Consider the following 57,671-nt stretch of genomic DNA (forward strand, 5'->3'; position numbering starts at 1 on the left):
TTTCCACCCTCCCAGAAGTTTCGAAAAAGCGGATCGTTAGCCAAATAAACTACCTGGCCACGCCCAAAATCCTGTACTCCAATTAAAAGCCCTGCTTTAAGCTCTTCCTTTGCTTTTTTGCCCACTACACCGGCCATTAAACTTTTTTCGTTGATTAAACCCACATTCCAGCCTTTAATAAAAGGCTCATAGATTTTACGATCGGTTTTTAAGCTATAATAGGTTTTACCGAGCCCATAAGAAAACGGGTGACTGGAATCAAGATCGATCTTATAGATAGCACCAGGAATAGTCGTTTCAAAATCATCCTTATCTTTGTTCTTAAAAAGAAGTTTACTTGCATCTGTTTTTTCATCTTTTTTTACTGCAGCTTCCTTCTTTTTAATATCGAAGCCTTTTTTATCTAGCACACCTTCAATGGCATCTTCCATCAAAATCAGTTTGCCTCCTTTATTTAACCAGGCTGTTAAACCATCGCCAATAAAAGCGCTGTAACTTCCATCTGGCAAAATCAATGTATTTACCTTATTAACGTCAAGGTTATTCAAATCTTTGGCATTAATAATAATAGGCGAAAGATTGAGGTCATGCTCAAGAAAAAACCAGGCTTCGCCAAAAGCCAGAGAAGAAACTTCCATACCTGATACAATGGCGATTTTCGGCTGTTTTAACAATGGATAAACATTAGATCCAAAATCCTTACCTTTCTCTACAAAACCACTGCTTACCGCCTGAATAGGTTTATCCAACATTTTAGCAATAAAGGCTATTTTATCTTTCATACCCCTTATTATTTTTTCATTTTCTGCTCTCAGTACAATTAGGGTTCCGGCAGGGTAATCTTTGCCATTTACCGAAAATGGCTGATCGGCCTGCCTCACCTTCACATTTTCTTTTTGCAATGCTGTTAAAACCTGAACATCTTCACTTGTTCCCCAGCTAAATAGCCAGGCAAGAGGCTTCTCCACTTCCGTATTAATGATCTTAGCTTCCTCAATAGCTGCGAATTTTCCTTTTATACTTTCTTTACTGGCATACCCCTTTAATCCGTACACATAGGGCAGGGCCCAGGCCGTAATATCGTAAGTGTTAGAGTCGGTTACAAAGGTTTGTGGTTCCAATAAAACATTAGCCAAAACCGCTCTTGGCTGCTGCATATTTACAATTAAATCATTCCGGGCAATGCTAAAATTTTCTTCCTTTTGGGTATCATAATCATAACCTCTTCCAGTTTTATCGCCTCCAAAGGCAAATTCGATCTTATTTTTAGTTAACAGTTCGGCCAGTTTTTTTAAGCGTGATAAATTGGTCGCTTTTATAATATAACTTTTATAAATACCCGGGCTATTGGCCAATTCCTGTTGGAAATATTTTTTATACTCTTCTAATAACTTCTGGTGGTTTAAGGAAGTTACTTCGAGGGTAGACATGCCTGTGGTAAAATGGTGTGCAATACGGTCTTTTAAAGTTAAGGTATCACCATCATTGGTTACCACTGATAATCCGGCCCTGATACCGCCCTGCTCATAAGTCATACCAATTGATCCATTGTATAAAGGATAAGTATCTCCGTAAGAGGGATAAAGCAGATCGAAACGTTCTTTGGTAAAATATTGCCAGCCTTCAGCGTCGAAGTACTTGGCATTGTTTTTACCTACAACCACCTGAAAACCCTTTTGCCAAGATGTAATGTTCTGGTGAACCGGTTCTGCTGCCGGCGCAAAATAGTATGGTTCATTATAGCTTTGTTCATGAAAATCGACATGTACCTGTGGCATCCATTGGTTATACAAGGCCAAACGCTGCCGACTTTCAATCTGGGTTTGCCAGGCCCAGTCGCGGTTTAAATCGAAATAATAATGGTTTGGTCTGCCGCCCGGCCAAGGCTCAATATGCTCCCTGGATGAGGGATCTGAATTTGGCGTTTTCCCTACTACACTGTTAAAATAATTTACGTAACGATCTCTTCCATCGGGGTTTAAGCAGGGATCAATGACCACAACGGTATTTTTTAACCACTCGGCAGCAGGCTTATTATCTCCCGAAACTAAAGTGTAAAGCATCTTCATGGCGGTTTCAGTAGAGTTAGCCTCATTACCATGTACATTATAGCTTAACCAAAGTATAGCAGGCTGATTGCTTAGATCGATAGTGTTATTGGTACCGGTTGCCAGAATTAAATTGTTGGTCCTGACCTGTTCCAGTTTGCTTATATTTTCTGGTGAAGAAACAACTGCCACCATTAACGGCCTGCCTTCATTGGTTTTACCATATTCGATCAGCTTCATGTTTTTAGCTGAAGCCGCAGCAGTTTGCCTAAAATAATCAGCTACTTTATGGTGAGGTGTAAAGTGCGAACCTAATTCATAACCTAAAAATTCATCAGGAGATTTTATTTGTGCATGTGAAGCAAGTGCTCCAATAAAAAACAGATAGAACGCTAGGATTTTTTTCATTTGACTTTGGTTTGCTTAGGTTACAAATCTATTCTACGATAGCCAAACTGAGTGGTTTAAGTGCAAATTTGGCTTCTTCGAAAAAATAATTTTATCTAATGTACTAATTTTGCTTTTTGTTACTGCAAAAGCTTAAAAGTGAGTAAATAAAAATGCTTCCAAACTTAAAAAAGTGAAGAAGCATTAAATGTAGAGAAGAAATAATATTAAATCAAGTAGTTATTGTGAGCAAAGCGTGTAACCTAGAACTGCGCCACTTAATACTTGAAATATTCTAACTCCCGATTCATTTATTGATGAATTTATAACATATAAAAATTTGTAATCACCATCTCCAGCTCTAGTGTCGCCAGTTGAAGATAAATAAGCTGGGATGTAGCCATTATTATTATTAAGATCAAAATCCTCTCGCAACCAAATAAATGAAGATACTTCCCCAGAGGTATCACATGCGCCATTTGGGCGAAGTGTTACACGATATCTTTTTCTAACTTCAGTACATGTACCATTATTATTTGCAAAATTTTGACCATTTGCATTTGCATCATTTAATGCAAGCTGATCAGCTGCAGACTGAGAACTTGCACTATAAGTACCTGCTGCTACAGTATATGTTACGATAGAACCTGCATACCCTGTCCCACAATTTCTGGTATAACTTGTTGATAATTGAGCATTATAATATGCTGTATTACATTGACCATTAGCATTAGCATAAGCCTGACCATTTGCATTAACAGCATTTATTGCCAATTGATCTGCAGCTGATTGAGAACTTGCACTATAAGTACCTGCTGCTACAGTATATGTTACGATAGAACCTATTTTTCCTGGACCACAATTGTTTTTTGTAAAAGATCCTGATTTTGCTACATTATAAACGGTGGTTTGTGCCGGTGTAGTCGGCTTAACGGTTATTGTAACTGACTTTTGAAAAGAATTTGAAGTGCCTTGTAAGTCATTAATTATTGTGCACTTAAAATACAAAGTAACAGTAATGGGTTGATCAATGCTGTTTGAAATTTTAAAAGTAAATTTACTTGGCGAACTACTGGTTTGACTATAAGCTTGGGTATAAGTTAAATCTGTCAAATCTAGATAAAGCCCATAGCCTGCAGCAGGAGAACTTGTAGAAGTAAAATTAGGCTGGTATGAAATAGTCCCAAAATGCATACTTGCAAATTCACCTGAACCAGTTAATGTTACAATACCGTTATTCTCAACGGTTTGAGGCGAAGGGGTAAGTGTTTGAGAGTAGCTCAAAAAGAAACATAACATAGCCGTTCCTATTAGAAAGAGTTTTTTCATTTTTATTTGTTAATTTAGTGTTGCCTAAGATAATATTTTTTATGTATTATTTCATGTCATTAAATTTTATACTAGCACCTAGCAAAAAATACCTGCTAATGTTGGAATACTTTACCGTTTGAATATATGATCCGGAAATATTATTATTAACATAATGATAAGAATTAAACACATCATATGCCTTTAACCAAATTGCAGCAGATTTTTTCAAAAAAGTTCTTCGTATTTCTGCATTCGTAGCAAAACTAAAATTCTTACTGATGCTATAGTTAAAATTCAGAAATGGATTTATGCTAAATTCAAATTTTAAATAATTTAATGAAATTTTATCCGTATAAATTATATTAATCTGATTGCCATTACTGTTTTGGTAGGTATATTTTGAATAGACGCTTGAAATAAAAGGAGAAATCGACAATATACTTTTTATAATATTTAAATTACTTGATAATGAATGACTTATACCATGATTTTTACTAACCTGCCTAACTTGATTTAGGCTTATTGGTTGTTCCTGATAATTTCCTAATAGTCGGTAAACTAAATTATTTCCATTAGTAAAGTTTTTTGAGAAAGAAATTGAAATATCAGCATTCGTAGCTTTCCCCAAATTTTCAACAATGGTTGTTTGTGTTTCTCCTGGTGATGCATTTATTGAGAATCCGATCTTAGATCGATATTGTTCAATATTTGCATTAAAAATTAAACTCATAGAATCTGTTTTTTTTAAGTCGTATGTAAACTCTAGACGATCTTGTAACTCTGCTTTTAATTTTGTGTTACCCTTTGAAAAGGAAATTATATCAAAAGAATTATTAGTCCCTGTTAATTGTAGAACGTTTGGATAATTTGTTTTTTTTAAATAATGAAATAACAGGTTTCTATCTTTAGTAATTTTATAGTCAAATACAAAGCTCGCGTCTAAATTCCAAAGCGCTTCTTTTCTACCTTCATCAAAGTCTCTAAAATTTAACAATCCATTAACAGAACTTTCTAAGCTAAACTCATTAAAACGATTAAAAACCTTTATACCAGGAGAGAAATATTGGTAGTTCAATGCGTTTCTTTTTTGGCTATTACTTAAAGAATCACTAAGCAGAATCTCTTGAAAATGTAGACTTTCATATTTATAATTCATTAGAAAACTAATGTATCCGCTTTCTGAAAAAGGTTCGATAAAATAGCTATTATTTGCAAATTGCTTTTTAACTGCTTCCCTTTGTCCATCTACAAAGTACTTTATAGTTAAATTATTTGAATAATTATCAACTATATTTTCCTCATTGAATCTGTATTTATTAGTACCGAAAATTAATTCGTTATTAAATGACCTCCCTCTTTTTTTCGAAAATAATTTTTGGTATGATAAATTGCTTAAAATAGTTTCATTAACAGAACCAGAAGCTTTGTATAGATTTGAAATATTTAGGCTATTGTTTGAATTTACAAAATAATTCAGCGAGTCTAATTTTTTGCTGTTTTCATAATCCAATGTTTGTGTAAATTTTAAAACATTTTGCGAGTCTATTTTGTAAATCATATTAACACTTGTCCCTTCAAATGAGAATGTCTTTATTTTGGAAGAATTAAATGTATTTGAAAATTGATTAAATTCTTCATCTTTCCGATAAGATTCTGATTTGAACTTTAATCGACTTATTTTGGGTTTTATGTAAACTGATAACTCAATTTTCCTATTGTAAAAGAGATTTCTGTAGCTTATTCTTGAACTGTAGTTTGATGTGTTATTACTGCTCGCAGAAAAACTAATTTTTGGTTCTGAAAAACTGTCACCTACATTTAAATTATTGGAATTTAGATTTAATGATATCTGTTCATCCTTTTTATAGGTATAAAGATCAACTGTCCCGATATACCTCTTCAAAGTACCTATCCCTAAACTCGCATTACCAAATTTTCCCTTGTTAAACTTTTCTTTAAATTTCAAGTTTACTTTAACAGCTGGGTTTAGTAAAGTCGTATTAGTCAGAGAGTCGATATCTGTCTCTATTACTTCTATATTATTAAGGATAAGTGCTGGCAGATTTTTATAAATTTCTGTATTATTTTTTCCAAAAAAATCACCTCCATTAACTAACAAATCAGTAACTGGCTTACCCTTATAGAATAACTTACCATTATTGTCTTTATAAAAGCCTATATTTTTCGAGAACAAATCATCAATCATTATATATCTCTCAAATTTTTTATCCGAGAAGTCAATATTTGTAGTATCTCGATACCTCTTTCTTTTTCTTATTAATACCTCATTTAGATTAATCCCCTCTGGTTTTAATCTAAATTCCCCTAACTCGTTTTTTATACTTAGGCTAGTTAATTCCAACTTCGAACTAAAAGCGTGATAATCCTTCATACTTACCTCAAGTAAATTCGAAACTAATAATAAATTGATAGGTATCTTAAATTTACCTAAACTGTCACTCACAAAATACCCTGTCTTTTTCTTATCAGAATATATTAAGATATTAGCGGTCTTAATCGGGTTACTCGTCACATCATCAATGACTATACCTGTGAGATACTTACCTTGGGAATAAGATCGAAAAAAAATGAGAGTTAAAAATATGACAACAATTAGTGCGCGCATCTTTTGATTTGAAACAAATATATTATTTAATACAAAACGAGACTCAATCTAATTTCTTAATTAATAAGCATAAATTTGTTGACCAACTCTTTCGATAAACATGATCACAACCGAAAAACTATACGATTACTACCTTAAAAACCCTGTTATTTCTACCGATACAAGAAACATTACACCCGGTTGTATCTTTTTTGCCTTAAAGGGTGATCTATTTAATGCCAACGCATTTGCTACCCAGGCCATAGAAAAAGGGGCAGCATTTGCCGTAATTGATGAAGAAAAATATGCACAAGACGATAAATTTTTATTGGTTGAAGATGTACTCAGTAGCTTACAGGATCTGGCCCGTAATCACCGGAAGCAACTCAACATCCCGGTAATCGGTTTAACGGGCAGTAACGGAAAAACCACGAGCAAAGAACTGGTAAATGCTGTTTTAACCGAACGGTATAAAACCTTTGCCACCTTTGGTAATTTAAACAATCATATCGGTGTTCCTCTATCTGTATTATCCATTACCGATGATGTTCAGGTTGCGGTAATTGAAATGGGTGCCAACCACCAAAAGGAAATAGAACTGCTTTGTACCATCGCACAGCCTACCCATGGCATCATTACCAATGTAGGCATGGCGCATTTAGATGGATTTGGTGGTTTTGAAGGTGTAAAAAAGGGTAAGGCCGAGCTTTACGCCTATTTAAAAGAAACTCATGGATACACTTTTATCAATAGGGACAATCCTAATTTACTTGAAATGAGTATGGCAGCAGGCTTAAATAAGCTCATTTATTATGGCACCGAAAATGGGAATACCATTAAAGGAGAACTAAAAAGCAGCGATCCTTTCATCGAAGTAAACTGGACCAATCATGAAGTTACATCATCAGTAAAAACCAATCTAACCGGAAGTTATAATTTTGAAAACATCCTGGCAGCAATCTGCATAGGAGACTTTTTCGACATGAGCCCTGAAGAGATCAACGCCGGTTTATCAAAATACAAGCCGAAAAACAATCGTTCGCAACTCACCAAAACTGAAAAAAATACGGTAATCTGCGATTTCTATAATGCCAATCCAAGCAGCATGGCTGCGGCTTTGAAAAACCTCTCCGTAATATCGGCTGATAAAAAGACAGCTATTTTGGGCGACATGTTTGAATTAGGCCCTGAATCACATGATCAACACGAATTGATAGTAAAACAGGCCAATGAAAGTGGTTTAGATCAAATCATTTTTATCGGGAAGGATTTCCATACATTTAAAGACAGTTTTAAAGGCATATTTTTCGAAACGCCTGCCGAAGCTGCTCAATACTTACAAGAAAACTTAGTTCAGGATCATTTAGTATTACTCAAAGGCTCGCGAGGAATGAAACTGGAAAGCCTGTTGCAATATTTGTAGGGTATGCATAGCCTAATGCGCTTTACTATTCTACCAACAACCCAACATCGCTTACTTCCAAAAGTGGATTATCGCGCATATTCTGCTCAATTTCAATCTCAAATTTGCCATTTCGCGGAAAATGATAGCTGGTTAACATTGGCAGGGTATAGCTAAATACATTTCCCGAACCGCTACCCAGCCATTCGCCATCATTTTTGGCCAATTTATATTGATAGCGTTTGGTTACCACTTTTTTACCATCTTTAAAATGAGCCAGGATAAAAATATTGGCATATTTATAATTGGCGGTATGTCTTAACTTAAAATAAATATTATAGCCTTTGGTGTTATCTTTAATGTCAAATGTTGTAGAAATGTGGTTACGGTAAGTCCACCTGCGGTCGGCAATTTCTATATTACTATCAACTACACTGTCAGTACAGCCTGCAAATAGCGTAACCATCCATAAAAAGGCAAGCAAAATGATTCGCCTTTTATTCAGCAGCAGGTTTATTTTCTGAGCCATTATTATTGTTTCGGCGATTATTGTTTTTCCTACGGTTATTTCTGTTCTTATTTTTGCTCTGCTCTGGCCTGGTACCTTCTACAGTAACATTTCCTTCGGCCTTAACTTCAGGTTTTGGTCCTTGCGGTTGCTTCGGTTTGTTATTTTGAGGCCTTGGTCCATTAACATGCTGTGGTTTTGCTACCGCCTGTTGAGGCTTTTGACCCGCATTTTGTTGTGGCTTTGCTCCGTTAGGCTGTTGTTTTCCGCTTTGTTGCGCTTTCTGTACACCTTGTTGAGGCTGCTGAGGCTTGTTATTAGGGCCGGCATTTTTCTCTCCTGCAGGAATTCTTTCTCTTTTATTCTGGTTATTATTTCGGTTATTTTTCTGGTTGCTGTTTCTGCTCTGGTTATTTTTACCGCGAGAACGTTCGTCAAGGCGGGTTAAACTATCCTGACCCACTACATTTTCGTAATCAAAAGATTTTTCGACTATAACCGGCGCGGCAATCTGAACGGCTTCTTCTTTTAAGTTAGGCGCTTTTTTACCTGCCTTATTCATCGCCATGATCTCTTTTACGCGTGCGGCTTTAACCGGGATCCAGTTTTCGTCACCCTGATAGCTAAACCACATGATTTTTTTGAAAATATCGGTTTTCTGGTGACGGGCATAACCAGCTTCAGTATCCAGGTTTTCAATTCTATCAGGAATATCTTTTAAAGCATCCAGATAAGTATCCAGCTCATAGTTTAGGCAGCATTTTAATTTACCGCACTGCCCCGCAAGCTTTAAAGTATTTAATGATAAATTTTGATATCGGGCCGCAGCCGTAGATACCGTTTTGAAATTGGTTAACCAGGTAGAGCAGCATAATTCGCGACCACAAGAACCGATTCCACCTAAACGGCCAGCTTCCTGACGCATTCCAATCTGGCGCATTTCAATCCGGATCCGGAAACTTTCTGCCATCTTTTTAATCAGCTCGCGAAAATCTACACGTCCATCAGCAGTATAAAAAAAAGTAGCTTTAGTTTTATCGGCCTGATAATCCACATCGCTGATTTTCATCTGCAGACGGAGATCAAGTGCCAGTTTACGCGCTTTATGCATGGTTTCCCATTCCATCCCTTTGGCGGCATTCCATTTCTCCACATCAGCTTCGGTAGCCTTACGGTATATTTTTTTGGTTACCTGATCAAGCGTGGTTTTGCGGCGTTTCATTTGGATCCGCACCAGCTCGCCCGTAAGCGAAACATGTCCTACATCAAAACCACCAGTTGGCCCTTCAACGGCAACAAGTTCTCCAATTTCGAGGTAAATGTTATCGTTATTGAGGAAAAACTCTTTACGAGAGCCTTTAAATTTGATTTCGGTAACCTGAAAAGGTTTATAATTAGAAGGCATATCTAAATTAGACAGCCAATCGTGAACTTCCATTGTTTGGCAACCACCGGTGCCGCATGAGCCATTACTTTTGCATCCATTAGGGGTGCAACCACCACCTGTTGAACAACTTCCACATCCCATATTAATTATATATATATTGAGTCCCCGAAGGGAGCGTTTTAAACTTGATAATTTTTACCAATTGTAAAGATACATCTAAAAACAGAATTTTCGGGTTTGCGTTTCTTTCAATGTGGTAATGTGCCTTTTCCAGTTCGCCGATTATAGCCTCTGCCATAGGTAAGGTAAGTACGTGTGTACTGAGTTTTTTCGCGGTTTCGAAGGTTAGGGGAGGTAATTTCACCAATTCTTCGGCACCACTTAAAATTAAACAGCATTCGCGTAAATAATTTACGCCATATTTTAAAAAATTCTTCTGGTTTTCTCTTCCCCACTTCGCGGCCTCGTCGGTAAACTCGATCAGATCGGGAACTTTGTTACCAAAACCCATCCTCAGCCAGGCCGTAAATGTACCCGAACTATCACTTTGCGTATCGGCGGCTAGTGCCTTTGCTTCAATTAAATTTCCATCGGCCAAAAAGGAATAATCAACAGCCTGATGCTCCGTTAATCCGCTGGCATTTAATAAATATCCGGTTACCTCTTCTGATGAAAGCTTCGGAATCTTCACAATTTGCGTTCTGGATAAAATGGTGGTTAAAATCTGATCCTGACTTTGTGCTATTAAAATAAATAATGTATTTGCAGGCGGTTCTTCAATTAATTTTAATAAGGCATTTCCAGCTTTATCCAGGTATTCGGGAAGCCACATAATCAAAACCTTGGTTTCCGCTTCGAAGGCCTTATAACTTAGTTTTTTAATAATGTCGTGGCACTCGGCAATGTTGATATTGGCCTGTTTATTGGCCGCATCGAGTTTGGAGCGCCAGATATCCATATCAAAATAAGGATCCTGCAGTAACATACCCCGCCATTCTTCCAATACATCTACAGCGGTTTTTACACTTGCCGAGGCAAAAAAAGGATAGGAAAAATGCAGATCAGGATGAATTAAACGTTCGTATTTTCTACAGCTCGAACATTCGCCACAACTATCATTTTCGCCTTTATTAAGGCAATTGATGTATTGTGCATAGGCAATAGCCAAGGCTACAGCCCCTGAACCAGCAGGCGATAAAAATAGCTGCGCATGGCTAATGCGGTTTTCCTTAACCGTCTGCACCAATTGTTGCTTCACTCTTTCTTGTCCGATGATTTCTTTAAACTGCATTTGGTGCAAAATAAGAAATAGATATGAGATTCACACATTCGTCATCACGTTCTTACTTTTGAAACACACTTTTGATGTTGTAGAAACCTCCGGATTTTATGTTGACGGAATCGTTTCAATAGATTTTTTCAGTTAATTGATGTGCTCACATTATTTTGAAAAGCAAGGCCTTGTGCGTTTCGGTTCCGAAAGTCCTGCTATCCCTCCAAGTCCTCACTGCGCTCCGGGCTTTTCGTTCTATCAGGTTTATTTAACTAAAATCAGTAATTCTTGGGAAACATTAAATAGCGCACTACGCAACATTACCCAACCGCACCGGTCTGCATCAACTAAACCTGATGGGAGCGGGCATCCCGATTTTTCATCGGGATAAAGCATACAGCAGGGCCGTATATACCAAAGTACCACAGGTTTTGCTTTCCAAAAAACAGAAAATAGATTTTTTAGTCAATACAAACATGTTACCAAGGCATTACCACTTAGGTTTACCTATTATTTCAAAAACCTTACCTTTGGCTTTTATTTTTTTAAATGGTGCTAAACGCTTTACACCAAACGCTTAACATTTATGGCACGAATCCTCGCATTTGATTATGGAACAAAACGCATCGGCATTGCGGTAACCGATCCTTTGCAGATTATTGCAACAGGCCTGGATACGGTACATCCTAAAGATGTGATCGAATATGTTAAAAAATACATGCTTAAAGAGCAGGTTGAGGCCTTTGTATTGGGCGATCCTAAACAAATGAATGGTTCTCCATCTGATTCGGCACAACATGTAAAAGGTTTTGCCACGCTGTTGAAAAAATCATTTCCCGATATCCCAAGGCATTGGGTTGATGAACGTTTTACTTCTAAACTGGCCCATCAGGCCATTATGCAAAGTGGCTTAAAAAAAATGGACAGAAGAGATAAAGACCGGGTTGACACCATTGCTGCAACCATCATTCTACAATATTTTATGGAAAGTAACCGTTTATAACCAACAAATGAGCCTAATAAACGACGATTTACAGGATTTACTAATTGCCTATTGCGAGCCTGAAAGCGAGTTGCTACAACAGATAGACCGCGAAACAAACCTTAAAGTTTTAATGCCACGCATGCTTTCTGGCCACTATCAAGGCCGGGTATTGAGTATGCTCAGCAAAATGGTTTCCCCCAAAAGGATTTTAGAAATTGGCACTTTTACTGGTTATGCTACTTTATGCCTTGCCGAAGGATTAACCAAAGATGGCCTGTTATATACGCTGGATATTAATGAGGAACTGGAAGACATGGTTCGCCGCAACTTCGCCAAATCAGCCTATAATGATCAGATCAGGTACATCCTTGGTGATGCTACTACTACGATTTCAGGTTTAGATGAAGTTTTCGACATTATTTTCATCGATGCAGATAAGAAAAACAACGGTACCTATTATGATCTGATTTTTGACCGTGTTCGCCCTGGCGGGATTATCATTGTTGATAATGTTTTATGGAGTGGAAAAGTACTTCAAGAGAAACAGGATAAAGACACCAGAAATATCACTAGTTTTAATGATAAAATAGCTGCAGATGAACGCGTTGAGAAATTGATTTTACCTGTGCGGGATGGTTTGTTTGTGATCAGGAAAAAATAAATCGTCATTGCGAGGAACGAAGCAATCCTACAACGATCGCTGGTCAAACCAATGCATTAAGATTGCTTCGTGCCTCGCAATGACGGAAATATAAAAACCATGACTAAAAAAATCTTTACTTTTTGTGTACTGCTCTTATCCGGAATGATCGCGAAAGCACAAGATACCGACGATTACATTGCAGCGCATGTACAATATGCACAAGGTTTAATGCATGATCATAAAATTCCGGCCAGCGTTATTTTAGCTGTCGCCATACATGAATCTGCCGCCGGAAATAGTAAAATCGCACAGCATCTTAATAACCATTTCGGCGTAAAAGGGCCAAATAACAATGCAGAAATCCATTCCTCATACCGCGATTATTTAAATGCTGACGAATCTTACAGCCACTTTGTAGAAATTATGGAAACCCGGGAGCCTTTTAACAATCTTTTTGGGAAATATGATCAATACGATTATAAGGGGTGGACTTACGGTATCCGCCGTTGTGGTTACGCCCGTAGCAGAAGCTGGGCCAGCCAGGTGATTGGCTTAATTAAAAAATACGAGCTCTATCAATACGATGAGCGTCCAGAGGGCTACGAAGAACCTGTGTATGCAGCTCCCGTTCATCGCAGGACAAAAAACAGAAGAAAAACAAGGATATATACCGTTAAATCTGGCGATAACCTAAACATAATTGCCAAAAAGAAAGGCACAAGCGTTAAATCCCTTATGCAAAAAAACGGCATTAAAAAGACAAACTTAAAACCAGGACAGAGGATTAAGTTTTGAGTTGGGAGTCATAAGTCTAATTTACAGTTTGCAGTACACAGTTTACCAATTTAAACAATTAACCAATTAAATATCACTATACAATGCGTTCAACCAACTATCTTATCATATTAGCGGCAATCATCGTTTTTTTTAGCTCCTGCGGCACCAGAAAATTTTCTAAAAACAATAAAAAGATCGAAAAAGAGGCCAACAAAGCGAATAACAATAATTACAAAAGCTACAATACTTTAAGTTATATCGATGAGTTTAAAGGTGTGGCCATAGAAGAGATGAACTCGGCCGGTATTCCTGCAAGTATTACTTTGGCACAGGGAATCTTAGAATCTGGTAGTGGAAACAGCGATTTAGCCAAGTATGCCAACAACCATTTCGGCATTAAATGCACCTCAGATTGGAAGGGAAAGAACTATTTCCGTGATGATGACCAGAAAAACGACTGTTTTAGGGTCTATAAAGATGCCCGGGAATCATTCAGAGACCATTCTGAGTTTTTAAAACGTAAACGCTACAGTTTTCTTTTCCAGTTAGACAAAAACGATTATAAGAGCTGGGCACAGGGATTGAAAACAGCTGGCTATGCAACCAACCCGAGATATCCTGATCTGCTCATCAACACCATCGAAAAATACCAGCTTTACCAATACGATCAACCAGAAAGCGAAAAGCAAAAAATTGCCCGCGAGGATCGTGTCTTTTCAGAAATCAATCAAAATATCCCCAAAGAGAAGGCTAAATTTACCCCAGTTGAAACGCCACCAGCAGGTGCAAAACCAATTCTGGCCGATGGCACTTATACCGTTGTAAAAGGAGATACCCTATATAATATTGCAAAACGCTTTAATTTAACGGTTGATCAGTTAAAAATGCTGAACGAAATGACTTCCGATGCCATTAAACTTGGCCAGATACTTAAGGTTAAATAATGTTAAGTGCAAACATAGCCAGCAAGATATTTGTAGTTTTGTAACTGAATGAAATTTTTTATTCCCTTTATACTTGTTTTTGGCTTCTCTACGTGGCTTCACGCACAAAATAAACCTGTGCAGGGTATTGTTATTGATAAAGAAACCAAGCAGCGTTTGGCTAAAGTTTATATTTATAACATCCGTACGGGTGATGGCTTATACAATAATACAAAAGGCGAATTCAGCACTTTTGCACTGCCTGGCGATACCTTGGTTGCGGCTTTATCGGGCTATGGCGTAGATACTATTGTTTTTAAGGGACAAACTGCGGCATACTTTCAACTCAGATCGCTTGGCATCAGACTCCGTGATGTGGTTATTCAACAAAAAAGATTGAGCCCGCAGCAGCAATACGAAAAGAATGTTCAAGAATACCGCTACCAAACCATGAAAGGAAGTAGTAAGGATTTATTGAATTTAGGCAATGGTGGCGTTGGTTTAGGCATTGATGCAATTTACAACCTGTTAAGCAGGCAAGGGAGAAATGCCCGTCATCTGCAAAAAGTCCTGGAAAAAGATTATCGTGAAGACCTGATCGATTACCGTTTTAATGCCAACCTGGTGAGTCAGGTATTAGGCATAAAGGATGCTGAACTAACTGATTTTATGCAACAATATCGTCCAACCTACCAATTTGTATTGGATGCCTCAGATTATGCTTTTAATCTTTTTATCAGGAACGCCTATAAAAGCTACAGGTTAAACCCTACGGCCTTAAAATTACCTACATTGCCCAAAATAACGATCGATAAGTTGTGAGCACGCCAATTCTGATTGTTAAGAAACTTCCTGCAGCAGGCATGGCCATCTTTCCATTTATCCTGTTAAAATCTGCAAGGCTTAAAAACGATCAGGAGATTATCAATCACGAGAAAATCCATTTGCGCCAACAGCTGGAATTACTTGTGCTTCCTTTTTATATCTTGTATCTGCTTAATTACCTATTCAACCTGATCAGATACAAAAAACATGATCTCGCCTATCGGAATATTGTTTTTGAAAAGGAAGCGTACCGTTATGAAACTGATTTAAATTACCTGAAAAACGGTAATTGGTATGGCTGGATCAGGAAGAAGTAAAACTGCCACCTCTGCTTTTGCTTTAATAGGTGTTCTGGCAATCATTTTGTTAAATGCTTTTTATCTCTAAAATTTTTCTTTTTCTTTGTAGGTAATGAAGAACTGTTTAGCTGCCATCGTCCTGATTCTAAGTTTCTGCTCTACAAAATTATATGCACAGGAAATTGATACTATTCCGATCAACACAAAAGACCTGAATATCAAGTTAAAACGCAGTCCGTTGCCAAGCAGGCAAGGGCCGTTAAACTTTGAACCTGTAAAAATTAAGCCTTTGGTTGTAAACGCCAAGATTAATTACTGGAAAACAAGGACCAATATCGGCATCAATATTAACCAGGCCCAGTTCAGTAATAACTGGAAAGGTGGGGGTACCAACTCTGTGGCAGTTGGGGGGCTTTTAAACTGGAAGGCAGAGTATAACAAAGACAGCTATAGTTCTGTAAGCGAGCTGGTTTTGCAGTATGGTAAAATCAAAAATAAAGATCAGCTGCAAAAGAAAACCAACGACCGTATTTTCTGGGATAACAAAGCCTCTTTTCAACTCTCCAAAAGCTGGTTTTTCTTCGGATCGTTAAGTTTTGAATCACAATTTGACAATGGTTATTCTTACAGCGTTACAAACGGACAGGAAACTGCCACGCTGATTTCAAAATTTATGGGGCCGGGTTATTTAACAGAATCTATCGGTTTCGAGTATAAACCAGTTAAATATTTTTCAACCCGTATAGGTACTGGTACGGCACGTCAAACTTTTGTATTGGACGAAAAGCTTTTTCTTGATCCTACGAATAATGCCAATCCACCCAAAGCTACCGTTTATGGTGTAGAATATGGCAAAAAAGTACGTAATGAACTGGCTTTCCAGATTGTAAGTGCATTTGATAAGGATATATTTACCAATACAAACCTTAAAGCACGTTATCAGATGTTCATTCCGTATCAGGATTTTAAAATGAGCAATATTGATCACCGCTTAGATGTTGCATTAACGGCAAAAATCAATCGCTTTATGAATACCAGTTTAACGGGTGTACTGCTGTTCGATAAAGATACCGGCACCAATAAAATACAGGCGAACCAGACTTTAGCATTGGGTTTTGGCTTTACCTTCCCCCGATAGGTTTACCCACCACCAATTTTACCCATTTCCCAGTAAGGCATGGTCACAATCTGCCTAAAGCTTACGCCCCTTTGTTTTAGGTAACGTTTAAACTGCTGTACCGATTTTGCCCTGCCTGTTAAGTAAAACGTAGCATTTTGCCACATTTCCCAACACAAGGGGTGCATGTTTTGCACCCAGTTAATGGCATTTTGAGCAGGAGCATTGATATCAGAAGGCACGGCATCGATCAGTAGATTTAGCTTCTTAACTGAACAAAGGTTCTCTTCCTGCATTTCCAGAATCCCAAAATATTCTGCATCCTCATCTATCACTTTTCTCCCAAGCGATTCGTACAAACCCAGGCTGGTTTCATCGCCAAAAAAGAAATGCTGATTGGATGCTTCATTGTATTTTACCTTTGCCCGATCTACAATCAGTTTTAAACGGTCTCCTTTTTGGATATTTACGGCCAGATGATGTCCAGGCCCTTGTCTGTTCAGGTAAAAAATCACTTCACAGATTTCGTGTGCTTCGTCAAAACCCGATAAGGTATAATGCCTGTATTCGTTGGCATTAACCCTAAAAAGCACTTCCATTCCGGGAATAAATTTAGCATTAAAAAAATCGCCTTTGAAGGTAACGCACTTTAAGTTGCTGCTTAACATTTTGGTTGCTACAACTTCTACTTGATATATTTTATCGCTGATCACTTTTTCCATTGTGTTGGCCAGCCATGAAGGTAATTTAGGCATCGTATTCTTTTGTTTAGTAACTTTGAACAAAAGTAGTTGTCTAACAAATGCACCTTTTTATACCAAAAGGATTAAAGTTTATATCAAAAGGATTTTATGGCCTTAAACATTTACGATAGCGAAGATAAATATTATGTTGTAGGAAGTAAGTTCGACATTTCTCAACTTAATCAGCCATTGGTAACCGAAAGGAGGGATAAATACAGTTTTCCTTTTGGCGATGCTGAGATTGTAGAGATCGCTTTTTCGGGTATTTATATTGTTTACGGTGATATGGTTGTGAAACAGAGCCGCCTGCGCATTAAATCTTTTGATGAACCTGATATGGTAGAGCTCCACTTTGCGCTTACTGGTGGGGGCATTATGGAAAACTACATCACTAAAAAACGCCTGGATATTAAAGCAAACCAGCATAATATCATTTACAGCCCTGATTTTGACGGGATGGCAGAGTTTGATACAGGAGGTACACATAAATTTTTTGAGATAAACTTCGAGAGGTCACGGTTTATTGATCTAACCAGCGAAAGCAGCATCCTGCTCAAGAGTTTTGGCGAGAACATCATGAATAGCCGTTCAGTAGAACTTTCTTCAGAAAATCTGCCCATCAGCTTAGCGATGCACAGTTGTATCAATGATATTATGAATTGCCAGTTTACCGGCGGATTAAAACTCTTGTTCCTGCAATCTAAATGCCTCGAACTTTTGGCATTGCAAGCCCAGGCTTTTGAACTTGCAGCAAAAAAAACCAATACGCCTACCCTAAAATCAACCTATGATAAAGACCGCATTTATTATGCACGCGAATATTTGTTAGCCAATGCCAGTCATCCGCCATCGTTAAGCGAATTGGCAAAAACAGCAGGGATAAACGAGTTTAAACTAAAACAAGGCTTTAAAGAGGTTTTTCAGAATACTGTTTTTGGTTATTTAAGTGATTATAAATTAATGCGCGCTAAAGAACTCCTGGCCGACAGTGCTAAAAATATTAAGCATATTTCCGAAGAATTAGGTTACTCTTCGGTACAGCATTTCAGCAGTGCATTTAGTAAAAAATTCGGCATCAGCCCGGGGAAAGCGCGTTAGGTTAGTCATTAGCCTAAAAGTGATCGTCACCCTGAATTTATTTCAGGGTCCTAACTGCAAGAAAGATGCTGAAATAAATTCAGCATGACGAAAAGGAGTTTAAACCTTCTTCCTTTTTTTCTTCAGATCAAGATAATCTACATAATATAAAACCTTTACCGAAAGGCTATTATTCTGAGGAGCATTCAAAATTCCACTCAGGTTTTTGTTGTAACGCTGTGTGTAATAAGTATCGTAAGTTTCTGCTGCATCTTTGTACGAAACAGAAAGGGTGCTGCCAGGTGCAAACTGCCAGGTATAAATTAAATCGATATTAAATACATTGTAATTTCTGTCCAGTCCGTTTAATGTTGATCCGGTATAATCGCTTAAATTACCGTCGGCTTTAAGCAGGTAAAATTCTTTATTTCTTCTGTCGCTCCAATAGTGCCTCAACACCACCGTAAATCCCATTAAATTGGTAAAAGTATATTTAGCATCGAACGAATTTTCTACCGTTCTGCGGTCATATCTCGAAAAAATAGCCTGGTTCCCTTGTGCCGTTACCCAGTTTACGTAGTCGTAATTAGGATTAAAATTCAAGTCTAACCCAAAGGCAATCTGATCATTCAACCGCAGGTTCTGAAAAAGGTAAAAGTTATACTGTTTTCCGCCAAATAGCTGCTGTTTAAAGTATCTTACATTTCCCCCAAAATTATAGGCTTTGGCCCTGTTGGGGTTTACATAAAGACTGATGCCGTAATTTTCTGGTGCACGGTATAACTGCCCGTTGCGAGCCTCATAAAAGTCATTACCTTTTCTCTCCCAGCTCAAATCCAATTCTGCCGACCATTGATTTTTAAACTGCACCCAATACCCTGCATTTGTGCTTGTTTTTTGATAAATACTTGGTATTACCCTACGCGAATAGTTTAAATTAACCCAGCTTTCAAATTGATTATACCATTTACTTGGTTTATATACGTTATAACCAATGCCTATCCGCTGATCTAAAAAATTGTTATTGGTAAAGAATCCCATATCTGATGGGTCAAATTTATCATCAGCATATACCTGATTGTAACTCCAGGTAAAGTTGCCGCTCTGTTTACCCAACCGCAGTGTATAACTGTATCCCGTACTCGATTCTTCTCCCCTTAAATAACTCATTTTACCCCCGCCATTTACGAAATACTTATTGCCTTTATTATTTAGATTGAAAAGCAAAGCACTCACGTTGGCATCGTAAGCTGTTCCTTGCCTCAGCACATTGGTGTTGATAAATGTAGCCGAGCTATTGTTTTTTAGCGATTGATCGAAAACCAAAATATTATAATTGGTAAGTGGTTGCGTTTCCACCATCCGAAAGGTACCCTGAGCGTCTTCAACCTCAGTTTCCATACTACTGGTAACTGCATTAAAAATGCCAATACCAAGGCCTTTTGCTGTTCGGCCAGAAATCTTTGTGGCATTTAACACCTTAGCCTCTGTTTGATCTTTTACAATTTTATCGTTGCCCACACCACTATAATCGTAATAAGATGGAATAGAACCAATCCGTTTGGAATAAAAAAGATCGCCTTTGTTAAAAAGCTCTGTTCCTTCAGTAAAAAACTGGCGGTTTTCGTTAAATTTTACTTCGAAAGGAGTAAGATTTAATATCCGGTTATCAGATTGCACCTGTCCAAAATCGGGTACCAGGGTCATATCCAGCGTAAAACTGTTGTTAATTCCGTACTTTACATCCATCCCGCCATTAAAACGAGAGGTGGTGTTTTTTACCCCTGGCAAATTAACCGGATAATGGTTTACATAAGCCGAAATATAGGGCGAAAAAGATAATCTTAAAGGTGGTTTAACATCTTTTATTCCCGTCCAAAGTCCTTCCTGGTTAATAAAGCCATTTACTTTAGGGTCTACAAAATTCCAAAAGGTCTGTGTATTGCTCCGCTGCACCCTCCGGCTAAAATTTAAACCCCAATTCTGGATATCTTTACTGGAAAAGCGAAGCGCCGAATAGGGAATTTTCATTTCACAGGTCCAGCCTTTATCATCCAATTTAACGGCACTTTCCCATACCGCATTCCAGTTGGCGTCTTCATCGCCCACCTGCGAGTATTTAGCATCGAACTGCACGCCCGCAGCAGTTACAAAAAACCCGTTTCCGTTCATTTTATCGTAAAAAGGATCAACAATAATCGAAACGAAATCTGCATTGCCAATATTATCCCTCGAAACCAACTCGTGCGAAACGCTATCAGGGTGATCGTACATCCGGGCATAAACATAAATGGCCACATCATCATAAAGCACCTTCATTTCAGTACGCCGATCATGAGTTTCTACCTTTCCGGGATTTGGCCTGAGCTGAATAAAATCAGTAGCAATGGGAACATTATTCCAACATACATCATCTAAAATACCATCTATTTTAGGGCTTTGCAGCGTTCTTTTCGCCTCCAGTTGGCGCTGTTTCGAAATATCCTGAGCTTGAGAAAAAGCATAAGAAAATACAAAAAGAATAAGGAGGCAGCGTTTCATTCGTTTAGGTTAGTTAGGTATAAGACCGCACCTTAACAAAAATGTTGCACCAAAAGAAAAATTTAATATATCTTCCCTAAGTTTTGACTTTGAGGTGCAGCGATTTACAAGCAAAATTTGATACATTTGCCTTTTATTAAAAACAAGTAGCTTTTTGCCCTGTGGCATGAAGCTTTTAGCTTAAAAAAAGATGTTTGATAATTTACAGGACAAGCTAGACAGAGCATTTAAAGTATTAAAAGGTCAAGGCAGTATTACGGAAATCAACGTGGCAGAAACCATGAAAGAAATCCGCAAAGCATTGCTTGATGCCGATGTTAACTATAAAACAGCAAAAGCCTTTACTGATGAGGTGAGGCAAAAAGCTTTGGGTCAAAATGTACTTACCGCAGTTTCCCCAGGTCAGTTGCTGACTAAAATAATGAACGATGAACTTGCAGCCTTAATGGGCGGCGAAGTTACAGAGTTAGATACTAAAGCAAACCCTACTATTATTTTAATTGCAGGTTTAAACGGGGCGGGTAAAACCACTTTTGCCGGTAAACTAGCCCTACATTTAAAAGGCAAGGGCAAAAAACCTTTATTGGTAGCAGGCGATATGTATCGCCCGGCAGCTGTAGATCAATTAGAGGTTTTAGGAACCTCTGTTGGTGTATCAGTTTATGCCAACCGCGCATCAAACGATCCTGTTGGTATCGCTTTAGAAGGTATTGCACACGGTAAACAAAATGGAAATAACATCATCATTATCGATACTGCAGGTCGTTTAGCGATCGACGAATCTTTAATGAACGAAATATCTGAAGTTAAAGCCAAAACTCAACCACACGAGATTTTATTCGTAGTGGATTCGATGACTGGTCAGGATGCAGTAAACACGGCCAAAGTATTTAACGATCGTTTAGATTTTACAGGTGTTGTGTTAACCAAGTTGGATGGCGATACCCGTGGTGGTGCAGCCCTTTCGATTAAATCGGTGGTAAACAAGCCAATTAAATTTATCGGTACCGGCGAAAAAATGGAAGCACTGGATGTTTTCTATCCAGATCGTATGGCATCGCGTATTTTAGGTATGGGTGATGTGGTTTCACTTGTTGAACGTGCTCAAATGCAGTTTGACGAGAAAGAAGCCGCAGAATTGCAAAAGAAAATCCGTAAGAACAAATTCGATTTCAACGATTTCTACAACCAGATTCAGCAGATCAAGAAAATGGGTAACATGAAAGATTTGATGGGCATGATACCAGGCGTGGGTAAAATGATGAAGAATGTTGATATTCAGGATGATGCATTCAAATCAATCGAAGCCATCATTAATTCGATGACGCCTTTTGAAAAAGAAAACCCAGATAGCATTCAGCAAAGTCGCCGTTTACGTATCGCAAAAGGTTCAGGAAGTAAGGTTGAAGAAGTAACCAAACTTATTAAACAGTTTGAAGATATGCGTAAAATGATGAAGCAGTTTTCTAACCCTGCAGCCGCAGCAGCCATGATGAAAGGTATGCCTAAAATGCCATTTGGCAGATAGATTAAAAGGTTTAGGGCAGAGAGGGTTTAAGGCGTAAGGTTAGCAATCGCGTCATGCTGAACTTGTTTCAGCATCTTTTAAATAATATAGATCCCGATCAGTAATGGTCGGGATTTTTTGTTTTATAGGTTTTGGAAATGAATGTTCAGCTTTCCATAGGTCGGTTCAGCCCTGCTTTCCCTGCTGCCGATAGAAGGAATCGGCATTCGTCCAATCAGGTTTATTTAACAAAGACAGTTTAATCAACCTAATTCAAACCAAAACCGATACTGAGATTTCCCTTTGAACGCACTTTTCTGGATTTTATAGTTGCAGGAATCCATTTTCCAGATGATCGCAATAATCTCAATGCTTCTTCATCACATTTAATGTTTATTCCCCTCGTTACAACCGCATCAGTTATTCTGCCATCCTTTTCAATTACAAACCATAAATATACCTTGCCTTTAGTTTTATATTTATTCGCCATTTGAGGATATCTTGAGTTGGTTGAGAGATATTTTTCTAAGGCAGCTTCTCCGTTTGGAAAATGAGCCACATGATCTACTTCATCTAAAGAATAGACCTTATTTTCGGCTATTTCTTTCAAATCTACCTTAACCGTTCCTCCTCTATCCTGTGAATAAAGCTGTTGGCTCAAAACTAGAAAAATTGCTACCGATAATATTTTTAACATAATTAATATTAAAACGATTTTAAAGTAAAAATTATTAATCATATTCTTATATTAGTCATCAATATTCATCCCGAATAATTTACATCCGAGTTTATTTTAATTAAAATTAAATGCTTGTAAAAACATACGGGAGTGCTGTTTATGGCGTAAATGCACTAACCATAACCATCGAAGTGAATATTAGCGCGGGTACCAAATACTATATGGTAGGCCTGCCCGATAATGCGGTAAAAGAAAGTTTGCAAAGGGTGGCCAGCGCCATTAATGTTTCAGGTTTTCGCATGCCTAAACAGAAAATAGTGGTAAACCTGGCACCTGCCGACATGAAAAAAGAAGGCTCCTCATACGATCTGCCAATTGCCATCGGCATTTTAGCGGCTTCAGGCCAAATCCCAGCTGACGAATTAGAAGATTATTTTATTATGGGCGAACTTTCTTTAGATGGAAGTATCCAGCCCATTAAAGGAGCTTTGCCAATTGCCATACAAGCCCAACAGGAAGGTTTTAAAGGATTCATCTTACCGAAGCAAAACGTTCGAGAAGCAGCCATTGTAAACGATTTAGCCGCTTATGGTGTAGAAAACCTGGCTCAGGTAATTGCTTTCTTTAATAAAAGCGAAGCGCTGGAACAAGTTAAAGTGAATACCAAAGAAGAATTCTTAAAAAACATCAATAATTACGAACACGATTTTGCCGATGTTAAAGGCCAGGAAAATATTAAAAGAGCATTGGAAATTGCAGCTGCGGGTGGTCATAATGTTATTTTAATCGGTCCGCCAGGGGCAGGCAAAACCATGTTGGCCAAGCGCCTGCCCACTATATTACCCCCATTAAATTTAAACGAAGCCTTAGAAACCACAAAAATCCATTCCGTTGCAGGAAAACTCTCTGCAAGCGATGCTTTAATGACAAGCCGTCCGTACCGCTCTCCACACCATACGATTAGTGATGTTGCGCTGGTAGGCGGCGGAATTAATCCGCAACCAGGAGAAATATCACTGGCACACAATGGCGTTCTATTCTTAGATGAACTGCCAGAATTTAAACGAACCGTTTTAGAGGTAATGCGCCAGCCCTTGGAAGATCGTAAGGTCGCCATTTCAAGGGCAAGGTTTTCGGTAGAATATCCAGCCAGTTTTATGTTGGTGGCCTCCATGAACCCCTGTCCATGTGGTTTTTACAATCATCCGGAAAAAGATTGTGTTTGCGCACCTGGTGTGGTTCAAAAATACCTGAGCAAAATATCTGGACCGCTTCTAGACCGGATTGATCTGCATGTAGAAGTAACACCTGTTGATTTTACAGAATTAGCCTCTACTACGGAAACAGAAAGAAGTAACCACATCAGGGATCGGGTAATTAAAGCAAGAGAAATTCAGGACCTCCGTTTTGCAGACAGAGAAGAATTACATTGTAATGCTCAAATGAGTCCGAAAATGGTCCGTAAAGTATGCCAGATCAGTGAGGCCGGAACCAATTTATTAAAAACTGCAATGGAAAGATTAGGATTATCGGCACGTGCCTATGATCGGATTTTAAAAGTGGCCCGAACCATAGCCGATTTAGCCGCCAGTGAAAATATAGAGCTTGAACACTTGGCCGAATCAATTAATTACAGGAGTTTGGATAGGGATGGCTGGGCAGGGTAAAGAACATATTGATACAAACTATATGCCCTATATACCCATATAGCAGATTAATATAATTGCAGACTAAGTTGACCATATAGACATATATAACCCAAATAGAAATAAATAGTATAAGATATAAATACAAAAACTATATGCCTATATACCTATATGGCACATTAATATAATTGCAGACTAAATTGACCATATAGACATATATAACCCATATAGAAATAAATAGTATAAGATATAAATACAAAAACTATATGCCTATATACCTATATGGCACATTAATATAATTGCAGACTAAATTGACCATATAGACATATAGAAATAAATAGTATAAGATATAAATACAAAAACTATATGCCCTATATACCTATATGGCACATTAATATAATTGCAGACTAAATTGACCATATAGACACATATAACCCATATAGAAATAAATAGTATAAGATATAAATACAAAAACTATATGCTCTATATACCTATATGGCAAATTAATATAATTGCAGACTAAATTGACCATATAGACACATATAACCCATATAGAAATAAATAGTATAAGATATAAATACAAAAACTATATGCCCTATATACCTATATGGCACATTATATAATTGCATACCAAATTAACCATATAGACATATAACCCTTACAGAAGTAAATAGCATAAGAGATCAATACAAAACTATATGCCCTATATACCTATATGGCACATTAATATAATTGCATACCAAATTGACCATATCAAAATTTAGTCCATAGAGTAACTTAACTATGTGGCCACTTAATTTAGCCAATTAAAATTTAAACAAAAATATGACTACTAAATCTAGCTTAAGGGAATTAACCTATAACGTAATTGGAGCAGCCATTGAAATACACAAAGCCCTTGGCCCCGGCTTACTAGAAAGTGTTTATCACGAATGTATGAAACATGAATTATCACTTAGGGATATTAATTTCCTAACAGAAATAGCTACACCAGTTTACTATAAAAACATTACAGTTGCTACAACACTGAGATGTGATTTACTTATCGAAAACTGCCTCGTTGTTGAAATAAAAGCCTCAAAAATTATTGAGCCTATTGCAGAGGCACAGATACTAACTTATATGAAATTACTAGAAGCCCCTCAAGGTTTAATTATTAACTTCAATAGTACCAACATTTTTAATGATGGACAAAAAACATTTGTAAACGATTTTTACCGATATTTAGTTGACTAAAAAATTGAGACGCCTTGAGCAAGATCCTTTATCTAATCTTTGTGCTTATTACTACTAATTCTTTTGCACAAAAAATATTCCGTCAGCCTGTTGCAAAAGGAGCATGGCAATACGTTTATCCCTTTAAAGATACAAGTTATGTACTGGCCATACAACACTTAATAGTTGATAAAGAACCGGCTAACGCCAACATTTATTTCGGTAAAAGCGGAAAAACAGTAGACAAAATTTTCTGGAAAGAAAATCTTGATATGCGCCACATCTCCGGAAATATCACTTACGAAGACTATAATAATGACGATATAAAAGATCTGTTAATTTTCGAAGATACAGGTGGAAGAGGAGGAAATTCGTATTACAATCTCTACCTTGTGAATCCTAAAAACCATACTTTAACCAAGGTAAAAGATTTCGACAATATTGTTAACCCCAGCTACAACAAAAAGCACAAGGTGATTGTGAGTTATGGTTTAACAGGCACCAATTATTATCAGTTGTATAGACTTAATAAAAAGCACATACCATATAAAATTGGCGAACATTTCGATGAAACTGATGATTTAGATCTAGATAAAAAGATTGCCTCAATTTTAAAGAAAACAATAATCCAAAACCACAGATCTAAGAGATAACAATTAACCTATCAATAATGAACATCAAAAAAATCATTAAACTGCTCTTCTATGCCTTTATTTTGGGTGTCATTATGGTATTAATTATAAACTTGCTCATAAAACACCAGACTAATCCGGCAATTTATTCGAATGAACAAGATGTACCAAAAACTAAAGTGGGTATTATTTTTGGAGCGGGAATAAACAACAATAAACCTGGCAAATACTTAAAAGACAGACTTGATGCTGGCATAAAACTCTATAACAATCATAAAATTGACAAAATTTTGCTGTCAGGAGATAACGGTAGTGATGCACACGACGAACTCACTGTAATGAAACTGTACTGTTATGAACATGGTGTTGATACCAGTAAAATTTATCTCGACTATGCGGGGTTTGATAGTTACTCTACACTTTACAGGTCAAAATTTATTTTCAATATAGATACCGCAATTCTGGTCTCGCAAAAATATCATTTAAATAGATGTATCAACATTGGTAATAAATTAAGAATAAAATCTTATGGTTTTGCTGCAGATCAAGGAACATACCAAGGCTTCAAATATGCTTCGTTCAGAGAGTACTTGGCTATAGTAAAATCTTCTATTGATCTGATTATCGGCAGGAAACCCCATTTTTTAGGTGAAACGGTTGATATTAATGGCCCATCAAACTATACTAAAGAATAGCATGAAGTAATTTTAGTTTATCATTGGCTATTGAACAAGCTCCTTTAAACTAAACAGTTTTGATCCTTTAAACGAATCAGCAAGTCTTTGAAAATGAATCATTCAAATAGCCAAAATCAAAAAAGCGACACCTAATTAACAACCTAAAATACAGAAGATTACAAACTAATTTTAATTAACCTTAATTGCTAATCATATATCTCATTCACAAATCACATTTCTGTTTGGCATAGTCATTGTCATAGCACTGTTACAATTATTGACCTATTTAAAATTAAAAAAAGTGAAAGAGATGAAAAAAACAATCCAGATTTTCAGCATGCTTTTAATAGCATTAACAGTAATGGTATCGTGTAAAAAAGATACAGATCCAGCAGATCGCGATTTCTTTGTAGGCACGTACAAAGGATCAGTTTCTTACCGCAGTGGCCAAAATACAATTACCAGCAGCGATGGAAAAGTAACCGTGAGCAAAGTTGGCGAAACCTATAATTTTTACTTTGGAAACAATATCCCTGATATTACCGGAGTAAAATTCGAAAAGAAAGGCGACAACAGCTATGTAAGTATTGGCTCGGGCTTAACGGGCATTAGTATAGATGCCAGTAACCTCACCATCAGGGTAGCTAAAGACAGCCAATTCTGGACTGCAGATTGTACCAGATAATAAAGAATAATTTTAATTTAAGGCCCGGTTCGTAATCGGGCCTTATTTTTTTATCCATGCATCATTCTGAATGCCAAAAAATAATTTTCATGCTTAATTTAGCTAAATTTATAGCATGAGTTTTGAATTAAAAACACACCTCGAAGAAATCATTTCCCTCACTGATCAGGAGTTTGAGCATATAGCAGCACATTTCAAACCCAAAATGCTTAAAAAACATCAGTACCTCATCCAGGAAGACGAATTTGTCAATCACATTTATTTTGTAGTTAAAGGCTTATTAAAGGCCACCTTTACGGATGCCAATGGTAAAGAATATATTATCCAGTTTGCAATGGAAAACTGGTGGCTATCTGATTTCAGGGCTTTTTATGGCCGTGTTAAATCGATTACCAACATCAGCTGTCTGGAAAACTCCGAACTACTCTCCATCAGCAAAGATAATTTAGATCAGCTATGCAGCGAAAGCCATAAAATGGAACATTTTTTCAGGATAAAAAACAGTTTGGGCTATGTAGCTTTACAGCAAAGAATTTTATCACTTTTAACTACAAGTCCAAAAGAGCGCTTTGAACAACTCGCTCAACAGTATCCGCAATTGATGCAACGGCTTTCTAAAACAATAATTGCAGCTTACCTGGGTATTTCAAGAGAAACCTTAAGCAGACTTTCCGCAAAAACGTGATTTCGCGCACATTAAATCTGTGATTGAAGTCCTTTGTAGCCAAAACCAACAGCATTAATTTTGTGATATACTTAACATAAAAGAATATGAATAAGAAAGTTTTATTCGTGATTACAAGCCACGACGAATTAGGAAATACAGGTTTAAAAACAGGTTTTTGGTCAGAAGAACTGGCTGCGCCATATTATGCATTAGCCGATAAAGGTGTTAATATTGTATTGGCGTCTCCAAAAGGTGGCCAGCCCCCAATAGACCCTAAAAGTGAAGACCCTTCTTTTCAAACCGAAACAACGAAAAGAATGGACAAAGATGCTGTTCTTTTAGATAAATTGAAAAATACCATCCCATTGGCCGATGTAAAGATGGATGATTATGATGCCGTTTTTTATCCTGGTGGCCACGGACCACTTTGGGATCTAGCAGAAAGTACAACTTCACAACAACTCATTACCGAATTCTATACCGCTAATAAACCTGTTGCATTTGTATGTCATGCTCCCGGAGTACTCAAAGATGTAAAGGTGAATGGTGAATATCTGGTAAACGGAAAAAATGTAACCGGGTTTACCAATACAGAAGAAGAAGCTGTACAATTAACAAACGTAGTACCTTTCTTGGTTGAAGATATGTTAATAAAGAATGGTGGACATTACAGTAAGATAGCCGATTGGAATCCTTATGCCGTAGTTGATGGCTTATTGATTACCGGCCAAAACCCTGCATCATCAGAAAAAGTTGCAGAAGAATTATTAAAGCTTCTTGCCTAAATTTAAATCCTCAACAGAGATTGGTTTGCCCATCCCTGTTGAGGATTCCTTATTATAGCTCGTCTTCTTCCTCGTCTTCAGCTTCAGGCACATAATTTTCAATGGCCTGTCCAATTGCATTCACTTCTTCGTCTTCTTCAAAAATCGGAAGTTCGGTTTTGTAATCCATTTTCAACCAAATGGATGAAGTATCTTTCTGAATTTGAATGTATTCTCTTCCATCTTTAAAAATGGTATACGAATCATTTCCTTCCGGAAAAACTGAATAATTAATTGGGCCGATTTCTATATCAAAAGGTTCTTGCATGCGGATATTTTTCTTCAAAGATAAAAAATCTTTCTTTGGGTTAAGCCAGTTATATATGATGACATCCTTATCTTTATGGTATAAATTTACACATGGATTTTTCAAAAGCAGACAACAAAGTTGCCCGAAAATTATTCGAGATAGCTTTACAACGGGAACTCAAAAAAGAAATGCAGGCATTTTCTGAGATTTTAGACCAATGGAAAACACAACAGCCTGAAGACAATAAAGACGATTATTATAAAATTTTTACTGCTGTAACAGATTTTGATAAACATATTGCCAGAAGATACGACGGACTTAGAAATTCGTGGTTTTTTGATACGGTGATTGCTATGCTTGTAGATAAAACCATTACTACAGCTGATTTAGAAGACTTTTCGGAAGATGCAAAAAGTAAAATATCAAAGCGTCTTAAATTCAGAGAAGTTAATCAACTATAAATAAGGCCAAATTCAGGAATGGTAGAGGTCTGATTTTATATTTTAAAGGAATTACTGTTCATTTAGTGTGCGAAATGATCTTTCTCCGTGGTAAATGATAATTAAAAAATTACGCATGATTGTTTAAAAATCCCATCATTTATACTACTTTACGGCTAAAGATTTTACGCGATAGATAAGAAGATGAAGTTAACGTTTTGGGGCGCAGCACAACAAGTAACGGGCAGTATGCACCTGCTCGAAATTGGACATTATAAAATACTGATAGATTGTGGATTAGATTACGAGAAGGAGACCTACCAGGAAGAAAATCAACAATTCCCTTTCGATCCAGCCAGTATAAACCTGGTAATTTTAACACACGCACACATTGACCATTCTGGCAATTTACCTACACTGGTTCGATTAGGTTTTGATGGCCAGGTACTTTGTACACCGCCCACAGCCGATCTTACGTCGATATTATTATTCGATTCTGTTGAACTTTTTTTAAGAAAAGCGGGCAGAAAACCACGTACTAAACGCGGCAATTTTAGCGGACCAAAACCATTATACCTGCATAAGCATGTAATGGACACCATCGATCGTTTTGTAACCATTGCTTTCAACAAACCTTTTAAGATTAATGGCGATATCAGCTTAACTTTTGTACCTGTTGGCCATTTGCTGGGTGCTGCAGCAGCCATTCTAAACATAAATGATCATGGTATAGACAAAAAAATAGCTTTTACCGGCGATATCGGCAGGGAAAATTATCCGGTTTTAGTTAATCCAGAGCCGCTGCCTGAAGTAGACTATGTAGTAAGCGAGGCCACGTATGGAGGCAGAATGCATACCAAAGACCAAACACTGGAAGAACGCCTGGTTCAGGAAATTACTGAAGCCTGCATTAAAAGCCCTGGCAGGCTCATTATTCCAGCATTTAGTATTGGTCGTACGCAATCGTTGGTATTTGCCTTAAACCAGATTTTCACCAAAAAACTGTTGCCACCCATTCAGATTTTTGTAGATAGCCCAATGGCCATCCAGGCTACCGAGGTTTACCGAAAACACCATAATCTCGTGAATCAGGAGGCGAAAGATTTTTACCAAACCATGGGTGATGAATTTGAATTTGAGCACCTGGCTTATGTTCAAACCATGAAAGAAAGTAAAGATGTTTCCAATTATTTCGATCCCTGCATCATTATTTCCTCTGCAGGTATGTTAGAAGGAGGAAGGATTCAGGATCACTTATATTACAACATTCAGAACTATTATTGTACCATTCTTTTTATTGGTTATTGTGCAAAAGGAACGCTTGGATATAAATTATTAAGCGGAGCACCAATAGTGCGCATTAAAGACCGCGAAATGATGGTTTACGCTACTATCCACCAAACAGATCTACTGAGTGGACATGGCGATCATAACGATTTAGTAAAAACGATTAAACAAACAGGCCAACCAAAAAAGGTGTTCCTGGTTCATGGGGAAGACAAAAGCCTGCAAAGTTTATCACTGGCCCTGCAAGCAGATGGTTTTAATGTAACAGTGCCTGAAAGGGGAGAGGTGTTTGAGTTGTAGTTCATTGGTTTTAGTTTGATGGCTTCCAATAAATAAAGTCGTCATCTCGACTCCGCTCGAAATGATGATGATACAAATAGTAGCTATTGGTCATTGCTTATTCATTCCATCATCCATTTTCCATCAAACATCACTTCCTCACTTGTCCATCACCTCTCACCACCCATTTATAACTGGTCAGTTCCTCCAAACCCATTGGCCCACGGGCGTGGAGTTTTTGCGTGCTAATGCCAATTTCCGCTCCGAGGCCAAAATGTGCACCATCAGTAAATCCGGTAGAGGCATTGGCATACACCGCCGCGGCATCTACTTCATTTAAAAATTGAGCGATATTAGTCGCATTTTCGGAAATAATGGCTTCACTATGTTTAGAGCTATAATCGGCAATGTGGTTCAATGCTTCTGCTAAATCCGTTACTACTTTAACAGCCAGCTTTAACGATAAAAACTCCGTTCCAAAATGTTCTGGTGTAGCTTTCTTTAATAAGTGGGATGGATAAGAAGATTTTAATATTGCATAGCTTTTCTCATCTGCGAATAATTCTACATTTCCATCAGCTAGGGGATATAAAAGTGCAGGCAGATCATTCAATCTATTTTCATTAATCAACACACAGTCTAATGAGTTACAAACGCTTACTCTCCTGGTTTTAGCATTAAAAATAATCGCTTTGCCTTTCTCTAAATCACCAGTCTCGTCAAAATAAGTATGCACAATTCCTGCTCCGGTCTCAATAACAGGGATTTTACTGTTTTCACGAACATAATTAATTAACGATTGGCTTCCCCTCGGAATCAGCACATCAACAAACCCGCGTGAATTTAGCAAAGCTTCGGTTGCGGCCCTTTCTGCAGGCAATAAGGTTAAAACATCCCGATTGATTTTATGCTTATCCAATACCTCATGTATTACTTTTGCAATGGCCTGGTTAGAAAATTCAGCATCGCTGCCACCTTTTAGCACAGCAACATTTCCGGTTTTAAAACAAAGCGAAAATACATCGGCAGTAACATTCGGCCGCGCTTCGTAAATCACACCAACAACGCCCAGTGGCACACTTACTTTTTGTATATGAAGCTGGTTATCCAATATTTTATCAGAAAGAACTTTACCCAAAGGACTGTTTAAGCTGGCAACATTTTTGAGATCGTTGGCGATATCTGCAATACGTGCAGCGCTTAATTTTAATCTATCGTATTTAGGGTCTTCGATGGGCATTTTAGCTAAATCCTTAGCGTTTTCAGTAAGAATTTCGGCTGTATTGGCCACTAAAGCTTCTGACAGATCTTTTAATATAGCATCTGTAGTTTCTTTGTCCAAGCTAATCAAGGTACGACTGGCCTGCTTTGCTTTTTCGAAATATTGTTTGTAATCCATTTTTTTCTTTTTCTACCACAGAGGTTACCGAGTTCTACACCGAGGAAAAGAGAGAATTTGCTTAACTCTGTGCCACTCTGTGATTTTTTCTCTGTGGGCTCCGTGGTTAACCTAACTAAATAGCCGAATAAAAATAATCGTAATGCACCAGGGCTTTCTGTTTCTTCTGTCCGATTCGTTCCCTGGCCTTATCCGATCCATATTCTGCAATACCCAATCCGATCAGGTTATTTTTTTCGTCGATAATTTTAATAATATCGCCTTTTAAAAAGTCTATTTGTATTTCGATAATACCTACGGGCAATAAACTGGTGGCTTTGCCTGAGGTTAATACCGTTTTGGCGCCATCATTAAGCCTTACCACGCCAGTTGCCGCAGTTTCAGAATGGGCAATCCACTTTTTCTTACCCGATTTACTTTTCTCCGGAACAAAGCGTGTATGCACCAGTTCACCGTTTAACAGAGAAGTCAGCACATTGTCCATCGTTCCATTGGCAATATGAACTGTTATACCCAATTTAGCCACTTTTTGTGCCATGGTCGATTTGGTAATCATACCGCCACGACCGAATTGAGATTTACCCGTTTGTATAAAAGAGGCCAAATTAGCAACCGAACCATTAATTTCCTCAATAACAGCTGAACCTTCTACTTTTGGATCGCCATTATAAATGCCATTTACATTCGATAAAATAATCAAAGCGTCGGCATTTAACATAGAGGCAATTAGTCCAGCCAGTTCGTCGTTATCAGTGAACATCAGCTCAGTAACCGAAACTACATCATTTTCATTCACCACAGGGATTACCTCATTTTGAAGCAAAATCTGTAAGCAGTTTTTCATATTTAAATAATGTGCCCGGTCGCGGAAATCTTCTTTGGTAACCAAAACCTGTGCACACTGAATTTCGTGTGCTGCAAAAAAATTAGCATAGGTATTGATCAGTTTAACCTGACCAATGGCCGCCAATAGTTGTCTGGTAGTTACGGCATCTTGTTTTTCAGCTACTTTGATTAAACTTCTACCTGATGCTACTGCACCAGAAGATACCAAAATTACCTCAATACCCTGCTTTTTAATGTCTGCCAATTGATTTACCAGGTGTTTAATCCTCGCTTCATCAGGCAAACCATTCGCCTGCGTAATTACATTCGAACCAATTTTAACAACTATCTTTTTGTAACCTAATTTCATTATAATTTCAAACCGTTTGGATGTGGCAATTTAACATCAATTTTTCTAATTCGGATGATTATCTATAGGCTTGATGGATTTTTACGAAAATGTAAATGAGTTTGGGGTTGAGCGTTTGGCGTTTGGAGTCGATTAACTGTTTTAAGGCCGAAGTCTGATAACCGAAGTCAAAAGTCTTGGCGAATAAAACAGTTAACCGATTTAAACAATTAATCAGTTAATCACTAATAAGCTAATGACCAATGAACTATTGAACTAAATTATTAAATTGCAATTGATCCTAAACCAAACTGCTATGAAACGTATCTTACCAAGCCTGATCTTGCTCAGTGCAATTACGGCTTGCAATAACCCTCAAAAGAAAGAAATGAAAGCGATTAAGTGGCCCGATGCCAAAGCCCCGGTAGCAGAAATTATTCCGCACAAAAGAGTAATCCATGGCGATACAGTAGTAGACAACTACTATTGGATGATCGATTATTTTAAAAAAGGACCGGACAGTACCAAGGTTGTGAATTACCTGAAAGCAGAAAATGCCTACCTGGATAAGATGATGAAAAGTACAGATCAATTTCAGGCTGATCTGTTTAAAGAAATGAAAGGCCGGATTAAAGAAAAAGACGAATCCGTTCCGGTTTTTAGAAATGGGTACTATTATTACTCACGTACAGAAGATGGTCAGCAATATTTTAAATACTGCCGCAAAAAAGGAAGTTTATCTGCAGCGGAAGAAATCTTGCTGGATGTAGATCAACTGGCAAAAGGCCATTCCTATTACAGCGCCACCGGATTTAGTGTTAGTCCAGATAATAAACTTTTAGCTTTTGGTGTCGATCAGGTTTCGCGCCGGCAGTACACCATTAACATTAAAAATTTAGAAACCGGAGAGATTTTAAAAGATGCCATTACCAATACCGAAGGTGGAGTAGCTTGGGCTAACGATAATAAAACGTTCTTTTACACGTCGAAAAACCCTGTTACGCTATTGAGTGAAAAAATTAAAAAACATGTACTCGGTGCAGATCCCAAAACGGATGCGGTGGTTTACGATGAAAAAGATAACACGAACTATATTGGGGTAGGCAAATCGAAAAATGGCAGATATATCTTCATCGCCTCACAGGGAACTTTAACTGCCGAATATAAAATGATTGATGCTGACCATCCGGAAAGCCCCTTTAAAGTTTTTGCGGCCCGTTCAAAAGATGTGCTATATGATGTAATGCCTATTGATGGCAAGTTCCTGATCTTAACCAACTGGAACGCTAAAAATTTCCGTTTAATGGAATGTCCACTGGATAAAACCGAAAAAGAAAACTGGAAAGAAGTGATTCCGCACCGTGCCGATGTTTTATTGGAAAGCGTTGAAGAATTTAAAGATTTTACTGTTTTATCTGAACGTAAAAACGGATTAACTGAATTGCGTGTACTGAAAAAAGACAAAAGTGATTATTACATCAAATTTGATGAACCTGTATACGATGCAGGTGTTGGCGCGAATCCAGAATACAATAGCACTACCTTGCGTTACAATTATACTTCATTAACCACTCCCAACTCGGTTTACGATTATGACCTCAATAAGAAAGATCAGCAACTAATGAAACAACAGGAGGTTTTGGGCGGCTATAATCCAAAAGATTATGTTACTGAACGTGTTTTCGCAACTGCTAAAGATGGCACCAAAGTACCCATTGCATTGGTTTATAAAAGGGGCTTCGAAAAGAACGGTGAATCGCCATTGTTGCTTTATGGTTATGGTTCTTATGGTTCAAATTCGGATGTTTATTTCTCTTCTCCCCGCTTAAGTTTGCTAGATCGCGGATTTGTATTTGCTATCGCCAATATTCGTGGTGGACAGGAGATGGGTCGCCAATGGTATGAAGACGGAAAACTGATGAAGAAGAAAAACACTTTTACTGATTTTATTGCAGCAGGAGAGTATTTGATTGATCAGAAATATACTTCAAAAGGCCATTTATATGGCCATGGAGGCAGTGCAGGCGGTTTGTTAATGGGGGCTGTAGCCAACATGGCGCCCGATTTATGGAATGGTCTTATTGCTGATGTACCTTTTGTTGATGTAATTAACACGATGCTGGATGAAAGCATTCCGCTTACCACAAACGAATTTGATGAATGGGGCAATCCGAAACAAAAGGCAGCTTACGATTACATGAAAAGCTATTCCCCTTATGAAAATATCGAGAAAAAAGCTTACCCAAATATGTTGGTCACTACAGGCTTACACGATAGCCAGGTGCAGTATTTCGAGCCTGCAAAATGGGTAGCTAAATTAAGGGCCACTAAAACCGACAAAAATGTACTGCTGCTCAAAACTAATATGGAATTTGGCCATGGGGGTGCATCAGGCCGTTTTGATTATTTGAAAGATGTGTCTTTGAGATGGGCATTTTTATTCTCGCTGGAAGGCATAACGAAATAATTTTTTACTCGGCTCGTCATTCCCAACTTGATTAGGAATCTTAAAGCTGACTGCATTAGATTCCTGCCCACGCAGGAATGACGGCCGTATTTTTAATTTGAATTAAAACTTATCCCAACATGAATACTCAACTAAAAACAATACAAATCATTCATCTTGCGCTGTGCTCAAGTGTATTACTTTTTGCATTGGTAACGATATTTCTTAACCGCGAGATCATGTTTTTTGATGCCGATCCTAAAACAACGGCACCTTTTAACCCGATTTTTCCGGTCATGGGATTAATCACGCTCTCTGCAAGTATCTTTTTTTACCGAAATTTAATCGCTAAAATTGATAAAACGGCTTCTGATGATGTCAAAATCAACATGTACCAAAGTGCATTTATCATTAGTTCAGCTTTATTGGAAGGTGGAGCCCTCTTTAATATCGTTGGTTTCTTTATGACACGTAATTCGTTCTTTTTGATTTTCGGGGCAGCTAATTTTATATTTTTGGTATTGAAACGCCCAACTAAGGATAAATTGATTTCTACTTTACAATTGCAACATCCAGATTCCGGGTCTTTATAAGCAATTAGCCTTATCTTTGCCCCTCAATGGAATACAATGTTCACACTTTGCCAAATGGCATTCGCTTATTACACGTGCCCGCGGCCTCTGCCATATCTCACGCATGCATCATCGTTAATACAGGATCGCGAGACGAGCCTGAAGGCAAGGCAGGTTTAGCACACTTTATTGAGCATTTGATTTTTAAGCGTACCGAAAAACGGAGTACTAACCAAATTTTAAATCGCTTAGAAAGTGTTGGGGCAGATTTAAATGCTTATACCACTAAAGAATATACCTGCGTACATGCTTCTTTTTTAAATCCTTATTTAGATAGAACCTTAGATCTTTTCAACGATATTCTCTTCCATTCAACTTTTCCCGAAGAGGAAATGGATAAAGAGAAAAGTGTCATTCTGGATGAAATTTCTTCTTATCTGGATCAACCTGAAGAAGCCATCAATGATGATTTTGAAGATATGCTTTTTGCTGGCCATGCTTTAGGTAATAACATTTTGGGTACAACCGAAACCGTTCAGCACTTTACCAGAGCGGATGTAATCAATTTCAGAAAGGCCAATTACCGCACAAATGAAATTGTAGTGGCTGTTTTAGGCAATTATAATTTAAATAAAATTGTAAATAATGGAAGCAAACATTTTGCCGATGTTGAAATGAATAACCCAAATAAAGTAAGGGTTAAACCAGCTATACTTCCACCAAGCAATACCACCATTTACAAACCGATTATGCAGGCACACTGCATTTTGGGTACACAGGCATATTCTACCCACCAAACACAGAAAGTTCCTTTAATGCTATTGAATAATTACTTTGGCGGCAACGGAATGAGTTCGGTGTTAAATCTGCAGATCAGGGAAAAATACGGCATTGCTTATACCATCGAATCCAATTTTTCACCACTAAGTGATACCGGTATTTTTTCTATTTATTTTGGAACAGATAAAGAAAAACAGGCCAAAGCACTATCTTTAATTTTCAAGGAAATCAAAAAGCTCAGAGATCAACCTTTAAATGATTTACAGCTTCAAAAGGCCAAAAACAAGTTTATCGGACAGATTGCTTTGGGAGAAGAAAACAGGATTGGTTTAATCATTTCAATGGCAAAAAGTTTGATCGATCATAATAAAATAGACTCGTTGGAAAACGTTTTTGAGAAAATTAACGCAGTTACCACGAGGCAAATGATAGAAGTAACCGATGAGATTTTAAATATTGAGCAGCTGAATGTCTTTACTTTCTGCCCAATAGCAGAATAATTGTTATTTTTGTAAAAAAAATGCGATTTGCATTGCTTGACTTTTTTCGTCATAAAACACAATACAATGAAATTACCAATAGTAGCTTACGGAGATCCTGTTTTGAAAAAGGTAGGAACCGATATCGATAAAGATTATCCAGAATTAAAACAATTAATCAGCGATATGTTCGACACCATGTATTACGCCAATGGTGTGGGCTTGGCTGCGCCGCAGATCGGTTTGCCAATCCGTTTGTTTATTGTAGATACCGGTGAAGATGAAGACGGAAACCCTGGCTATAAAAAAGTATTTATAAATGCCGAAATTTTGGAAGAAACAGGCGAAGCGTGGAGCTTTAATGAAGGCTGCTTAAGCATTCCAGATATTCGCGAAAACATCATGCGTAAACCCAACATCAAAATTACTTATTTTGATGAAAACTGGGTAGAACATACCGATGATGTTGATGGAATGCCAGCACGTGTAATTCAGCATGAATACGACCACATCGAAGGTAAATTATTTACCGATAAAGTAAGTGTACTACGCAAAACGATGCTTAAAAGTAAACTGGATGCCATTTCGAAAGGAAATATCAAAACAGATTACAAAATGAAATTTCCGAACAAAAGCAAGAAAAGATAGGCTTCGATGGAAGATGTAAAAGGGAAAATGGAAAACGTTTTCCCTTTTTTTTATTAGAAGGCAATATTACCATTATTAAGCCCCGGATGTCATCCTGTGCTTATTTCAGGATCTTTTTGATATGAGATTCATCAACCACCGTTCTTTCCCTTTAAAGATAGGTTACGGTTCAACCTTAAAAATAGCATTTAGTGATTTTCGGCACGCTTCACAATCAGATTTGAAGCCCAAAGAAGTTATTAAATAGCAAAATCCAAGCATGCCCAATGATATTAACGAGCCAAAAGCCAGGTTCGGATTATGTTTCTTTATTGCCCCAAAAAGAAATATAAGACAAAAAAATGCGGCGAATAAACACCAAAGCATTAAAAATCCTTTTACAAGAGGCATTAAATCTAGTTCAACATCTATTTTACAACCACTATCCTCTACAAAGATTTCTCCGGAAATATCTGCCTGAAAAGAGTTTCTATACAATAAATTTCTCTTGATATTAAATTTGGAACCGTAGATATAGCCTTTAAATGGTATTTCGTCAGGGTTTCGGGGAATGAAACGTAGAGTAAGTTTTTGATCTTTTGGTAAAGCGCTCGATAAATTATTTAAGGCTTCATTAGCCGAAATATCCGAATGTAATACAAATGATTGAGAGGGAAAAAGTTCCATTCCGGACATGTTTAAATCTGAATGATGATATGATTATTAATTAAACTCCGGTGTCCAAGACTAAGGACTCCGGACTTAAGACTCCCGACTAATTCGTCCTGCTCTTATCGCCATCAAAAATCTGTTGCATCAGCTTGCCCCAGGCGAAAGGATTAAGTAGTGGATTGGTTTGCACCATATTCTTATTGATCATCCTGTCAAAATTATAGCGGTAATTCTGACTGCCGATTTCCTGTCCGTCGCGCGGTAGCGTTTGGATCATACCATCGATTGATGAACGCGAAAGATTCTTTTTGGCAATAGCCATATCATCATCCGCCAGTTTCATTGATAAAAACTCACGGGTAAATTCTTCTGTAGTTGCCCATGGGAAAACGCGCACAGAAGGTAAATCGATCACATTCGCTTTCAATTTAACCATAATGGTGTACTTACTATCTGGCGTACTTTCCGGGATCACCGTAGAAAACTTCTTGTAACCAATGGCTGTAAATAAAATCGTATCACCAGGATTAACAATAAAAGTAAAATATCCCCTGTAATCGGCACCAACCCTTTTACTCCTGGCAGAAAGATTGGTGATGGTAACATATGGTATTACGTTTGAACTGTCGATATCGGTAATAATCCCAGAAAATTGGATCAGTTTATCCTGAGCCGGCTTTTGTTGTGCAAAAGCGGTTACAGAAAAAATAAGGCAAATTAGGATAACACAATATCTCATTAAGACAAAAGTAATTTTATTAATAAAACTTCCTTGTTAAATATTGTTAAAGCTTATTCTTGTTCGGCCATGTTAACGGCAACTACTGAAGTAATCTGCGGAACAGCTTTCATAATGGCTTGTTCGATACCAGATTTCATAGTCATAAAACTCATCGGGCAAGAACCGCAATTGCCTAAAAGCTTAAGCTTTACCGTTCCTTCGGCTGTAATTTCTTCAACAGAAACATCACCTCCATCAGCCTTTAAATACGGCCTGATAGTTTCCAATGCCTGTTCTACTTGTTCTGTTAAATTCATTATATATATTTTAATTTTTAAAAATAGTAATTTTTTAGCAATTCACCATTTGTGCGTTATTGATGGATATTTGTTGCGCAATTTTACTTGCGATATCTCCAAATACAACATCCAATAAGGGGTTTTGATTTAGTGCCACAGGTTTTCCTTGATCTCCAGCTTCAGAAATACTCTGGATGATTGGGATCTCACCTAAAAAAGGCACATCAAAACGTGCTGCAAGCTCGGTACCGCCACCTTTTCCAAAAATATAATATTTGTTTTCGGGCAATTCGGCTGGTGTAAAATAAGACATGTTTTCTATAACACCTAAAATAGGGATATTAATTCCCGGCATTCTGAACATCGCCAAACCTTTATGTGTATCAGCCAGCGCAACCTGTTGCGGCGTAGTAACCACAACCGCCCCAGAAATTGGGAAACTTTGCGTAATGGTAATGTGGATATCGCCCGTTCCCGGTGGAAGATCTACGATCAGATAATCCAGTTCTCCCCAATTGGTATCGTTAAATAATTGTTTTACTGCATTCGAAGCCATTGGCCCTCGCCAAGGCACTGGTTGTCCGGGATCCGCAAAAAAACCAAGGGATAGCAACTTAATGCCATACTTTTCGATAGGTAAAATCTTCGTTTTTCCATCAGCTGTTTCTTCGGCGCCTGGCTTTGCATCAACCAGATCGAACATGGTTGGTACCGATGGGCCATAGATATCGGCATCAATAAGGCCAACTTTGGCACCATCTTTAGCCAATACAACCGCAAGATTGCTCGCCACAGTAGACTTACCAACTCCTCCTTTTCCAGATGAAACCAAAATAATGTTTTTGATGTTATCTAACGATGATGAATTGCTGGGCTGAGTAACCCTCGACGTTACATTGATCACTACTTCTGCCGTTGGCGATACAAAATGCTTAATGGCATTTGTACAGGCATTTTTCAGCATTTCCTTCATCGGACATGCCGGCGTAGTAAGCTCCAATGTAAAATTAACTTGGTTATCTGCTATCTGTAAATCTTTAATCATGTTTAAAGTAACCAGGTCTTTTTTAAGATCGGGATCTTCGACATTTTTAAGCGCATCTAAAACTTGTTGCGGGCTAATCTGCATGGTATTAATTTAAATTCAAAATTAACAAAACATAGCCACAAATACTTTTATTTAGGCTTTTTAACTGTAATTTTAACACGAAATAAACATTTAATTGTTACGTTTAAGCAATTAATCATTTTAACGACTATATGCAAATACCAAAAATTAAGATCCCCAAAAAATATTTAAAAATCGGAGCCTGGTTTTTAGGTGTTTTTTTCGTCGTTTGTATTGCTCTAGGGGCCGTAGCCTATAGCAAAAGGGAAGCACTTCTTAAAAGAATGGTGGCTAAAGCAATTGCCAAAGCCGATAAAGATTATGATTTGGAGGTTAAAATCGGATCAGCCGACTTTACCGGACTCAGCACCGTTAAAATGACCCATATTTCTGTCGTTCCTAAAGAACGTGATACACTTTCAAATATTAATGAGCTGAGTATTAGCGTTAAACTTTTGCCATTAATATTCGGTAATGTAAAACTTTCAGAAGTAAAACTGAAAGAAGGTTATGTTAGCATTGTGCTAAAAGATTCGACTACAAATATCGATTTCATCTTAAAACGGAAGAAAAAAGACAGCACGCAAAACAATCAAAAAGCCAATTTATCAGAAATAGCCAGCAATATTTTAAATCAGGTGCTATATAAAATTCCTGATGATATGGATGTAAAAAACATGGTTTTTAAGCTAAACGATCATGATACGGCCAAATTGAGTTTTGCAACCAATGCCATAATTGATGGAGGCGACTTAAAATCAACCATTGATGTAAATAATAACGAAGCTACCTGGCATATTAACGGTTATGTTAATCCAGGGAGCAAAAAGTTGAACTTTTTAGCCTATGCAGATGGAAAAAAGCTGGAACTGCCTTACCTCAACAGTAAATTGCATGCAAAGCTTAGCTTCGACACCTTACAGACCGAATTAAAAAATGCCAAATACAGTGGTGATGATTACAAGATATCTGGCTCATGGTCAGTTAAAAATATGTTGATCAATCAGCCGCGTATTGCATCAAACGATATTATTGTACAAAGCGCAAAACTGGATGCCGATATTTTAGTTGGGCCTAATTACATTGCGTTAGACAGTAGCTCCACAGCCTATTTAAAAAATGCACAAATCCATCCGTTTGTTAAATATACTTTAGGAAAAAACAAAATATATGAGCTAAAGCTAAATGCTGAAGAACAGGATGCGCAAGCGGTTTTAGATGCATTTCCACAGGGTTTGTTTGAATCGCTGGAAGGATTAAAAGTACAAGGCAAGGTTAAATACAGCCTTAATTTTTACCTGGATACCAAAGTGCCGGATAGTGTACGCTTCAACTCCACGCTCACACCGGTTAATTTTAAAATTTTGCAATGGGGCAAAACCAACTTACAAAAAATCAACAGTACTTTTATCTACACCCCATACGAGTACGGCAAACCGATGCGTGATATTACCATTGGCCCATCGAACTCAAATTTCACGCCATTATCAGCCATTTCAAAGAATTTTATCAATGCCGTTTTAACTGCAGAAGATCCTTCTTTTTTTACGCACAATGGTTTTGTTGAAGAATCTATCCGCAAATCCATCGCTGTAAATTTTAAGGAAAAGAAATTTAAACGCGGTGGCAGTACCATCAGCATGCAGCTGGTTAAAAATGTGTATTTGAGTCGGCAAAAAACTTTGGCCCGTAAAGCCGAAGAGATTTTAATTGTTTGGCTTATCGAACATAACCACCTGATCAGTAAACAGCGGATGTTGGAGGTATATTTCAATATCATGGAGCTGGGACAGAACATTTACGGAATAGGGGAAGCATCAAGGTACTATTTTGGAAAACAACCAGCAGATTTAACCATTGGCGAAGGGCTATTTCTTGCCAGTATTGTGCCTAAACCAAAAGCTTCGATGTATAAATTTATGGCAGATGGTAGCCTCAAACCCTACATGTTTAATTATTTCAGGTTTATGGGTAATATTATGGCCAGAAAAGGTTTAACACCTGGCGACACTTCTGGTTATGGCTTTTATAATGTTCGCTTAAGAGAAGGACTGCGTCGTTACTTAGCACCAGATACTGCTGTGGTTGATACCGCTGCTTTTGACGATGATGGGGATGGATTACCAGTTGTAATTGTACACGACAAAAATAAAAGTTTTTTCGAACGCCTTTTCGGTGGCAGTCCTAAAAAAGATACGACAACCAATAAACAGATGACCACGCCAGCCGATACCACTAAAACCAAAAAGCAATTGAGGCAGGAGCGAAGAGAAGAACGGAGACGCCAAAAGGAACTGGAAAAGAGCTTGCAACAATAACCGATTATCAGTTGGCAGTTCACAGTTTTTAGTTAACCTAAACATTAACCATTTTTAAGCGGCATGCACAAAATAAAAGTAGAGGATAAAGAGTTCGAGATATTTTTAGAAAATGATACTTTAAACAAAAGGATTCGTTTGCTGGGTATCCAGATGAATGTAGATTATGAGGATAGATGCCCGTTATTTATCGGTGTGCTAAATGGTAGCTTCCTGTTTATGGCTGATTTGATCAAAGAGATTAATGTACCATGCGAAGTTGCTTTTATGCGTGTAGCTTCTTATGAAGGAACATCAAGTTCGGGGAATGTGAAAGAACTGATCGGATTGCCAGATCACATCGAAGGTAGAGATATCGTCATCGTAGAAGATATTGTTGATACAGGATTAACTTTAACGCATATTTTAAAAACGATAAATGAAAAAAATCCAGCTTCAGTTAAAGTAGCTTCTCTTTTACTTAAACCGAGTGCTTTAAAACATGAAATTAAAGCGCTAGAATACGTTGGTTTTGAAATACCTAATGAGTTTGTGGTGGGTTATGGCCTGGATTATAATGGCCTTGGCAGAAACCTGACTGATATTTACAGAGCAACGGGCGCATAATTTTTAGATTGGATTAATTTATTTTTCGCACCTTTGCCCAATAATTTCTAAAACAATGACCATACATAAAGAAGGCTATACCACCATTGCCATAAGCCTATTATTTATCTTCGTAATCAACGCCGTAGTGGATTATAAATACCATGACATTACTTGGTTGCGCTGGTTTATCTATATCTTTTCAGCGGCATTATTTATTATTGTATTGCAGTTTTTTCGGAATCCAAGCCGCAGCTTTTCTTCAGGCGATAACCTCGTTATCTGCCCTGCAGATGGTAAAGTAGTGGTAATTGAAGAAACGGAAGAAGGCGAATATTTTAAAGATAAACGTTTACAGGTTTCGATTTTTATGTCGCCCGTAAATGTTCACATCAACCGTAACCCGATTTCAGGAGTGGTAAAGTTCTTTAAATATCACCCAGGAAAATATCTGGCCGCGTGGAATCCAAAGTCATCTACTGAGAATGAGCGTACTACAACCGTTGTTGAACATAAAAATGGTACACCTGTATTGTTCCGTCAAATTGCAGGCGCATTAGCCCGTAGAATTGTATGGTATGTAAAAGAGGGCGATCAGGTGATACAAACTGAACAATTCGGTTTCATCAAATTCGGATCGAGAGTTGATGTTTTTCTTCCGGTAGGCACCAAGGTTAACGTAGAACTGAACCAGGTTGTGAAAGGCGGGATCACTACCTTGGCAACTTTAAGTTAAGGATATCATATTTCATAAAAAAGCCGGTTTAGTTAACGCTAATCCGGCTTTTTGTTTTCATTACTAATTTGATTAATGCGGTGGTCTATGAGGACGCACCCACCGGAACTGAAAGGATTTTGAAATACTGAAGAACCCACTTAAACCTGATAGCAACGGAAAGCCCGGATCCCGATTTTTCATCGGGAGAGGACTTGTAGTGTATAGCAGGAACAAACTTTGATCATTGCCACAGGCTTTGCTTTACAAAAAAAGCAACCTTTTTTCTTTATCCATTATACTTCTGTATGGCAATTTCCTTACTTTACGCAGTGGTTTGTCTAGACGTACACGGGATCAGCGCTAATCGGTAGCATCATTACCCACTTCTTCCTTAGCACCAGAGGACGCTGGCTTGTCGCTAATTAAACGCTGTGTAGGATAAGCAAAATCTGATTGGTTACGGACAACGATATCCATAATTTCGAGGTTGATTTCCTGCCTGATTTTTAGGAATTCAGCATAATTAAGTACGGTTACGAAATAGTTGATCTCTACATTCAGACCTGAATCGCCAAAGCTTTTAAAGGAGGCATTACCATCGTCGCTAGTGCCCTGATGATGATTGATATAATCCTGTATCTCGAAGATAATTTTTCTTAACGAATCTGAACTGGTTTCGTAGGTGAGTCCGATTACAAATGATACCTTACGTGAGTTTCGCAAGGAAAGATTTTCTAAAACCCCGTCTATCATGCCCCTATTGGGTAGGGTAGCCATGGTTTTTTCAGAAGTTCTGATCCTGGTACTCCTGAAGCCAACCTTTTCCACTGTACCTTCCACGCCATCAACCTTTACCAGATCGCCAACTGTAAAAGGTTTATCTAAAAAAATAGTAAATGAACCGATCAGATTTTCTAAACTCTCCTTAGCAGCCAAAGCAATGGCAATACCACCAATACCCAGTCCGGTAATCAGTGTCAATACATTAACCTCGAAAACAAAACCTAATAGGGTAAAAAAACCGATAAAGATCACGACCGTTTTAAACAGTTCTTTTAAGAAGGGCACCAATTGATCATCGGCTTTATTTTCAGTAAGCGATGCTTTATACAACAAAACGTGGCTAATGAAGTCGATTATTCTTAAGATAATCCAAAAAACAGATAAAATGATTCCAAACAAAAATATCCGGTCTATACAATCCCCAATGGTTACCGGGATCAACTCTTTAACCTTACCGATTAATTTACTATAATGGAATACAGCTACCTCTAACGGATGCTTTAACTGGTTGATAGAAAGGTAAAGCGTGGCTAACAGAATAAAAACCTCTATTGGTTTTACAAGTAGCGCAACAAAGGCATCGTTATGCGATTGATTGGAGAAATTTCTGAAAAGCTTAAAGAGCAACCTGCTCAATAGCTTGGAAAAAATATTTTTAAATACCAGACCTAAAAACAGAATTCCTCCGAAAAGGAAATAGGCTTTTACACTATTGCCCCAAAAAACCTGGTCGAAAAAAGCAGAATCTAACATTTAACAAAGGTATAAACAAAAAAACCTCCACGAAATTAATCGTGAAGGCTATATCATATAATAAAGAATATTATTTTCTCAATGATTTGATACGAGCAGCTTTACCAGTTAAAGCACGTAAATAGAACAATTTCGCTCTACGAACTTTACCATAGCTATTCACTTCAACTTTCTCGATATTTGGAGAACTAAAAGGGAAAATACGCTCAACACCAACGCCGTTGCTCATTTTACGAACCGTGAAAGTTTCGTTAGCACCTGCACTGTTACGTTGTATTACAACACCTTGGTAAATTTGGATACGTTCCTTATTACCTTCGCGAATTTTATAGTGTACGCTCACTGTATCGCCAGACTTGAACGCAGGAAAATCTTTTTTCGCGATGGCCTGCTCTTCAACAAATTTTACTAAATCCATGATTTTAAGCTATTAAATCGATATTTCATCCCGTGAAAATCGGATTGCAATATTAGGGATTATTTTCGAGAAAAAAAAACCTATTTTAATTTTTTCCACATTCTTTATGAATTCCACATTCGATTGTGTTAATTGCTTCTATTCCAAAAGATCAGGGCGGCGGGTTTTAGTCCGTTCTAAGGCCTGTTCGTGCCTCCATTCGTTCACTCTTGCCTCATGGCCACTCAATAAAACATCTGGCACTTTATGCCCACGCCAATCTGCTGGCCGGGTATAAACCGGTGCATCCAATAGCTCGCCCTGAAAACTATCAGACAGGGCCGAAGTCTCATCATTTAAAACCCCGGGGATTAAGCGCACTACAGCATCTACCACAATAGCAGCAGGCAGCTCTCCGCCGCTTAAAACATAGTCGCCAACAGATATCTCTCTCGTTACAAAAATATCCCGTATACGCTGATCTATGCCTTTGTAATGGCCGCACAGAATAATGATATTCTTTTTAATAGATAGCTCATTAGCCGTACTCTGGTTTAAAGTAACGCCATCTGGACTCATAAATATAATCTCATCATAATCCCTTTCTGCCTGCAGTTTTTCGATACAAGCTGCAAAAGGCTCAATACCCATTACCATACCACTGCCTCCGCCATACTGATAATCGTCTACACTTTTTTGTTTGTTAGTGGCATAATCCCTCAGGTTATGCACAACAATTTCGGCAATGCCCTTTTTTTGTGCACGCTGTAAAATTGAATGGGCAAAAGGGCTTTCTAATAAAGCGGGTAAAACTGTAATAATATCGAAACGCATAGTGCAAAGATAGCCTTTTGACCGTCAAATAATAAACAGAACATACTTGGAGCAATACGCATCTATTTCTGTTGGAAAAAAACTGAATAATATTTAGTTATACAAACACTATAACTGGAAAAAATATTTAACCTTTTTTAATTTTATCTACTTTATGCCATAATTCCTGCCATTCATAAGTTTCTTTTCCATCAACTTGTTTAGCACCATCCATTAAGCCAAGACATTTATTCCCGTCAGGTCCATCGATTTATATTTCAGTTTAAAAACTGCACTATTTAAAGGTTGGCTGATAGCATAATTTACACTTTCTTTCAGAGTACCTTCAATCTCCACCTCGATTTTAGCAGTTTGCCACACCACTATCCCTTGTTCAGTTACTTTAACTGCAGACAGTTGCCCATGGCATCAAATACTTTAAGGGTTTACAGAAAGGGCATCGGAAGAGCATCAGCCCGAGGAGGTAGAGTTACAAACTGCCATACACCAACAAAATCAGATAACGTTGCTTTCTCCTGGGCAATAATACAATTCGAGCTTAAGAAAAAAGGAGCCACAACAAGAAAGAATCTGAAGATTTTTGAATGTCGTGTTACAATGATTTCACTTTCACCATGTTTTCTTCCCATTTAAGTGTATCAGACCCAGATTTACCAGATACAACCCCGGAAAGCTTTACACTTTTAAGATCCTTTCCAAAAACATAATGATTGATGTACTGACGATCTTTTAGTGCATACTTTCGGTTAGGCAATTCATATGTGATATCAAGCAAATAGGCATCATTCCCTATAATTTTATAATTACCACTGTGTGTAATCACCTGGTTATCGCCCTCTTTATAACTATTGTAAAAATGACCATCTTCGGTATAAGTAATAAAAGATGCTGGCTCTTTAACATTTTGCCAAATCCCAACTAACGGTTTGTTAGCCTTGAAAGATAGTTTTTGTGTGGTGCAGGATTGAAACGAAGCAGCGATTAAAAGTACCGCAATAGCTTTAGAGCTTTTTTTGAACATAAAAGAATTAATTAGATACAACCAATATAAAAATTTAGATCTATATCATGATAATTAATTTTAATATGTCGGATGATTTATTTTTCCAGATACACATCCAGCAAACCTTCAGGTAAATTAAGGGTGATGATCTTTTCATCCTCATCGTATTCTACAATAAAATCTTCGTTTAGCGGAAACAGGACTTCCGTATCTTTATACATCACCGTAGCCACAAATTGCTGTGGATATTCGTTTACTTCCAGAATTTCGCCCAATTTGCCTAAAGTTTCATCTATCGCTAAATAACCTTTAAAATCGGTATAGAAAAATTCTCCTTCTTCGCGTTCGGGCATTTGCGAAAGGGGCAGGTACAATTTCTTCTTTAATAACGGCTGCACTTTATCAATATGATCAGCATCATCAAAATTGAAGTAGCCTGTTTTATTGGCCTGTAGTTTAGCCGAGGCTACAAAATATGGAACGAGTTTGCCATTCATATCAGCAAATATCACATCAAATTCGAGCTGTTCGTATTCATCAAATTCAAAAAATACCTGAACTTCTCCTTTTAAACCTCTCGTTTTGGTTACGTAACCGATGTAAAATGCTTCTTCGTGTTTCATTTCTACCCCTAAATCCCCTACAGGGGACTTGTTAACACCCCCCTTTAGGGGCAGGGGGTATTAATAAAAATAGCGTTCCGGAGATCGGAACGCTATTTCATGAGACAAAATAATTAAAACTATTCTGCGCCTTCTTCTTTAGGAGCTTCTTCAGTTGCCTCAGCTTCAACAGCTGGAGCTTCTTCTTCCACAACCTCTTCTGCAACTGGTGCATTTTTGGCTGCGATAGCTGCTGCTTTATCTTCTTTTTTCTTAGCTTCTGCTGCTAATGCTGCTTTACGTGCATCTGCTTTAGAAGTAGCTAAACCTTCTGTTTTACCAGAAATTTTACCCGCTTTAGCATCTAACCAAGCTGCAAATTTTTCATCTGCCTGTTCTTGAGTTAAAGCTCCTTTTTTAACACCACCTTCTAAGTGTTTTTTGTATAAAACACCTTTGTAAGAAAGGATAGCACGAGCAGTATCAGTTGGTTGTGCACCACTGTTAACCCAAGCTAAAGTTTTTTCGAAGTTAATTTCGATGGTAGCAGGATTGGTATTTGGGTTGTAAGAACCTAAACGCTCAATAAATTTACCATCACGTGGAGAGCGAGAATCTGCTACCACAACGTGGAAAAAAGGTTTTCCTTTTTTACCGAATCTTTGCAATCTGATTTTAGTTGCCATTTTCTTTTGTATTTATGTATTCAACATAGTTCCCGGAGCTTCATGCTGCGGGGCTGCAAAGATAACTAAAATCCTGGAAATTAAAAACATAGTTTAATTTCTTTGTTTTCAGGATATTTACACCAAAATACCTGCAGATACAAATGGAAAAAATTGCGATTGATATGGACGAGGTGATTGCCGATGCCGTTGGAAAATTTATTAAATTGTATAACCGGGACTTTAATGTTCCTTTAGACTTAAAGATTGACGCCGGGAATGAAATCTATCACCATGTTCCACAAGATGTGAATCAGAAATGGTTCGAATATATCAATGAGCCTGGCTTTTTTCGTGATCTTGACGTTATTGCTGATAGCCAACGCGTAATTAAGGCCCTACAACAGAAATATGATGTTTACATTGTTTCAGCAGCAATGGAGTTCCGTAACTCACTGGTGGATAAGTATGATTGGTTGGCCGAACATTTTTCTTTCATAGATTGGCAGCACATCATGTTCTGCGGAAATAAAATTGTGAATGTTGATATCATCATTGACGACCGCACTAAAAACTTTATAAATTTTACTGTCCGGCCTTTATTATTTACCTCGCCACATAATTTATTGGTTAAAGAGTATGAGCGCGTAAATAGCTGGGAAGAGGTAGCGGATTTGCTGCTATAACTCTTATCGAGGTCTGTAATTTTAGGCCTAAAGTGTAATTTTTATTGAGTTGCCGCATGTATGAAGATGTAACATTTCGTAAAAAATTTGCTCTAATCATAAAAAACTAAAACTATGTTAGTAACCACAACGCCTACAGTTGAGGGCAGAAAAATTATAAAATATATCGGTTTAGTAACCGGAGAAACCATTATTGGCGCAAATATTTTTAAAGATTTATTTGCAGGAATAACAGATATAGTAGGAGGCAGATCGAGTTCTTACGAACGTGTTTTAAGAGAGGGGAAAGATACTGCAGTTAACGAAATGCAACAATATGCGGCCGCACTTGGTGCAAATGCTATTGTTGGTGTTGACTTAGACTACGAAACAGTGGGCAGCGGCGGAAGCATGCTGATGGTAAGCGCCAATGGTACTGCGGTAATTTTAGCCGATTAAGAAATTTGCTTATTGCGAAAACTAAGCAAAAAATAAGAAAGTCTTTCCGGTGCGGGAAAGACTTTTCTTTTATACTTTATTTTTGTTTAAAACGAAAGAATGTCTATTAGCTTGAGCCATTTAGAACTTACCTTCTCCGCATTAATATGCTTGATAGCATGATCAAAAGGAGTAAAAACGATTTCCCGGTTAATCTGCCCCACCATTACACCACTTTCTCCTTGAATTAAACCTTCTACCGCAACTACGCCTAAGCGGCTGGCCAGCACACGGTCCATACAGGTTGGCTTGCCCCCGCGTTGAATATGCCCCAAAACGGAAACTTTAGTATCGTAATGTGGGTATTTTTCCTGCAAAATTTCGCCAACCTTAAATGCACCTCCTGTATCATCGCCTTCGGCAACAATAATAATTTTTGAGGATTTATCCTTACGGCTATGCTCTAATTTATGTAAAATATCATCAGCGTTCATGTTAGCCTCTGGAATCATAATGGCCTCTGCGCCCACACCAATTCCACTTCTTAAAGCAATTAATCCGGAGTCACGACCCATCACTTCGACAATAAAAAGCCTATCATGTGATTCGGCCGTATCCCTGATCCTGTCTACCGCATCAATAACGGTGTTGATGGCAGAGTCATAACCGATGGTAAAATCGGTACCTGCCAAATCATTATCTATGGTACCTGGCAAGCCCACAATAGGAAAATCGAACTCTTTAGAAAAAACATTGGCTCCTGTAAATGTTCCATCTCCTCCAATTACCACCAGGGCATCAATTCCGTTGGCTTTTAGGTTTTCGTAAGCAGTTTTCCTACCCTCAACTGTTTTGAATGCTTCACTACGGGCCGTTTTTAAAATAGTTCCGCCACGCTGAATAATATTCGCAACAGATTTGCGGTCCATAGGGATACAATCATTGTTGATTAATCCTTCATATCCACGGAGAAACCCCGTTACTTCAATATCATAATAAATAGAGCCCCTAACAACAGCTCTAATTGCAGCGTTCATGCCTGGCGAATCTCCACCAGAGGTTAAAACGCCAATGTTCTTGATCTTATTCATTTGTTTGTTTTTGGAAAGCTGCCTTTCCCTTGTCTAAAAATTTAATGTAGTTCTCAGGCTCATAATCTGCGCCCTGAGGTGGAACTAAAACATTTCCATCACCATCTACAATCACGTATTGAGGTTGAGAATTACTGTTAAAAGTTGCGGCCTGAAAGTCACTCCACTTCTTCCCAATCGTGTTTATTTTCTTCTTACTAAAAGTAGAAACATAATGCTCTTCTACAGGCAATTCTGTCTTGTCATCTACTACCAGTTCGGCCATTACAAAATCATTCTTTAATCTTTTTGCAACCTCCGGATTAGACCATACATTGTTTTCCATTTTACGGCAATTTACACAATTCCATCCAGTAAAATCAATTAAAACTGGCTTTCCTAATTCTTTTGATGCTTGTTTGGCCTGTTCGAAATCATAATAAGGATCAAATCCTTTAGGCGTTAATCTATGAAACAGCTCGGCATATTTTTTTTCGCCGATAGATGTTTTATTTCCTGTGCTGGCAGGTGAAGCAGTTAGATTATTCAAATCGAAATCCTGTGTTGCAGTTGGAGGTAAAAATGCACTGATTGATTTTAATGGTGCACCCCACATACCCGGAATCAAATAAATTACCCAGGCAAATACAATAATAGCCAAAAATGTTCTTGGTACTGACAAATATGGCAAATCACTATCGTGAGAAAATTTGATCTTCCCTAAAAGGTAAATTCCCATTAAAGCAAAAATAGCAATCCAAATGGCAAGGAAAACTTCTCTGTCCAATAAGTTTAGGTGGTATGCCAGATCCACATTTGATAAAAACTTAAATGCAAAGGCAAGTTCTATAAATCCTAAAACAACCTTTACACTGTTTAACCATCCCCCTGATTTTGGAAGAGATTTTAATAGTGATGGAAAAATAGCAAATAATGCAAACGGAATGGCCAAAGCAAAAGAAAACCCAAACATTCCTATTGCAGGGCCTAATCTATCTCCTTTTGATGCGGCATCCACCAGCAATGTTCCAATAAGCGGCCCCGTACATGAAAAGGACACCAGCGCCAAACTGAAGGCCATAAAAAAGATGCCCATTAAACCACCTTTATCAGATTTTGCATCAATCTTGTTTACAAAGGCACTTGGCAAAGTAATTTCGAACGCACCAAGAAAAGACGCACCAAAAACAACAAGCATCAAAAAGAAAAATACATTAAATATTCCATTTGTTGATAGCGCATTTAAAGCATCTGAGCCAAATGCTATGGTGACTAACATTCCTAATGCAACATAAATAATGATAATGGATACGCCGTAAATTAGTGCCTGGCCAATGGCTTTCCTTTTACTTCCGGCTTTTTTAGTAAAAAAACTAACGGTAAGTGGTAGCATAGGAAATATACAAGGCATTAAGATAGCTGCAAAGCCGAATAGTAAACCTTTTAGAAAAGTTTGCCATAACGTTAGTTTCTCAGCATCAACACTTTTTGATACTGGGGCGACAGATTTAACTGTATCTTTTTTTACGGTGTCTTTTACAACATTGTTCGCAGCACTGTCCTGTGCAGAACCTACCTCAGTAAAAACAATATCATCCGGGGGAGCGGTTGCTGTGGTATCTTGAGTTACCAAGGCGTAACTCTTAACGGCAGGCCAGGCAATAAACATGGTAGCCATTAACAACAATAATAAAACCTTTTTCATTTGTGTGTGTATTTGAAACCGTGAAATTAAGAATAATTTTAGAAACGATTTTTTTTAAACCACAACACCTTGTAGATTTTACTTTAAAAAGAAACAGTCCCAAAAATTCGGGACTGTTTGTAAATATTTTGAAGTCAATTATTTAACCGGAACACTAAATTCAACTTCTTCTGGCGGAAGACATTGCTTATCGTTACAAACCATGAATTCTACCACGCCTTTAACTGTTGTAGTTGCTTTATTTAGCTTAATTTTCTGTTGAAAAATTACTGATTTTTCAAAGTAACTCACATTCATTTTAAATGTGCTTTCATATTTAACAATGGCTTTAGGCTCAATTGTTTTACCTACCAAACTGAAATCTTTAGAAGGCGCAAAAGTAAAAGTGGTTTTTACTGGTCCTCCGTCTTTTACATTCTGAGAATAAATATGCCATCTATCATCAATTGTAGCCTTTAAATAAATTATAGCTTCAGTTTTACTTACTTTCTTTGCAGAATAAGCCCAAGTTACAGGTTTTTCAATTTGAGCAAATGCGCCAGCAATGGTAAAAAGTACCATCGAAAGCAACAGGGTGATTTTTTTCATTTTGTGTTTATTTTGTGTGTGTAAATTCAATTTCTTTAAAGTTAAAAACTTTTAACCCTTTTTCGGTATTAACGTTTAGTCTGCCATTATCTTCAACGCCTACAATAGTTCCTTCAAAAATCTCGCCGTTATGTTTATATAAAGCAGAAACCTGATAGTTATACAACCGCTCAAGGTAATCATTTTGTAAAATACTATATTTTCCTCCCCTCAAAATTAAGTAGTATTTTTCCATAAATATGAATATTTTCTCCATAATATCCATTAAAGGCACATCTATTTGTAAAATTTGAATGACGGAGGTAGCACGCTCACTTATACTTTCAGAAAATTCTGATTGATTTACATTTACGCCAATGCCAATTACTGATGATTTAAAAGAATTGCCTGTCAGTGTATTTTCGATTAATATCCCGCCTAATTTCTTATTATGGTAATACATATCATTGGGCCATTTTACCTTTATCCCCTCCGGCACAAAACAAGCCAAGGCATCACTAACAGCCAAACTAACGGCAATATTTAAATAAAACTGCTTATCAAGTGGCAAAAAAGAAGGCTTTAAATAAATACTTGTACTAATGTTTTTCCCTGCTTGAGTTTGCCAAACACTTTCCTGCTGCCCTCTTCCGGCAAACTGATGGTCTGCCATAATTACAGTCCCTTCTGCTAATGGCTCGGATTTTGACGCCAAATTTTTTAAAAAGTTATTAGTAGAATCAACTTCTTTTAATTTGATTAAATTTTGACCAACAAATAGTGTCGAAAAAGTGTTATTTTGCAAGTGTTGAATTTATAATATTGTAATTCCAAAATTAAAGCATTTTAATGGTAAAAAAGAAAATAGTAGCCCTTTCTACATATCTTTCTGAGTTGGCCGTTCACGGCATACAGGAAAAAAAAGGAGAAGATATCGTGCGGTTAGATCTTAGAAATATTCACACTTCAGTAGCTGATTACTTTATTATCGCAAGTGCCAACTCTGGCACCCAGGTAAAAGCTATTGCAGATAGTGTAGAAAAAGAAATATATAAAGCCACTCAGGCAGACCCAAGACATAAGGAGGGTTTCGAATCAGCAGATTGGATAATTCTTGATTATTTCGATGTGGTTGTGCACATTTTTAAAACGGAAAAGCGCCACTTTTATGGCATAGAAGAACTTTGGGGTGATGCAGAAAGCACAAATTATCAGAGCGCATAACCTAATAGAACCATTTTGACAAAGACAAATGAACGACAATCAAAATACCAACGAAAAACAGGGAAGAAGGATTCCAAACATCCCTAAAAAACCACAAAAAGGATCAAAATTTAATATTTTCTGGGTGTATGCGGCCATTATTATAGCCATTATTGCAGCACAATTTTTATTTACTACCGACGGGGGTAAAGAAGTAACCTACCAAAAGTTTGAGCAACAGATGTTACTTAAAGGTGACGTTCAAAAAGTTGTTGCCTACAAATCAGACGATTTAGTGCGCGTAGAGGTTTATATCAAAAAGGATAGTTTAGAGAAAAAGAAACTTTACGATGCTTACAAGAGCACGAGCACTTTTAATGTAAATAATGCCTCCAGCCCTATTGTGTTTTTCAATGCCGGAACGATGGATGGGCTGGATAAACAACTTGCAGATTCTCAAAAAGATCTTCCAGCTAACCAGCCAAGGATACTGGCAGAAAAAACCAGCCGCAGCAATCCGTTGGCAAGTTGGTTTTTAAGTATCATTTTACCGGTACTGCTTTTAATCGGTTTCTGGATTTTTATGATGCGCAGAATGGGCGGCGGCGCTGGTGGCGGCGGTCAGATTTTCAGTATCGGAAAATCAAAAGCGACTTTATTTGATAAAGAAAGCCAGGTAAACATTACTTTCAACGATGTTGCAGGTTTAGAAGAAGCAAAAACAGAGGTAATGGAAATTGTAGATTTCCTTAAAAACCCAAAAAAATATACTGATTTGGGTGGAAAAATCCCTAAAGGTGCTTTATTGGTAGGTTCGCCGGGTACCGGTAAAACCCTATTGGCAAAAGCGGTTGCAGGTGAAGCACAGGTTCCTTTCTTCTCTCTATCTGGTTCTGACTTTGTAGAGATGTTTGTTGGAGTTGGTGCATCACGTGTTCGCGACTTGTTTAAACAAGCAAAAGATAAATCGCCTTGCATTATCTTCATTGATGAGATTGATGCTATTGGCCGTGCCCGTGGTAAAAACGGTGTAATGGGTGGAAATGACGAACGTGAAAATACACTAAATCAGCTTTTAGTTGAGATGGATGGTTTTGGCACCAATACACATGTTATTATCCTGGCTGCTACCAACCGTGCTGATGTTTTAGATAAAGCTTTATTAAGAGCAGGTAGATTTGACAGACAGATTTATGTTGATTTACCAGATGTTATTGAACGTAAACAGATTTTTGAGGTTCACATCACTCCGCTTAAAAAATCAGAAGAGCTTGATACCGAATTTTTAGCTAAACAAACACCAGGATTCTCGGGTGCAGATATTGCTAACGTTTGTAATGAAGCCGCATTAATTGCAGCCCGTAAAAATAAATCGGCAGTAGATAAGCAAGATTTCTTAGATGCTGTAGATAGAATTGTAGGTGGTTTAGAAAAGAAAAATAAAATCAT

57 protein-coding genes (2 of these 57 cut by a window edge) are annotated in these 57,671 nt (G+C 37.6%); 31 read left to right on the top strand and 26 right to left on the bottom strand.

Going from position 1 to position 57,671, the window contains the following annotated elements; translation table 11 throughout:
* The 3 genes from OQX63_RS08465 to OQX63_RS08475 all read right to left on the bottom strand — a co-directional run.
* Window positions 1-2,456: the 5' portion of a M14 family metallopeptidase gene (locus OQX63_RS08465; protein ID WP_265850452.1), read on the bottom strand. 37 nt of this gene lie to the left of the window's left edge; 2,456 of the gene's 2,493 nt are visible here — the first part of the coding sequence; the start codon lies at window positions 2,454-2,456; the stop codon falls past the left edge of the window.
* A gap of 219 nt (window positions 2,457-2,675) precedes the next feature.
* Window positions 2,676-3,764, bottom strand: coding sequence for a DUF5977 domain-containing protein (locus OQX63_RS08470; RefSeq protein ID WP_265850453.1), 1,089 nt, complete (start codon window positions 3,762-3,764; stop codon window positions 2,676-2,678).
* A 46-nt stretch (window positions 3,765-3,810) separates the two neighbouring features.
* Complete coding sequence (locus OQX63_RS08475) at window positions 3,811-6,372, bottom strand: outer membrane beta-barrel protein (RefSeq protein ID WP_265850454.1); 2,562 nt, start codon at window positions 6,370-6,372, stop codon at window positions 3,811-3,813.
* Window positions 6,373-6,472: 100 nt separating this feature from the next.
* Here OQX63_RS08475 and OQX63_RS08480 point away from each other — a divergent pair, with 100 nt between their 5' ends.
* A complete protein-coding gene (locus tag OQX63_RS08480) occupies window positions 6,473-7,774 on the top strand; it encodes a UDP-N-acetylmuramoyl-tripeptide--D-alanyl-D-alanine ligase (RefSeq protein ID WP_265850455.1) in 1,302 nt (433 codons plus the stop codon).
* A 25-nt stretch (window positions 7,775-7,799) separates the two neighbouring features.
* On the opposite strand, the gene OQX63_RS08485 is transcribed toward OQX63_RS08480, so the two are convergent.
* From OQX63_RS08485 to OQX63_RS08495, 3 genes are read right to left on the bottom strand one after another with little or no spacing between them, the layout of a single operon-like run.
* Entirely contained in the window at window positions 7,800-8,282 is a 483-nt protein-coding gene (locus OQX63_RS08485; RefSeq protein ID WP_265850456.1) for a gliding motility lipoprotein GldH, read from the bottom strand.
* Entirely contained in the window at window positions 8,251-9,789 is a 1,539-nt protein-coding gene (gene ricT, locus OQX63_RS08490) for a PSP1 domain-containing protein (protein ID WP_265850457.1), read from the bottom strand. Before ricT ends, OQX63_RS08485 begins: the two co-directional genes overlap by 32 nt.
* A gap of 1 nt (window position 9,790) precedes the next feature.
* Complete coding sequence (locus tag OQX63_RS08495; RefSeq protein ID WP_265850458.1) at window positions 9,791-10,939, bottom strand: ATP-binding protein; 1,149 nt, start codon at window positions 10,937-10,939, stop codon at window positions 9,791-9,793.
* A gap of 338 nt (window positions 10,940-11,277) precedes the next feature.
* Between OQX63_RS08495 and OQX63_RS08500 the strand changes: the two genes are divergently transcribed.
* The 8 genes from OQX63_RS08500 to OQX63_RS08535 all read left to right on the top strand — a co-directional run bounded on the left by OQX63_RS08500 (window position 11,278) and on the right by OQX63_RS08535 (window position 16,511).
* Window positions 11,278-11,502, top strand: coding sequence for a hypothetical protein (locus OQX63_RS08500; protein WP_265850459.1), 225 nt, complete (start codon window positions 11,278-11,280; stop codon window positions 11,500-11,502).
* A 5-nt stretch (window positions 11,503-11,507) separates the two neighbouring features.
* The gene (gene ruvX / locus OQX63_RS08505; protein WP_265850460.1) at window positions 11,508-11,924 is read left to right on the top strand and encodes a Holliday junction resolvase RuvX; all 417 of its coding nucleotides are present in this window, start codon (window positions 11,508-11,510) and stop codon (window positions 11,922-11,924) included.
* 7 nt (window positions 11,925-11,931) lie between these two features.
* Complete coding sequence (locus OQX63_RS08510) at window positions 11,932-12,567, top strand: O-methyltransferase (RefSeq protein ID WP_265850461.1); 636 nt, start codon at window positions 11,932-11,934, stop codon at window positions 12,565-12,567.
* Window positions 12,568-12,666: 99 nt separating this feature from the next.
* Complete coding sequence (locus OQX63_RS08515) at window positions 12,667-13,344, top strand: glucosaminidase domain-containing protein (RefSeq protein ID WP_265850462.1); 678 nt, start codon at window positions 12,667-12,669, stop codon at window positions 13,342-13,344.
* 83 nt (window positions 13,345-13,427) lie between these two features.
* On the top strand, window positions 13,428-14,270 hold the full coding sequence (locus OQX63_RS08520) for a glucosaminidase domain-containing protein (protein WP_265850463.1): 843 nt from the start codon (window positions 13,428-13,430) through the stop codon (window positions 14,268-14,270).
* A gap of 48 nt (window positions 14,271-14,318) precedes the next feature.
* On the top strand, window positions 14,319-15,071 hold the full coding sequence (locus OQX63_RS08525; RefSeq protein WP_265850464.1) for a hypothetical protein: 753 nt from the start codon (window positions 14,319-14,321) through the stop codon (window positions 15,069-15,071).
* Window positions 15,068-15,391 (top strand): hypothetical protein, encoded by a 324-nt coding sequence (locus OQX63_RS08530; RefSeq protein ID WP_265850465.1) that lies wholly within the window; start codon window positions 15,068-15,070, stop codon window positions 15,389-15,391. Before OQX63_RS08525 ends, OQX63_RS08530 begins: the two co-directional genes overlap by 4 nt.
* A gap of 94 nt (window positions 15,392-15,485) precedes the next feature.
* Complete coding sequence (locus tag OQX63_RS08535; RefSeq protein ID WP_265850466.1) at window positions 15,486-16,511, top strand: DUF3078 domain-containing protein; 1,026 nt, start codon at window positions 15,486-15,488, stop codon at window positions 16,509-16,511.
* Between the two features lie 2 nt (window positions 16,512-16,513).
* On the opposite strand, the gene OQX63_RS08540 is transcribed toward OQX63_RS08535, so the two are convergent.
* Entirely contained in the window at window positions 16,514-17,245 is a 732-nt protein-coding gene (locus tag OQX63_RS08540) for an SIP domain-containing protein (RefSeq protein WP_265850467.1), read from the bottom strand.
* A 96-nt stretch (window positions 17,246-17,341) separates the two neighbouring features.
* On the opposite strand from OQX63_RS08540, the gene OQX63_RS08545 reads away from it, so the two are divergent.
* Window positions 17,342-18,331 carry a helix-turn-helix domain-containing protein gene (locus tag OQX63_RS08545; protein ID WP_265850468.1) on the top strand — a complete coding sequence of 330 codons (990 nt, stop codon included), beginning with the start codon at window positions 17,342-17,344 and terminating at the stop codon, window positions 18,329-18,331.
* Window positions 18,332-18,430: 99 nt separating this feature from the next.
* Here OQX63_RS08545 and OQX63_RS08550 read toward each other — a convergent pair whose 3' ends face one another.
* Entirely contained in the window at window positions 18,431-20,851 is a 2,421-nt protein-coding gene (locus OQX63_RS08550; protein WP_265850469.1) for a DUF5916 domain-containing protein, read from the bottom strand.
* 190 nt (window positions 20,852-21,041) lie between these two features.
* Between OQX63_RS08550 and ffh the strand changes: the two genes are divergently transcribed.
* Window positions 21,042-22,379, top strand: coding sequence for a signal recognition particle protein (gene ffh, locus OQX63_RS08555; protein ID WP_265850470.1), 1,338 nt, complete (start codon window positions 21,042-21,044; stop codon window positions 22,377-22,379).
* Window positions 22,380-22,626: 247 nt separating this feature from the next.
* Here ffh and OQX63_RS08560 read toward each other — a convergent pair whose 3' ends face one another.
* A complete protein-coding gene (locus tag OQX63_RS08560) occupies window positions 22,627-23,097 on the bottom strand; it encodes an energy transducer TonB (protein WP_265850471.1) in 471 nt (156 codons plus the stop codon).
* 68 nt (window positions 23,098-23,165) lie between these two features.
* Between OQX63_RS08560 and OQX63_RS08565 the strand changes: the two genes are divergently transcribed.
* The 7 genes from OQX63_RS08565 to OQX63_RS08595 all read left to right on the top strand — a co-directional run bounded on the left by OQX63_RS08565 (window position 23,166) and on the right by OQX63_RS08595 (window position 29,344).
* On the top strand, window positions 23,166-24,704 hold the full coding sequence (locus OQX63_RS08565; protein WP_265850472.1) for a YifB family Mg chelatase-like AAA ATPase: 1,539 nt from the start codon (window positions 23,166-23,168) through the stop codon (window positions 24,702-24,704).
* Between the two features lie 804 nt (window positions 24,705-25,508).
* Window positions 25,509-25,919, top strand: a complete 411-nt coding sequence (locus OQX63_RS08570) for a GxxExxY protein (protein ID WP_265850473.1) — start codon at window positions 25,509-25,511, stop codon at window positions 25,917-25,919.
* A gap of 14 nt (window positions 25,920-25,933) precedes the next feature.
* Window positions 25,934-26,551 carry an XAC2610-related protein gene (locus OQX63_RS08575; RefSeq protein WP_265850474.1) on the top strand — a complete coding sequence of 206 codons (618 nt, stop codon included), beginning with the start codon at window positions 25,934-25,936 and terminating at the stop codon, window positions 26,549-26,551.
* Window positions 26,552-26,568: 17 nt separating this feature from the next.
* Entirely contained in the window at window positions 26,569-27,225 is a 657-nt protein-coding gene (locus OQX63_RS08580) for a SanA/YdcF family protein (protein ID WP_265850475.1), read from the top strand.
* 292 nt (window positions 27,226-27,517) lie between these two features.
* Window positions 27,518-27,892 (top strand): hypothetical protein, encoded by a 375-nt coding sequence (locus tag OQX63_RS08585; RefSeq protein ID WP_265850476.1) that lies wholly within the window; start codon window positions 27,518-27,520, stop codon window positions 27,890-27,892.
* A gap of 115 nt (window positions 27,893-28,007) precedes the next feature.
* On the top strand, window positions 28,008-28,577 hold the full coding sequence (locus tag OQX63_RS08590; protein WP_265850477.1) for a Crp/Fnr family transcriptional regulator: 570 nt from the start codon (window positions 28,008-28,010) through the stop codon (window positions 28,575-28,577).
* A gap of 86 nt (window positions 28,578-28,663) precedes the next feature.
* The gene (locus OQX63_RS08595; protein WP_265850478.1) at window positions 28,664-29,344 is read left to right on the top strand and encodes a type 1 glutamine amidotransferase domain-containing protein; all 681 of its coding nucleotides are present in this window, start codon (window positions 28,664-28,666) and stop codon (window positions 29,342-29,344) included.
* Window positions 29,345-29,396: 52 nt separating this feature from the next.
* Here OQX63_RS08595 and OQX63_RS08600 read toward each other — a convergent pair whose 3' ends face one another.
* On the bottom strand, window positions 29,397-29,651 hold the full coding sequence (locus OQX63_RS08600) for a hypothetical protein (RefSeq protein WP_265850479.1): 255 nt from the start codon (window positions 29,649-29,651) through the stop codon (window positions 29,397-29,399).
* A gap of 92 nt (window positions 29,652-29,743) precedes the next feature.
* Between OQX63_RS08600 and OQX63_RS08605 the strand changes: the two genes are divergently transcribed.
* Together OQX63_RS08605 and OQX63_RS08610 are read left to right on the top strand one after the other, a co-directional pair.
* Window positions 29,744-30,094 carry a hypothetical protein gene (locus OQX63_RS08605; protein ID WP_265850480.1) on the top strand — a complete coding sequence of 117 codons (351 nt, stop codon included), beginning with the start codon at window positions 29,744-29,746 and terminating at the stop codon, window positions 30,092-30,094.
* A 183-nt stretch (window positions 30,095-30,277) separates the two neighbouring features.
* Window positions 30,278-31,660: an MBL fold metallo-hydrolase RNA specificity domain-containing protein gene (locus OQX63_RS08610; RefSeq protein ID WP_265850481.1), complete on the top strand. Its 1,383-nt coding sequence runs from the start codon at window positions 30,278-30,280 to the stop codon at window positions 31,658-31,660.
* Window positions 31,661-31,790: 130 nt separating this feature from the next.
* On the opposite strand, the gene OQX63_RS08615 is transcribed toward OQX63_RS08610, so the two are convergent.
* Together OQX63_RS08615 and proB are read right to left on the bottom strand one after the other, a co-directional pair.
* Entirely contained in the window at window positions 31,791-33,038 is a 1,248-nt protein-coding gene (locus OQX63_RS08615) for a glutamate-5-semialdehyde dehydrogenase (protein ID WP_265850482.1), read from the bottom strand.
* A 115-nt stretch (window positions 33,039-33,153) separates the two neighbouring features.
* Window positions 33,154-34,233, bottom strand: coding sequence for a glutamate 5-kinase (proB, locus tag OQX63_RS08620; protein ID WP_265850483.1), 1,080 nt, complete (start codon window positions 34,231-34,233; stop codon window positions 33,154-33,156).
* Window positions 34,234-34,528: 295 nt separating this feature from the next.
* On the opposite strand from proB, the gene OQX63_RS08625 reads away from it, so the two are divergent.
* The 4 genes from OQX63_RS08625 (at window position 34,529) to def (ending at window position 39,137) form a co-directional block, all read left to right on the top strand.
* Entirely contained in the window at window positions 34,529-36,679 is a 2,151-nt protein-coding gene (locus OQX63_RS08625; protein WP_265850484.1) for a S9 family peptidase, read from the top strand.
* Window positions 36,680-36,798: 119 nt separating this feature from the next.
* On the top strand, window positions 36,799-37,251 hold the full coding sequence (locus tag OQX63_RS08630; protein ID WP_265850485.1) for a hypothetical protein: 453 nt from the start codon (window positions 36,799-36,801) through the stop codon (window positions 37,249-37,251).
* Between the two features lie 26 nt (window positions 37,252-37,277).
* A complete protein-coding gene (locus OQX63_RS08635; protein ID WP_265850486.1) occupies window positions 37,278-38,510 on the top strand; it encodes a M16 family metallopeptidase in 1,233 nt (410 codons plus the stop codon).
* Window positions 38,511-38,576: 66 nt separating this feature from the next.
* Entirely contained in the window at window positions 38,577-39,137 is a 561-nt protein-coding gene (gene def, locus OQX63_RS08640) for a peptide deformylase (RefSeq protein WP_265850487.1), read from the top strand.
* A gap of 162 nt (window positions 39,138-39,299) precedes the next feature.
* Here the strand turns inward: def and OQX63_RS08645 are convergent, their stop codons facing one another.
* The 4 genes from OQX63_RS08645 to OQX63_RS08660 all read right to left on the bottom strand — a co-directional run bounded on the left by OQX63_RS08645 (window position 39,300) and on the right by OQX63_RS08660 (window position 41,937).
* Entirely contained in the window at window positions 39,300-39,803 is a 504-nt protein-coding gene (locus OQX63_RS08645; RefSeq protein ID WP_265850488.1) for a hypothetical protein, read from the bottom strand.
* Between the two features lie 88 nt (window positions 39,804-39,891).
* Window positions 39,892-40,527: a hypothetical protein gene (locus OQX63_RS08650; RefSeq protein WP_205056945.1), complete on the bottom strand. Its 636-nt coding sequence runs from the start codon at window positions 40,525-40,527 to the stop codon at window positions 39,892-39,894.
* 53 nt (window positions 40,528-40,580) lie between these two features.
* Window positions 40,581-40,826, bottom strand: coding sequence for a NifU family protein (locus OQX63_RS08655; protein ID WP_039474126.1), 246 nt, complete (start codon window positions 40,824-40,826; stop codon window positions 40,581-40,583).
* Window positions 40,827-40,860: 34 nt separating this feature from the next.
* Entirely contained in the window at window positions 40,861-41,937 is a 1,077-nt protein-coding gene (locus OQX63_RS08660) for an Mrp/NBP35 family ATP-binding protein (RefSeq protein ID WP_265850489.1), read from the bottom strand.
* 131 nt (window positions 41,938-42,068) lie between these two features.
* Between OQX63_RS08660 and OQX63_RS08665 the strand changes: the two genes are divergently transcribed.
* The 3 genes from OQX63_RS08665 to OQX63_RS08675 all read left to right on the top strand — a co-directional run bounded on the left by OQX63_RS08665 (window position 42,069) and on the right by OQX63_RS08675 (window position 45,555).
* Window positions 42,069-44,234: a biosynthetic peptidoglycan transglycosylase gene (locus OQX63_RS08665; protein ID WP_265850490.1), complete on the top strand. Its 2,166-nt coding sequence runs from the start codon at window positions 42,069-42,071 to the stop codon at window positions 44,232-44,234.
* Between the two features lie 63 nt (window positions 44,235-44,297).
* Window positions 44,298-44,840, top strand: a complete 543-nt coding sequence (gene hpt / locus OQX63_RS08670; RefSeq protein ID WP_265850491.1) for a hypoxanthine phosphoribosyltransferase — start codon at window positions 44,298-44,300, stop codon at window positions 44,838-44,840.
* 55 nt (window positions 44,841-44,895) lie between these two features.
* The gene (locus tag OQX63_RS08675; RefSeq protein WP_265850492.1) at window positions 44,896-45,555 is read left to right on the top strand and encodes a phosphatidylserine decarboxylase family protein; all 660 of its coding nucleotides are present in this window, start codon (window positions 44,896-44,898) and stop codon (window positions 45,553-45,555) included.
* 342 nt (window positions 45,556-45,897) lie between these two features.
* Here the strand turns inward: OQX63_RS08675 and OQX63_RS08680 are convergent, their stop codons facing one another.
* From OQX63_RS08680 to OQX63_RS08705, 6 genes are all read right to left on the bottom strand, one after another.
* A complete protein-coding gene (locus OQX63_RS08680) occupies window positions 45,898-47,073 on the bottom strand; it encodes a mechanosensitive ion channel family protein (protein ID WP_265850493.1) in 1,176 nt (391 codons plus the stop codon).
* A 70-nt stretch (window positions 47,074-47,143) separates the two neighbouring features.
* Window positions 47,144-47,491 (bottom strand): 50S ribosomal protein L19, encoded by a 348-nt coding sequence (gene rplS, locus OQX63_RS08685; RefSeq protein ID WP_029274890.1) that lies wholly within the window; start codon window positions 47,489-47,491, stop codon window positions 47,144-47,146.
* Window positions 47,492-47,629: 138 nt separating this feature from the next.
* Complete coding sequence (gene trmD, locus OQX63_RS08690) at window positions 47,630-48,304, bottom strand: tRNA (guanosine(37)-N1)-methyltransferase TrmD (RefSeq protein WP_265850494.1); 675 nt, start codon at window positions 48,302-48,304, stop codon at window positions 47,630-47,632.
* A gap of 592 nt (window positions 48,305-48,896) precedes the next feature.
* Complete coding sequence (locus OQX63_RS08695; RefSeq protein ID WP_265850495.1) at window positions 48,897-49,325, bottom strand: hypothetical protein; 429 nt, start codon at window positions 49,323-49,325, stop codon at window positions 48,897-48,899.
* Between the two features lie 77 nt (window positions 49,326-49,402).
* On the bottom strand, window positions 49,403-49,930 hold the full coding sequence (rimM, locus tag OQX63_RS08700; protein ID WP_265850496.1) for a ribosome maturation factor RimM: 528 nt from the start codon (window positions 49,928-49,930) through the stop codon (window positions 49,403-49,405).
* 119 nt (window positions 49,931-50,049) lie between these two features.
* Complete coding sequence (locus tag OQX63_RS08705) at window positions 50,050-50,595, bottom strand: 30S ribosomal protein S16 (protein ID WP_090497473.1); 546 nt, start codon at window positions 50,593-50,595, stop codon at window positions 50,050-50,052.
* 143 nt (window positions 50,596-50,738) lie between these two features.
* On the opposite strand from OQX63_RS08705, the gene OQX63_RS08710 reads away from it, so the two are divergent.
* Both OQX63_RS08710 and OQX63_RS08715 read left to right on the top strand, forming a co-directional pair.
* A complete protein-coding gene (locus OQX63_RS08710) occupies window positions 50,739-51,260 on the top strand; it encodes a 5' nucleotidase, NT5C type (protein ID WP_265850497.1) in 522 nt (173 codons plus the stop codon).
* A 114-nt stretch (window positions 51,261-51,374) separates the two neighbouring features.
* On the top strand, window positions 51,375-51,698 hold the full coding sequence (locus OQX63_RS08715; RefSeq protein ID WP_090497467.1) for a heavy metal-binding domain-containing protein: 324 nt from the start codon (window positions 51,375-51,377) through the stop codon (window positions 51,696-51,698).
* An 86-nt stretch (window positions 51,699-51,784) separates the two neighbouring features.
* Here the strand turns inward: OQX63_RS08715 and pfkA are convergent, their stop codons facing one another.
* From pfkA to OQX63_RS08735, 4 genes are all read right to left on the bottom strand, one after another.
* Window positions 51,785-52,768 carry a 6-phosphofructokinase gene (pfkA, locus tag OQX63_RS08720; RefSeq protein WP_265850498.1) on the bottom strand — a complete coding sequence of 328 codons (984 nt, stop codon included), beginning with the start codon at window positions 52,766-52,768 and terminating at the stop codon, window positions 51,785-51,787.
* Window positions 52,761-54,452, bottom strand: a complete 1,692-nt coding sequence (locus tag OQX63_RS08725) for a protein-disulfide reductase DsbD family protein (RefSeq protein ID WP_265850499.1) — start codon at window positions 54,450-54,452, stop codon at window positions 52,761-52,763. The genes pfkA and OQX63_RS08725 overlap by 8 nt, the downstream gene beginning before the upstream one ends.
* Before the next feature lie 138 nt (window positions 54,453-54,590).
* On the bottom strand, window positions 54,591-55,040 hold the full coding sequence (locus OQX63_RS08730; protein ID WP_265850500.1) for a protein-disulfide reductase DsbD domain-containing protein: 450 nt from the start codon (window positions 55,038-55,040) through the stop codon (window positions 54,591-54,593).
* A gap of 7 nt (window positions 55,041-55,047) precedes the next feature.
* Window positions 55,048-55,824 carry a biotin--[acetyl-CoA-carboxylase] ligase gene (locus OQX63_RS08735; protein ID WP_265850501.1) on the bottom strand — a complete coding sequence of 259 codons (777 nt, stop codon included), beginning with the start codon at window positions 55,822-55,824 and terminating at the stop codon, window positions 55,048-55,050.
* 44 nt (window positions 55,825-55,868) lie between these two features.
* On the opposite strand from OQX63_RS08735, the gene rsfS reads away from it, so the two are divergent.
* A complete protein-coding gene (rsfS, locus tag OQX63_RS08740; RefSeq protein ID WP_057930976.1) occupies window positions 55,869-56,243 on the top strand; it encodes a ribosome silencing factor in 375 nt (124 codons plus the stop codon).
* 28 nt (window positions 56,244-56,271) lie between these two features.
* Window positions 56,272-57,671, top strand: the 5' portion of a protein-coding gene (ftsH, locus tag OQX63_RS08745; protein ID WP_265850502.1) for an ATP-dependent zinc metalloprotease FtsH. Its footprint extends 619 nt past the window's final position; 1,400 of the gene's 2,019 nt are visible here — the first part of the coding sequence; it begins with the start codon at window positions 56,272-56,274; its stop codon lies beyond the right edge, outside the window.

Origin of the sequence: Pedobacter sp. PF22-3, assembly GCF_026239555.1 — a bacterium.
Lineage (GTDB): Bacteria > Bacteroidota > Bacteroidia > Sphingobacteriales > Sphingobacteriaceae > Pedobacter.

Excerpts from the sequence above, each read along its gene's own strand:
- OQX63_RS08470 (WP_265850453.1), bottom strand. The coding sequence starts at position 3,764 with ATGAAAAAACTCTTTCTAATAGGAACGGCTATGTTATGTTTCTTTTTG.
- OQX63_RS08475 (WP_265850454.1), bottom strand. The coding sequence starts at position 6,372 with ATGCGCGCACTAATTGTTGTCATATTTTTAACTCTCATTTTTTTTCGA.
- OQX63_RS08480 (WP_265850455.1), top strand. The coding sequence starts at position 6,473 with ATGATCACAACCGAAAAACTATACGATTACTACCTTAAAAACCCTGTT.
- OQX63_RS08485 (WP_265850456.1), bottom strand. The coding sequence starts at position 8,282 with ATGGCTCAGAAAATAAACCTGCTGCTGAATAAAAGGCGAATCATTTTG.
- ricT (WP_265850457.1), bottom strand. The coding sequence starts at position 9,789 with ATGGGATGTGGAAGTTGTTCAACAGGTGGTGGTTGCACCCCTAATGGA.
- OQX63_RS08495 (WP_265850458.1), bottom strand. The coding sequence starts at position 10,939 with ATGCAGTTTAAAGAAATCATCGGACAAGAAAGAGTGAAGCAACAATTG.
- OQX63_RS08500 (WP_265850459.1), top strand. The coding sequence starts at position 11,278 with ATGGGAGCGGGCATCCCGATTTTTCATCGGGATAAAGCATACAGCAGG.
- ruvX (WP_265850460.1), top strand. The coding sequence starts at position 11,508 with ATGGCACGAATCCTCGCATTTGATTATGGAACAAAACGCATCGGCATT.
- OQX63_RS08510 (WP_265850461.1), top strand. The coding sequence starts at position 11,932 with ATGAGCCTAATAAACGACGATTTACAGGATTTACTAATTGCCTATTGC.
- OQX63_RS08515 (WP_265850462.1), top strand. The coding sequence starts at position 12,667 with ATGACTAAAAAAATCTTTACTTTTTGTGTACTGCTCTTATCCGGAATG.
- OQX63_RS08520 (WP_265850463.1), top strand. The coding sequence starts at position 13,428 with ATGCGTTCAACCAACTATCTTATCATATTAGCGGCAATCATCGTTTTT.
- OQX63_RS08525 (WP_265850464.1), top strand. The coding sequence starts at position 14,319 with ATGAAATTTTTTATTCCCTTTATACTTGTTTTTGGCTTCTCTACGTGG.
- OQX63_RS08535 (WP_265850466.1), top strand. The coding sequence starts at position 15,486 with ATGAAGAACTGTTTAGCTGCCATCGTCCTGATTCTAAGTTTCTGCTCT.
- OQX63_RS08540 (WP_265850467.1), bottom strand. The coding sequence starts at position 17,245 with ATGCCTAAATTACCTTCATGGCTGGCCAACACAATGGAAAAAGTGATC.
- OQX63_RS08545 (WP_265850468.1), top strand. The coding sequence starts at position 17,342 with ATGGCCTTAAACATTTACGATAGCGAAGATAAATATTATGTTGTAGGA.
- OQX63_RS08550 (WP_265850469.1), bottom strand. The coding sequence starts at position 20,851 with ATGAAACGCTGCCTCCTTATTCTTTTTGTATTTTCTTATGCTTTTTCT.
- ffh (WP_265850470.1), top strand. The coding sequence starts at position 21,042 with ATGTTTGATAATTTACAGGACAAGCTAGACAGAGCATTTAAAGTATTA.
- OQX63_RS08560 (WP_265850471.1), bottom strand. The coding sequence starts at position 23,097 with ATGATTAATAATTTTTACTTTAAAATCGTTTTAATATTAATTATGTTA.
- OQX63_RS08565 (WP_265850472.1), top strand. The coding sequence starts at position 23,166 with ATGCTTGTAAAAACATACGGGAGTGCTGTTTATGGCGTAAATGCACTA.
- OQX63_RS08570 (WP_265850473.1), top strand. The coding sequence starts at position 25,509 with ATGACTACTAAATCTAGCTTAAGGGAATTAACCTATAACGTAATTGGA.
- OQX63_RS08580 (WP_265850475.1), top strand. The coding sequence starts at position 26,569 with ATGAACATCAAAAAAATCATTAAACTGCTCTTCTATGCCTTTATTTTG.
- OQX63_RS08585 (WP_265850476.1), top strand. The coding sequence starts at position 27,518 with ATGAAAAAAACAATCCAGATTTTCAGCATGCTTTTAATAGCATTAACA.
- OQX63_RS08590 (WP_265850477.1), top strand. The coding sequence starts at position 28,008 with ATGAGTTTTGAATTAAAAACACACCTCGAAGAAATCATTTCCCTCACT.
- OQX63_RS08595 (WP_265850478.1), top strand. The coding sequence starts at position 28,664 with ATGAATAAGAAAGTTTTATTCGTGATTACAAGCCACGACGAATTAGGA.
- OQX63_RS08600 (WP_265850479.1), bottom strand. The coding sequence starts at position 29,651 with ATGCAAGAACCTTTTGATATAGAAATCGGCCCAATTAATTATTCAGTT.
- OQX63_RS08605 (WP_265850480.1), top strand. The coding sequence starts at position 29,744 with ATGGATTTTTCAAAAGCAGACAACAAAGTTGCCCGAAAATTATTCGAG.
- OQX63_RS08610 (WP_265850481.1), top strand. The coding sequence starts at position 30,278 with ATGAAGTTAACGTTTTGGGGCGCAGCACAACAAGTAACGGGCAGTATG.
- OQX63_RS08615 (WP_265850482.1), bottom strand. The coding sequence starts at position 33,038 with ATGGATTACAAACAATATTTCGAAAAAGCAAAGCAGGCCAGTCGTACC.
- proB (WP_265850483.1), bottom strand. The coding sequence starts at position 34,233 with ATGAAATTAGGTTACAAAAAGATAGTTGTTAAAATTGGTTCGAATGTA.
- OQX63_RS08625 (WP_265850484.1), top strand. The coding sequence starts at position 34,529 with ATGAAACGTATCTTACCAAGCCTGATCTTGCTCAGTGCAATTACGGCT.
- OQX63_RS08630 (WP_265850485.1), top strand. The coding sequence starts at position 36,799 with ATGAATACTCAACTAAAAACAATACAAATCATTCATCTTGCGCTGTGC.
- OQX63_RS08635 (WP_265850486.1), top strand. The coding sequence starts at position 37,278 with ATGGAATACAATGTTCACACTTTGCCAAATGGCATTCGCTTATTACAC.
- def (WP_265850487.1), top strand. The coding sequence starts at position 38,577 with ATGAAATTACCAATAGTAGCTTACGGAGATCCTGTTTTGAAAAAGGTA.
- OQX63_RS08645 (WP_265850488.1), bottom strand. The coding sequence starts at position 39,803 with ATGGAACTTTTTCCCTCTCAATCATTTGTATTACATTCGGATATTTCG.
- OQX63_RS08650 (WP_205056945.1), bottom strand. The coding sequence starts at position 40,527 with ATGAGATATTGTGTTATCCTAATTTGCCTTATTTTTTCTGTAACCGCT.
- OQX63_RS08655 (WP_039474126.1), bottom strand. The coding sequence starts at position 40,826 with ATGAATTTAACAGAACAAGTAGAACAGGCATTGGAAACTATCAGGCCG.
- OQX63_RS08660 (WP_265850489.1), bottom strand. The coding sequence starts at position 41,937 with ATGCAGATTAGCCCGCAACAAGTTTTAGATGCGCTTAAAAATGTCGAA.
- OQX63_RS08665 (WP_265850490.1), top strand. The coding sequence starts at position 42,069 with ATGCAAATACCAAAAATTAAGATCCCCAAAAAATATTTAAAAATCGGA.
- hpt (WP_265850491.1), top strand. The coding sequence starts at position 44,298 with ATGCACAAAATAAAAGTAGAGGATAAAGAGTTCGAGATATTTTTAGAA.
- OQX63_RS08675 (WP_265850492.1), top strand. The coding sequence starts at position 44,896 with ATGACCATACATAAAGAAGGCTATACCACCATTGCCATAAGCCTATTA.
- OQX63_RS08680 (WP_265850493.1), bottom strand. The coding sequence starts at position 47,073 with ATGTTAGATTCTGCTTTTTTCGACCAGGTTTTTTGGGGCAATAGTGTA.
- rplS (WP_029274890.1), bottom strand. The coding sequence starts at position 47,491 with ATGGATTTAGTAAAATTTGTTGAAGAGCAGGCCATCGCGAAAAAAGAT.
- trmD (WP_265850494.1), bottom strand. The coding sequence starts at position 48,304 with ATGCGTTTCGATATTATTACAGTTTTACCCGCTTTATTAGAAAGCCCT.
- OQX63_RS08695 (WP_265850495.1), bottom strand. The coding sequence starts at position 49,325 with ATGTTCAAAAAAAGCTCTAAAGCTATTGCGGTACTTTTAATCGCTGCT.
- rimM (WP_265850496.1), bottom strand. The coding sequence starts at position 49,930 with ATGAAACACGAAGAAGCATTTTACATCGGTTACGTAACCAAAACGAGA.
- OQX63_RS08705 (WP_090497473.1), bottom strand. The coding sequence starts at position 50,595 with ATGGCAACTAAAATCAGATTGCAAAGATTCGGTAAAAAAGGAAAACCT.
- OQX63_RS08710 (WP_265850497.1), top strand. The coding sequence starts at position 50,739 with ATGGAAAAAATTGCGATTGATATGGACGAGGTGATTGCCGATGCCGTT.
- OQX63_RS08715 (WP_090497467.1), top strand. The coding sequence starts at position 51,375 with ATGTTAGTAACCACAACGCCTACAGTTGAGGGCAGAAAAATTATAAAA.
- pfkA (WP_265850498.1), bottom strand. The coding sequence starts at position 52,768 with ATGAATAAGATCAAGAACATTGGCGTTTTAACCTCTGGTGGAGATTCG.
- OQX63_RS08725 (WP_265850499.1), bottom strand. The coding sequence starts at position 54,452 with ATGAAAAAGGTTTTATTATTGTTGTTAATGGCTACCATGTTTATTGCC.
- OQX63_RS08730 (WP_265850500.1), bottom strand. The coding sequence starts at position 55,040 with ATGAAAAAAATCACCCTGTTGCTTTCGATGGTACTTTTTACCATTGCT.
- rsfS (WP_057930976.1), top strand. The coding sequence starts at position 55,869 with ATGGTAAAAAAGAAAATAGTAGCCCTTTCTACATATCTTTCTGAGTTG.